The organism is Pseudomonas botevensis (assembly GCF_019145475.1).
GTDB classification, from domain to species: domain Bacteria; phylum Pseudomonadota; class Gammaproteobacteria; order Pseudomonadales; family Pseudomonadaceae; genus Aquipseudomonas; species Aquipseudomonas botevensis.
Window position 1 is genome coordinate 282920 of record NZ_JAHTKI010000002.1, and the last position, 56770, is coordinate 339689.

At 61.9% G+C, this 56770-nt stretch carries 52 protein-coding genes (1 of these 52 only partly in view); 17 read left to right on the top strand and 35 right to left on the bottom strand.

What is annotated here, in order from left to right:
- Positions 1-161: 161 nt before the first annotated feature.
- The 6 genes from KVQ74_RS04950 to KVQ74_RS04975 all read left to right on the top strand — a co-directional run bounded on the left by KVQ74_RS04950 (position 162) and on the right by KVQ74_RS04975 (position 6964).
- Positions 162-1178, top strand: coding sequence for an AraC family transcriptional regulator (locus KVQ74_RS04950; RefSeq protein ID WP_217829871.1), 1017 nt, complete (start codon positions 162-164; stop codon positions 1176-1178).
- Between the two features lie 143 nt (positions 1179-1321).
- Complete coding sequence (locus KVQ74_RS04955; protein ID WP_217829872.1) at positions 1322-2986, top strand: AMP-binding protein; 1665 nt, start codon at positions 1322-1324, stop codon at positions 2984-2986.
- A gap of 16 nt (positions 2987-3002) precedes the next feature.
- The gene (locus tag KVQ74_RS04960) at positions 3003-3764 is read left to right on the top strand and encodes an SDR family NAD(P)-dependent oxidoreductase (protein ID WP_217829873.1); all 762 of its coding nucleotides are present in this window, start codon (positions 3003-3005) and stop codon (positions 3762-3764) included.
- 12 nt (positions 3765-3776) lie between these two features.
- Positions 3777-4970, top strand: coding sequence for an acetyl-CoA C-acyltransferase (locus KVQ74_RS04965; RefSeq protein ID WP_217829874.1), 1194 nt, complete (start codon positions 3777-3779; stop codon positions 4968-4970).
- Between the two features lie 77 nt (positions 4971-5047).
- Positions 5048-6175, top strand: a complete 1128-nt coding sequence (locus tag KVQ74_RS04970; RefSeq protein WP_217829875.1) for an acyl-CoA dehydrogenase — start codon at positions 5048-5050, stop codon at positions 6173-6175.
- Between the two features lie 15 nt (positions 6176-6190).
- Entirely contained in the window at positions 6191-6964 is a 774-nt protein-coding gene (locus KVQ74_RS04975) for an enoyl-CoA hydratase (protein ID WP_217829876.1), read from the top strand.
- A 221-nt stretch (positions 6965-7185) separates the two neighbouring features.
- Here KVQ74_RS04975 and KVQ74_RS04980 read toward each other — a convergent pair whose 3' ends face one another.
- Together KVQ74_RS04980 and KVQ74_RS04985 are read right to left on the bottom strand one after the other, a co-directional pair.
- Positions 7186-8337: an acyl-CoA dehydrogenase family protein gene (locus tag KVQ74_RS04980; protein WP_217829877.1), complete on the bottom strand. Its 1152-nt coding sequence runs from the start codon at positions 8335-8337 to the stop codon at positions 7186-7188.
- A 3-nt stretch (positions 8338-8340) separates the two neighbouring features.
- On the bottom strand, positions 8341-9447 hold the full coding sequence (locus KVQ74_RS04985) for an enoyl-CoA hydratase/isomerase family protein (protein WP_217829878.1): 1107 nt from the start codon (positions 9445-9447) through the stop codon (positions 8341-8343).
- Positions 9448-9899: 452 nt separating this feature from the next.
- Here KVQ74_RS04985 and KVQ74_RS04990 point away from each other — a divergent pair, with 452 nt between their 5' ends.
- The 7 genes from KVQ74_RS04990 to astA all read left to right on the top strand — a co-directional run bounded on the left by KVQ74_RS04990 (position 9900) and on the right by astA (position 15647).
- Positions 9900-10676: a transporter substrate-binding domain-containing protein gene (locus tag KVQ74_RS04990; RefSeq protein WP_217829879.1), complete on the top strand. Its 777-nt coding sequence runs from the start codon at positions 9900-9902 to the stop codon at positions 10674-10676.
- 75 nt (positions 10677-10751) lie between these two features.
- Positions 10752-11477, top strand: a complete 726-nt coding sequence (locus KVQ74_RS04995; protein ID WP_217829880.1) for an ABC transporter permease — start codon at positions 10752-10754, stop codon at positions 11475-11477.
- Positions 11474-12184, top strand: a complete 711-nt coding sequence (locus KVQ74_RS05000) for an ABC transporter permease (protein WP_217829881.1) — start codon at positions 11474-11476, stop codon at positions 12182-12184. The genes KVQ74_RS04995 and KVQ74_RS05000 overlap by 4 nt, the downstream gene beginning before the upstream one ends.
- A gap of 55 nt (positions 12185-12239) precedes the next feature.
- Positions 12240-13001 carry an ABC transporter ATP-binding protein gene (locus KVQ74_RS05005; protein ID WP_217829882.1) on the top strand — a complete coding sequence of 254 codons (762 nt, stop codon included), beginning with the start codon at positions 12240-12242 and terminating at the stop codon, positions 12999-13001.
- 12 nt (positions 13002-13013) lie between these two features.
- Positions 13014-13493, top strand: coding sequence for an Lrp/AsnC family transcriptional regulator (locus tag KVQ74_RS05010; protein ID WP_007974731.1), 480 nt, complete (start codon positions 13014-13016; stop codon positions 13491-13493).
- 184 nt (positions 13494-13677) lie between these two features.
- Positions 13678-14616: a citrulline utilization hydrolase CtlX gene (gene ctlX, locus KVQ74_RS05015; RefSeq protein WP_217829883.1), complete on the top strand. Its 939-nt coding sequence runs from the start codon at positions 13678-13680 to the stop codon at positions 14614-14616.
- Positions 14613-15647, top strand: coding sequence for an arginine N-succinyltransferase (gene astA / locus KVQ74_RS05020; RefSeq protein WP_217829884.1), 1035 nt, complete (start codon positions 14613-14615; stop codon positions 15645-15647). The genes ctlX and astA overlap by 4 nt, the downstream gene beginning before the upstream one ends.
- A gap of 7 nt (positions 15648-15654) precedes the next feature.
- On the opposite strand, the gene KVQ74_RS05025 is transcribed toward astA, so the two are convergent.
- The 9 genes from KVQ74_RS05025 to argH form a co-directional block, all read right to left on the bottom strand.
- Positions 15655-16362: an HPP family protein gene (locus tag KVQ74_RS05025; RefSeq protein ID WP_217829885.1), complete on the bottom strand. Its 708-nt coding sequence runs from the start codon at positions 16360-16362 to the stop codon at positions 15655-15657.
- A gap of 168 nt (positions 16363-16530) precedes the next feature.
- Entirely contained in the window at positions 16531-17709 is a 1179-nt protein-coding gene (locus KVQ74_RS05030; RefSeq protein ID WP_217829886.1) for an MFS transporter, read from the bottom strand.
- Positions 17710-17725: 16 nt separating this feature from the next.
- Positions 17726-19099: an MmgE/PrpD family protein gene (locus KVQ74_RS05035; RefSeq protein ID WP_217829887.1), complete on the bottom strand. Its 1374-nt coding sequence runs from the start codon at positions 19097-19099 to the stop codon at positions 17726-17728.
- Complete coding sequence (locus tag KVQ74_RS05040; protein WP_217829888.1) at positions 19096-19998, bottom strand: polysaccharide deacetylase family protein; 903 nt, start codon at positions 19996-19998, stop codon at positions 19096-19098. Before KVQ74_RS05040 ends, KVQ74_RS05035 begins: the two co-directional genes overlap by 4 nt.
- Complete coding sequence (locus KVQ74_RS05045; protein WP_217829889.1) at positions 19991-20836, bottom strand: polysaccharide deacetylase family protein; 846 nt, start codon at positions 20834-20836, stop codon at positions 19991-19993. The genes KVQ74_RS05040 and KVQ74_RS05045 overlap by 8 nt, the downstream gene beginning before the upstream one ends.
- Before the next feature lie 222 nt (positions 20837-21058).
- Positions 21059-21883: an ABC transporter substrate-binding protein gene (locus KVQ74_RS05050; protein ID WP_217829890.1), complete on the bottom strand. Its 825-nt coding sequence runs from the start codon at positions 21881-21883 to the stop codon at positions 21059-21061.
- A 38-nt stretch (positions 21884-21921) separates the two neighbouring features.
- The gene (locus KVQ74_RS05055) at positions 21922-22686 is read right to left on the bottom strand and encodes an amino acid ABC transporter ATP-binding protein (RefSeq protein WP_217829891.1); all 765 of its coding nucleotides are present in this window, start codon (positions 22684-22686) and stop codon (positions 21922-21924) included.
- 20 nt (positions 22687-22706) lie between these two features.
- Complete coding sequence (locus tag KVQ74_RS05060; protein ID WP_217829892.1) at positions 22707-23585, bottom strand: amino acid ABC transporter permease; 879 nt, start codon at positions 23583-23585, stop codon at positions 22707-22709.
- 86 nt (positions 23586-23671) lie between these two features.
- Positions 23672-25099, bottom strand: a complete 1428-nt coding sequence (argH, locus tag KVQ74_RS05065; RefSeq protein WP_217829893.1) for an argininosuccinate lyase — start codon at positions 25097-25099, stop codon at positions 23672-23674.
- A 298-nt stretch (positions 25100-25397) separates the two neighbouring features.
- Between argH and KVQ74_RS05070 the strand changes: the two genes are divergently transcribed.
- Positions 25398-26363 (top strand): LysR family transcriptional regulator, encoded by a 966-nt coding sequence (locus KVQ74_RS05070; RefSeq protein ID WP_217829894.1) that lies wholly within the window; start codon positions 25398-25400, stop codon positions 26361-26363.
- Here the strand turns inward: KVQ74_RS05070 and KVQ74_RS05075 are convergent.
- The 12 genes from KVQ74_RS05075 to arnB form a co-directional block, all read right to left on the bottom strand.
- A complete protein-coding gene (locus KVQ74_RS05075; RefSeq protein WP_217829895.1) occupies positions 26327-26875 on the bottom strand; it encodes a GNAT family N-acetyltransferase in 549 nt (182 codons plus the stop codon). The two genes, KVQ74_RS05070 and KVQ74_RS05075, sit on opposite strands and share 37 nt — an antisense overlap.
- Before the next feature lie 14 nt (positions 26876-26889).
- Positions 26890-27165, bottom strand: a complete 276-nt coding sequence (locus KVQ74_RS05080) for a type II toxin-antitoxin system RelE/ParE family toxin (protein ID WP_217829896.1) — start codon at positions 27163-27165, stop codon at positions 26890-26892.
- Positions 27165-27437: a CopG family ribbon-helix-helix protein gene (locus KVQ74_RS05085; protein ID WP_217829897.1), complete on the bottom strand. Its 273-nt coding sequence runs from the start codon at positions 27435-27437 to the stop codon at positions 27165-27167. Before KVQ74_RS05085 ends, KVQ74_RS05080 begins: the two co-directional genes overlap by 1 nt.
- Before the next feature lie 150 nt (positions 27438-27587).
- Positions 27588-29177: an ArnT family glycosyltransferase gene (locus KVQ74_RS05090; protein WP_217829992.1), complete on the bottom strand. Its 1590-nt coding sequence runs from the start codon at positions 29175-29177 to the stop codon at positions 27588-27590.
- 8 nt (positions 29178-29185) lie between these two features.
- Complete coding sequence (locus KVQ74_RS05095; RefSeq protein ID WP_217829898.1) at positions 29186-30565, bottom strand: UDP-glucose dehydrogenase family protein; 1380 nt, start codon at positions 30563-30565, stop codon at positions 29186-29188.
- Positions 30562-30966, bottom strand: coding sequence for a 4-amino-4-deoxy-L-arabinose-phosphoundecaprenol flippase subunit ArnF (arnF, locus tag KVQ74_RS05100; protein WP_217829899.1), 405 nt, complete (start codon positions 30964-30966; stop codon positions 30562-30564). The genes KVQ74_RS05095 and arnF overlap by 4 nt, the downstream gene beginning before the upstream one ends.
- The gene (gene arnE, locus KVQ74_RS05105) at positions 30963-31307 is read right to left on the bottom strand and encodes a 4-amino-4-deoxy-L-arabinose-phosphoundecaprenol flippase subunit ArnE (protein ID WP_217829900.1); all 345 of its coding nucleotides are present in this window, start codon (positions 31305-31307) and stop codon (positions 30963-30965) included. Before arnE ends, arnF begins: the two co-directional genes overlap by 4 nt.
- On the bottom strand, positions 31304-32953 hold the full coding sequence (gene arnT / locus KVQ74_RS05110) for a lipid IV(A) 4-amino-4-deoxy-L-arabinosyltransferase (protein WP_217829901.1): 1650 nt from the start codon (positions 32951-32953) through the stop codon (positions 31304-31306). Before arnT (KVQ74_RS05110) ends, arnE begins: the two co-directional genes overlap by 4 nt.
- Entirely contained in the window at positions 32950-33834 is an 885-nt protein-coding gene (gene arnD, locus KVQ74_RS05115) for a 4-deoxy-4-formamido-L-arabinose-phosphoundecaprenol deformylase (protein ID WP_217829902.1), read from the bottom strand. Before arnD ends, arnT (KVQ74_RS05110) begins: the two co-directional genes overlap by 4 nt.
- On the bottom strand, positions 33834-35825 hold the full coding sequence (arnA, locus tag KVQ74_RS05120) for a bifunctional UDP-4-amino-4-deoxy-L-arabinose formyltransferase/UDP-glucuronic acid oxidase ArnA (RefSeq protein ID WP_217829903.1): 1992 nt from the start codon (positions 35823-35825) through the stop codon (positions 33834-33836). Before arnA ends, arnD begins: the two co-directional genes overlap by 1 nt.
- Positions 35822-36844: an undecaprenyl-phosphate 4-deoxy-4-formamido-L-arabinose transferase gene (arnC, locus tag KVQ74_RS05125; protein WP_217829904.1), complete on the bottom strand. Its 1023-nt coding sequence runs from the start codon at positions 36842-36844 to the stop codon at positions 35822-35824. Before arnC ends, arnA begins: the two co-directional genes overlap by 4 nt.
- On the bottom strand, positions 36841-37989 hold the full coding sequence (gene arnB / locus KVQ74_RS05130; RefSeq protein WP_217829905.1) for a UDP-4-amino-4-deoxy-L-arabinose aminotransferase: 1149 nt from the start codon (positions 37987-37989) through the stop codon (positions 36841-36843). The genes arnC and arnB overlap by 4 nt, the downstream gene beginning before the upstream one ends.
- A 430-nt stretch (positions 37990-38419) precedes the next feature.
- On the opposite strand from arnB, the gene KVQ74_RS05135 reads away from it, so the two are divergent.
- On the top strand, positions 38420-39310 hold the full coding sequence (locus tag KVQ74_RS05135) for a site-specific integrase (protein WP_217829993.1): 891 nt from the start codon (positions 38420-38422) through the stop codon (positions 39308-39310).
- On the opposite strand, the gene KVQ74_RS05140 is transcribed toward KVQ74_RS05135, so the two are convergent.
- The 6 genes from KVQ74_RS05140 to pmrG form a co-directional block, all read right to left on the bottom strand.
- A complete protein-coding gene (locus tag KVQ74_RS05140) occupies positions 39311-40360 on the bottom strand; it encodes an ABC transporter ATP-binding protein (RefSeq protein WP_217829906.1) in 1050 nt (349 codons plus the stop codon).
- Complete coding sequence (locus KVQ74_RS05145) at positions 40357-41952, bottom strand: ABC transporter permease (protein ID WP_217829907.1); 1596 nt, start codon at positions 41950-41952, stop codon at positions 40357-40359. Before KVQ74_RS05145 ends, KVQ74_RS05140 begins: the two co-directional genes overlap by 4 nt.
- Before the next feature lie 3 nt (positions 41953-41955).
- Entirely contained in the window at positions 41956-42969 is a 1014-nt protein-coding gene (locus KVQ74_RS05150) for an iron ABC transporter substrate-binding protein (RefSeq protein WP_217829908.1), read from the bottom strand.
- Between the two features lie 224 nt (positions 42970-43193).
- Positions 43194-44714 carry an ArnT family glycosyltransferase gene (locus KVQ74_RS05155; protein ID WP_217829909.1) on the bottom strand — a complete coding sequence of 507 codons (1521 nt, stop codon included), beginning with the start codon at positions 44712-44714 and terminating at the stop codon, positions 43194-43196.
- Positions 44711-46432 carry a lipid IV(A) 4-amino-4-deoxy-L-arabinosyltransferase gene (gene arnT / locus KVQ74_RS05160; protein ID WP_217829910.1) on the bottom strand — a complete coding sequence of 574 codons (1722 nt, stop codon included), beginning with the start codon at positions 46430-46432 and terminating at the stop codon, positions 44711-44713. Before arnT (KVQ74_RS05160) ends, KVQ74_RS05155 begins: the two co-directional genes overlap by 4 nt.
- 284 nt (positions 46433-46716) lie before the next feature.
- Positions 46717-47382 (bottom strand): lipopolysaccharide core heptose(II)-phosphate phosphatase PmrG, encoded by a 666-nt coding sequence (gene pmrG, locus KVQ74_RS05165; protein WP_404822655.1) that lies wholly within the window; start codon positions 47380-47382, stop codon positions 46717-46719.
- Positions 47383-47665: 283 nt separating this feature from the next.
- On the opposite strand from pmrG, the gene KVQ74_RS05170 reads away from it, so the two are divergent.
- Entirely contained in the window at positions 47666-48982 is a 1317-nt protein-coding gene (locus KVQ74_RS05170) for a sensor histidine kinase (protein ID WP_217829995.1), read from the top strand.
- On the opposite strand, the gene KVQ74_RS05175 is transcribed toward KVQ74_RS05170, so the two are convergent.
- From KVQ74_RS05175 to KVQ74_RS05195, 5 genes are all read right to left on the bottom strand, one after another.
- On the bottom strand, positions 48940-49491 hold the full coding sequence (locus KVQ74_RS05175; protein ID WP_217829911.1) for a PqiC family protein: 552 nt from the start codon (positions 49489-49491) through the stop codon (positions 48940-48942). The two genes, KVQ74_RS05170 and KVQ74_RS05175, sit on opposite strands and share 43 nt — an antisense overlap.
- A gap of 16 nt (positions 49492-49507) precedes the next feature.
- Complete coding sequence (locus KVQ74_RS05180; RefSeq protein WP_217829912.1) at positions 49508-51163, bottom strand: PqiB family protein; 1656 nt, start codon at positions 51161-51163, stop codon at positions 49508-49510.
- A gap of 119 nt (positions 51164-51282) precedes the next feature.
- On the bottom strand, positions 51283-52584 hold the full coding sequence (locus tag KVQ74_RS05185; protein ID WP_217829913.1) for an NAD(P)/FAD-dependent oxidoreductase: 1302 nt from the start codon (positions 52582-52584) through the stop codon (positions 51283-51285).
- Positions 52581-53669, bottom strand: a complete 1089-nt coding sequence (locus KVQ74_RS05190; protein WP_217829914.1) for a polyamine ABC transporter substrate-binding protein — start codon at positions 53667-53669, stop codon at positions 52581-52583. The genes KVQ74_RS05185 and KVQ74_RS05190 overlap by 4 nt, the downstream gene beginning before the upstream one ends.
- 142 nt (positions 53670-53811) lie before the next feature.
- Complete coding sequence (locus tag KVQ74_RS05195) at positions 53812-55170, bottom strand: glutamine synthetase family protein (RefSeq protein ID WP_217829915.1); 1359 nt, start codon at positions 55168-55170, stop codon at positions 53812-53814.
- Between the two features lie 162 nt (positions 55171-55332).
- Between KVQ74_RS05195 and KVQ74_RS05200 the strand changes: the two genes are divergently transcribed.
- On the top strand, positions 55333-56238 hold the full coding sequence (locus KVQ74_RS05200) for a helix-turn-helix domain-containing protein (protein WP_217829916.1): 906 nt from the start codon (positions 55333-55335) through the stop codon (positions 56236-56238).
- A 75-nt stretch (positions 56239-56313) separates the two neighbouring features.
- Here the strand turns inward: KVQ74_RS05200 and KVQ74_RS05205 are convergent, their stop codons facing one another.
- A protein-coding gene (locus KVQ74_RS05205; protein WP_217829917.1) for a PqiB family protein crosses the window boundary here: on the bottom strand, positions 56314-56770 show its 3' end. The gene runs 1190 nt beyond the window's last position; only the last 457 of its 1647 coding nucleotides appear in the window; its start codon lies beyond the right edge, outside the window; it ends in the stop codon at positions 56314-56316.

Here is a 56770-nt window from a genome sequence, read left to right on the forward strand (position 1 = left end):
GAACCGTAGCTGAACAACCCTGAATATCAATGATTCTCAGACGGGGCCGAATCTGCGGGAGGGCCGTGATGCCAACCCGCTCCGACAGGGTTTTGTGTTGATTTTGAGCGGCTGCGTTAAGATGCCTGCCATTCGCACAAGCACAGGATTTGCCCCGTTCCATGTCGGAAAAAGACACCATCGCCATTCAACTGGTGCGTGAAGCGCTGTTGCAGAGTTGCGCGCCGGGCGTGGCCACGGATGAAGTCCTGAGCAAGGTCGGCATCGAGCCGGCGCTGTTGCAGACCGACGACGCCCGGGTTCCGGCCAGTCAATACGCGCGGTTGTGGCGCTTGCTGGCCCGGCGTGGCGATGACGAGTTCTTTGGCATGGACCCGCGCAAGCTCAAGTCCGGCAGTCTGGCGTTCCTCTGTCGCAGCGCCATGGCCCAGCCGACGCTGGCGGCCGGTCTGGACACCGGGCTCAATTTCCTGTCGCTGATGCTCGAACGGATGCCCGCACAACTGGTGCATCAGCAAAGCCTGGCGGAAATTGTCCTGCTGGAAGACGATCCGCAGCCGCGCCGGGCCTTCACCTATTTCACCTACTGGATGATCGTCCACGGCGTCGCGTGCTGGCTGGCCGGGCGACGGATTCCGATCCTCGCCATCGAATTGCGCTGCCCGGCACCGGACTTCAGCGCCGATTACCGGGTGATGTTCTCGGAAAACCTGCGTTTCGACCGCCCGCGCACGCGGATGATCTTCGCCGCCGATGTGCTGGACCTGCCGCTCAAGCGCAGCGCCGAGGAATTGAAACGCTTCCTCGCCCACGCCCCCGCGAACATTCTGGTGAAATACCGCGACCCGCAAAGCCTGGCCAGCCGGATCAAGCAGGATCTGCGGCAATTGCCCGCCGATCAGTGGCCGGAAACCGAACCTCTGGCCCAGCAGTTGTGCATGTCGGCCTCGACCCTGCGCCGCCGGCTGGCGGAGGAGGGCCAGACCTACCAGGGCCTCAAGGACAGCGTGCGCAAGGAGCTGGCGATCACCTGGCTGGCGGAGCCGTCGATCAGTTTCACCGAGATCGCCACTCGCCTGGGATTTGCCGATGCGAGTTCGTTCTACAAGGCGTTTCGCAAGTGGTCGGGGTCCAATCCGGGGCATTACCGCAGCCTGATTCTCAACGAGGCGTCCTGACCACCCGTCATATCCCGAGTCTTGGCCAAACCAGTCATCCATCTTGATGGCTTTGACCATTGCCCCGCACCCCGGGCGGCGCGAGTATTCCTCTGTTATTCACGGTTCCCCAACCTAATAAAAAACACAGAGGGATTCTGGCAATGCGCGATTACTTGTCTGCCATCGAACAGTTCAACTATCAGCACACCGTCCACGCGGCGCTCAGCGGCACGCTCGAAGCGCTCAACGCCTGTGTCGAATGCTGCGACCGGCACGCTTTGCCGGGGCGCATCGCGCTGTTCTGGGAAGGGCGCGATGGCTCCAGCGCCACGTACACCTTCAGCGACCTGCAAGACAAAGCCGCGCGTTTCGCCAATTTCCTTCTCGCCCAGGGCGTGCAGAAGGGCGACAAGGTTGCCGGCCTGCTGCCGCGCAATATCGAATTGCTGATCACCGTGTTCGCCACCTGGCGCATCGGCGCGGTGTATCAACCGCTGTTTACCGCCTTCGGCCCCAAGGCCCTCGAGCATCGCCTGAACAGCTCCGGCGCCAAAGTGGTGGTGACCGACGCGGTCAACCGGCCGAAGCTCAGCGAGGTCGCCGATTGCCCGACCGTGGTTACCGTTGGCGGCGCCAAAGGCCAGGGCATTGTCCGTGGCGATTTCAGTTTCTGGGCCGAGTTGCCCAATCATTCCAATGTCTGCGAACCGCTGCTGCTGAGCGGCGAAGACCCGTTCCTGCTGATGTTCACCTCGGGCACCACCGGCCCGTCGAAAGCCCTGTCGGTGCCGCTCAAGGCCATCGTCGCGTTCCAGAGCTACACCCGCGACGCCGTGGATCTGCGCCCGGAAGACGCGTTCTGGAACGTCGCCGATCCGGGCTGGGCCTACGGCATCTACTTCGGCGTCACCGGCCCGCTGTCGATGGGGCACCCGATCACCTTCTACGATGGCCCGTTCACACTCGAAAGCACCTGCCGGGTGATCAACAAATATGGCATCACCAACCTCACTGGCTCGCCGACTGCGTACCGTCTGCTGATCGCGGTCGGCGATGAATTCGCCAGGTCGATCAAGGGCAAGCTGCGGATTGTCAGCAGCGCCGGCGAGCCGCTGAACCCGGAAGTGATCCGCTGGTTCGCCGACAATCTCGGCGTGGCGATTCACGACCACTATGGCCAGACCGAGTTGGGCATGGTGTTGTGCAACCACCATGGCCTTGACCATCCGATCCACCTCGGCGCCGCCGGTTTCGCTTCTCCGGGTCATCGCATCGTCGTGCTCGACGAGCAGAACAACGAACTGGGCGTCGGTCAGCCGGGCATTCTGGCCATTGACCGCACCCAGTCGCCGATGTGCTGGTTCGCCGGTTACGCAGGTGCGCCGACCAAAGCGTTCGTCGGCCACTATTACCTGAGCGGCGACACCGTGGAGTGGAACCCGGACGGCAGCATCAGCTTCGTCGGCCGCAGCGATGACGTGATCACCACTTCCGGCTACCGGGTCGGTCCGTTCGATGTGGAAAGTGCACTGATCGAACACCCGGCGGTGGTCGAAGCCGCCGTGGTCGGCAAGCCCGATCCGGAGCGCACCGAGCTGGTCAAGGCGTTCGTCGTGCTCAACCCGCAATACCGCGCCGAACCGGCGCTGGCCGAAGAGCTGCGCCAGCATGTGCGCAAGCGGCTGGCCGCGCATTCGTACCCCCGTGAAATCGAATTTGTCAGCGAATTGCCCAAGACCCCGAGCGGCAAATTGCAGCGCTTTATCTTGCGCAACCAGGAAATCGCCAAGGCTCAAGAGGCTGCGGCGCACAACGTTTCAGCTTGAATCCAAGGAAACAGTCATGCAGATCGAGAACAAGGTTTTTATCGTCACCGGCGGCGCGTCCGGCCTGGGTGCGGCCACCGCTGAATTGCTGGTGAAAGCCGGCGGCAAAGTGATGCTGGTGGACATGAACGCCGAGGCCGTCGCCGCCCAGGCCCAGCGCCTCGGCGCGCAGAGCGTGGTGGCGGACATCAGCAACGAGGCTGCCGCCGAAGCGGCGGTGCAGGCGACGGTCAAGGCCTTCGGCAGCGTCAATGGCCTGGTCAACTGCGCCGGCATCGTGCGCGGCGAGAAGATCCTCGGCAAGAACGGCCCCCATGCGCTGGCGAGTTTCAGCCAGGTGATCAACGTCAACCTGATCGGCAGCTTCAACATGCTGCGTCTGGCAGCGGCGGCAATTGCCGAAGCCGAAGCCAATGCCGACGGCGAGCGCGGCGTCATCATCAACACCGCTTCGGTGGCGGCGTTCGATGGCCAGATCGGCCAGGCGGCGTATTCGGCCTCCAAAGGCGCGATTGCCAGCCTGACCTTGCCCGCCGCCCGTGAACTGGCGCGTTTCGGCATCCGCGTGATGACCATCGCCCCAGGCATTTTCGAAACGCCGATGATGGCCGGCATGACCCCGGAAGTGCGCGACTCCCTGGCGGCCGGCGTGCCGTTCCCGCCGCGCCTGGGCAAACCAGCCGAGTACGCCGCGCTGGTCGGGCATATCATTGAAAACAGCATGCTCAACGGCGAGGTGATCCGTCTCGACGGTGCCTTGCGTATGGCCGCCAAGTAAGGAGGATTTCCCATGACCATTGCCAACGATCCGATTGTCATCGTCAGCGCCGTCCGCACCCCGATGGGCGGCTTCCAGGGTGAATTGAAAAGCCTGACCGCACCGCAACTCGGTGCCGCTGCGATCAAGGCTGCGGTTGAACGCGCCGGTGTCGCCGCCGACAAGGTCGACGAAGTGCTGTTCGGTTGCGTACTGCCCGCCGGCCTCGGCCAGGCGCCTGCGCGCCAGGCTGCATTGGGTGCCGGGCTGGACAAGTCGACCCGTTGCACCACCGTCAACAAGATGTGCGGTTCCGGGATGGAAACCACCATCCTCGCCCACGACATGCTGCTCGCCGGCAGCGCTGACGTGGTGATCTCCGGCGGCATGGAAAGCATGTCCAACGCGCCGTACCTGCTGGACCGCGCCCGCAGCGGTTACCGCATGGGCCACGGCCGGGTGCTGGATTCGATGTTCCTCGACGGCCTCGAAGATGCCTACGACAAGGGTCGCCTGATGGGCACCTTTGCCGAGGATTGCGCCGAAACCAACGGTTTCAGCCGCGAGGATCAGGATGCCTTTGCCATCGCCTCGACCACCCGCGCCCAGCAGGCGATCAAGGACGGCAGTTTCAAGGACGAGATCGTCCCGCTGACCGTGACGGTCGGCAAGGAACAGGTGCTGATCAGCAATGACGAACAACCGCCGAAAGCCAAACTGGACAAGATCGCTTCGCTGAAACCCGCGTTCCGCGAGGGCGGCACGGTGACCGCCGCCAACTCCAGCTCGATTTCCGACGGCGCGGCGGCGCTGGTGCTGATGCGTCGCTCCCAGGCGCAGCAACAGGGGCTGAAACCGCTGGCGGTGATCCACGGTCACGCGGCGTTTGCCGACACCCCGGGCCTGTTCCCGGTGGCGCCGATCGGTGCGATCAAGAAGCTGCTGAAAAAGACCGACTGGTCGCTGGATTCGGTCGATCTGTTCGAAGTCAACGAAGCCTTCGCCGTGGTCGGCATGGCCGCCATGAAACACCTGGAAATCCCCCACGATAAGCTCAACGTGCATGGCGGCGCCTGTGCGCTGGGCCACCCGATCGGCGCGTCCGGTGCGCGGATTCTGGTGACCTTGCTCGCGACCCTGCGCCAGAAGAACCTCAAACGCGGCGTGGCGGCGATCTGCATCGGTGGCGGCGAAGCAACGGCGATGGCCGTGGAATGCCTCTATTGATGTTGACTTCCTCTGTGGGAGCGGGCTTGTCCGCTCCCACAGGGTTTTGTGCTGTACCCCGGATTTAAGGACTCACCATGATTCCCAACGAAGACCAACAACAGATCCGCGACATGGCCCGGCAGTTCGCCGAGGAACGGTTGAAGCCGTTCGCCGCCGAGTGGGATCGCGAACATCGCTTCCCCAAGGAAGCCATTGGTGAAATGGCCGGGCTGGGCTTCTTCGGCATGCTGGTGCCGGAACAATGGGGCGGCTGCGACACCGGCTACCTGGCCTACGCCATGGCCCTGGAAGAAATCGCCGCTGGCGACGGTGCCTGCTCGACCATCATGAGCGTGCATAACTCGGTGGGTTGCGTGCCGATCCTCAAGTTCGGCAATGACGATCAGCGCGAGCGCTTCCTCAAGCCGCTGGCCAGCGGCGCGATGCTCGGCGCGTTCGCCCTGACCGAACCGCAGGCCGGTTCCGATGCCAGCAGCCTGAAAACCCGCGCGCGGCTGGAAGGCGATCACTACATCCTCAACGGCAGCAAACAGTTCATCACTTCCGGGCAGAACGCCGGGATCGTGATCGTGTTTGCGGTGACCGACCCGAGCGCCGGCAAGCGCGGGATCAGTGCGTTCATCGTGCCGACCGATTCGCCGGGCTACACAGTCGCGCGGGTCGAGGACAAGCTCGGCCAGCATGCGTCCGACACCTGCCAGATTCTGTTCGAAGACGTGAAGGTGCCGGTCGCCAACCGTCTGGGCGAGGAGGGCGAGGGCTACAAGATCGCGCTCGCCAACCTTGAAGGCGGGCGCGTCGGCATTGCGTCGCAATCGGTGGGCATGGCCCGCGCCGCGTTCGAAGCGGCGCGTGATTACGCCCGTGAACGGGACACCTTCGGCAAGCCGATCATCGAGCACCAGGCCGTGGCCTTCCGCCTGGCGGACATGGCCACGCAGATCGCCGTGGCGCGGCAAATGGTGCATTATGCCGCCGCCCTGCGTGACAACGGTCAGCCAGCGTTGGTCGAAGCGTCGATGGCCAAACTGTTCGCCTCGGAAATGGCCGAGAAGGTCTGTTCCATGGCGTTGCAGACCCTGGGCGGTTACGGTTATCTCAACGACTTCCCGCTGGAGCGCATCTACCGCGACGTGCGGGTCTGCCAGATCTACGAAGGCACCAGCGACATTCAGCGCATGGTCATTTCGCGCAATCTTTAACCAAGGATTCTGCTCATGAATTACGAAACGATTTTGTTGGAAACCCACGGTCGCGTTGGCCTGATCACTCTCAACCGTCCGCAGGCGCTGAACGCCCTGAATGCGCAACTGGTCAGCGAAGTGAACCAGGCCCTCGACGGGTTCGAGGCCGACGCGAACATCGGTTGCATCGTCATCACCGGTTCGAAAAAAGCCTTCGCCGCCGGTGCCGACATCAAGGAAATGGCCGAGCTGACCTACCCGCAGATTTACCTCGACGATCTGTTCAGCGACAGCGACCGCGTTGCCAACCGCCGCAAGCCGATCATCGCGGCGGTCAATGGTTTCGCCCTGGGTGGCGGTTGTGAACTGGCATTGATGTGCGACTTCATCCTGGCCGGTGACAACGCGAAATTCGGCCAGCCGGAAATCAACCTCGGCGTGCTGCCGGGCATGGGCGGCACCCAGCGCCTGACCCGCGCCGTGGGCAAAGCCAAGGCCATGGAAATGTGCCTGAGCGGGCGCCTGATCGGTGCCGAAGAAGCCGAGCGTTGCGGCATCGTGGCGCGGATCGTGCCGAGTGATGAATTGCTTGATGAAGCGCTGAAGGTCGCGGCGGTGATCGCCAGCAAGTCGCTGCCGATTGCGATGATGGTCAAGGAAAGCGTCAACCGTGCTTTTGAAGTCAACCTGACTGAAGGCGTGCGTTTTGAACGCCGGGTGTTCCATGCGGCGTTTGCCACGCAGGATCAGAAGGAAGGGATGGCGGCGTTCATTGCCAAGCGGCCTGCCGAGTTCCAAGGCAAATAACGCGGCAAAATCAAGAGCCCCCTCACCTTGAGGGAGAGGGGGCTGACTGAGTTGCTTTCGAGAGTTGCACCGACCTGAACTACCGAGTCGAACTCAGGTTATGAAAAACATGTAGTCCGCGATCCATAATCGACTCGGTCTTTCAGGTCGACGTATTTCGTGCGATCACCTCGGTCGGCTCCCTCTCCTGGGGGAGAGGGCTGGGGGGAAGGCGTTACGGGTTACAATTGATAGTTCTTCAACTCCCGCGCAATCACCATCCGCTGAATCTCGCTCGACCCTTCATAAATCTGGGTAATCCGCGCATCGCGGTAGTACTTCTCGACCGGATAATCCTCCAGATACCCATACCCGCCGTGAATCTGGATTGCCGAAGAACACACCTTCTCGGCCATTTCCGAAGCAAACAGCTTGGCTTGCGAAGCCTCCGACAGACAGGGTTTGCCCGCCGTGCGCAGGCGTGCCGCGTGCAGGATCATCAAGCGTGCGGCGTTGAGTTGCATGTGCATGTCCGCCAGCAGGTTGGCGATGCTCTGGTGTTCGATGATCGGTTTGTCGAACTGCACCCGCTCCCTGGCGTAAGTCAGCGCCGCTTCGAATGCCGCGCGGGCGATGCCCAGGGCCTGGGCGGCGATGCCGATGCGTCCGCCTTCGAGGTTGGACAGGGCAATGGCCAGGCCCTTGCCGCGTTCACCCAGCAGATTGGCTTCGGGGATGCTGCAATTGTTCAGGGTCACGGCGCAGGTGTCGGAGGCGCGGATGCCCATCTTGTGTTCGGTGCGATCGACAATGAAGCCCGGGGTGTCGGTCGGCACCAGAAACGCGGAAATACCGCGCTTGCCAAGGTCGGGATCTGTGACGGCAAACACGATTGCCAGTTTGGCGCGCTTGCCGTTGCTGACGAACTGCTTGGCGCCGTTGATTACCCACTGGCCGTCACGCAATTCGGCGCGGGTGCGCAGGTTGTGCGCTTCGGAGCCGGCCTGGGGTTCGGTCAGGCAGAAGCAGCCGATCACCTGACCGCTGGCCAGATCCGCCAGCCAGGTCTGTTTCTGTTCTTCGCTGCCGTAGTTGAGCACCGGGCCGCAACCCACCGAGTTGTGAATGCTCATGAAGGCACCGGTGGCGCCGTCGCCGGCGGAAATCTCTTCCACCGCCAGGGCGTAGGCCACGTAGTCGAGATAGGTGCCACCCCATTCCTCGGGCACGACCATGCCCAGCAGGCCCAGCTCTCCCATCTTCGCCACCAGACCGTCATCGATCCAGCCGGCCTTTTCCCAGGCCTGGGCGTGGGGGGCGATTTCGCCACGGGCGAAGTCCCGGGCCATGTCGCGGATCATTACTTGTTCTTCAGTCAATTCGAGATCGTGCATGGCTCAGCTCCCGCTCTCAGCGAAACCGTGAAAGAAACTCGCGACATGCTCGGCGTCCAGCGCAGCGAGGGTCGGCGGGTTCCAGTGGGGTGATTTGTCTTTATCGATCAGCAAGGCGCGCACGCCTTCGATCAGGTCGCCGTGTTCGAACCACTGGCGATCCAGATGCAGTTCGAGGGCGAAGCAGTGTTCCAGGCTCAGGTGCCGGCCGCGCCGCAGCATTTCCAGGGTCACGCCCATCGCCAGCGGCGAACGGGTTTGCAGCAGATCGGCGGTGGCAGTCGCCCATTCATGGCTGTCGGCGACGGTCACCGCGCGCAGTTGCTCGACCATGCTCGGCACATCCGGCAAAGCGAAGAAGTGGTCGATGGCCGGACGCAAGGTCGCGAGCGGTGCGTCCGCGAGGGTTTGTACGCCAAGGCCGGCGAGCAGGTTTTGCAGATCCTTGAGCGGCGTGTCGTGCCACACCAGATGATCGAGTTGTTCATCGAGCTGGCCGAGTTTGCTGCTGTCGACAAACCAGTCGGCCAGCCCGCAATACAAGGCATCTGCCGCGCGAATCTGCACGCCGCTGACGCCCAGGTAAATGCCCAGCTCGCCGGGAATCCGGGACAGGAAGTAACTGCCGCCGACATCCGGGAAGTACCCGATCGCCACTTCCGGCATCGCCAGACGGCTTTTCTCGGTGACCACCCGCAGATCAGCGCCTTGCACCAGGCCCATGCCGCCGCCGAGGACAAAACCGTCCATCAGCGCCAGCACCGGTTTGCGGTAGTGGTGAATGGTCAGGTCGAGGGCGTATTCCTCGACGAAGAAATCTTCGTGCAGCGTGTCGCCGCTCTTGAAGCTGTCGTAGAGCGAACGGATGTCGCCACCGGCACAAAAGGCCTTTTCGCCGGCACCGCGCAAGACCACCGCGTGTACCTGGGCATCGCTTGCCCAGGCATCCAGATGCCGTTGCAGTTGGCGAACCATGTCCAGAGTGAGGGCATTGAGACCGGCGGGGCGGTTGAGGGTCAGGTGACCGATGTGATTGCGAACCTCGGCCAGCACGTCGTGTGGCGTGGCATCCATGGACGAAGTCCGCGGGGATGAAGCCTGAGCAGTCATCTCTAACTCCCTGCTTTTATTGTCTTTATTCGAGAAGCTCGCGCGCGAGCGTTGCTGGATCGTACCAGTGCAAATTTGTCGGGTACAACCGGGATATATGCAGGGGCAGCGTGCATTTTTGCAAGGTCATGGATCGACGCGGCCTGTGCAAATCCCGTTCGCAGGCGCTCACGACAGAATCGGCTGTGCGAACCACCTTATCAGCACAATAGGGGGGCGGGCATCCGCCCATACGACACCTGCCCCCAGGCGTGGGTTGGCATTCTGGCTGCCGGGTTTGAAGCCAGCCAGGTCAAGGGTTTCAGGCCCGAGGTCGGTAATTGCCCGACGCATTCTGTGCAAAACAATAAGAACGCTGCTGCGGTGAGAGCCGCATCAATCTCTGTTCCTGCCCATAAAAAGCGGCGCGCTGTGCAGCCGCGATAATTCCAAACAAATCGGGACTCAAGAAGATGAAAACAAGATGGCTGAGCGTGTCCGTACTGGCGCTGCTGTGCTCCACCGGTGCTGTCGCCAAGGAGTGGAAAGAGCTGCGATTCGGCGTCAACCCCAGTTACCCGCCGTTTGAGTCCACCACCGCCGATGGCGGGGTACAGGGATTCGGCGTGGATCTGGGCAATGCGATCTGTGCCGAGCTGAAACTGACCTGCGTGTGGGTCAGCAACGATTTCGACGGCCTGATCCCGGCGCTCAAGGCCGGCAAGTTCGACGCCATCGAATCCTCAATGACCGTCACCGACGCCCGCAAGAAGCAGATCGATTTCACCGATCGCCTGTACGCCGGCCCGACCGCCATCGTCACCCGCAAGGACTCCGGCCTGGCGCCGACCGCCGAATCGTTGCAGGGCAAGACCATCGGCTACATGCAGGGCACCATTCAGGAAACCTACGCCAAGGCCAAACTCGCTCCTGGCGGTGTGAAGCTGCGCGCCTACCAGAATCAGGATCAGGTCTATGCCGATCTGGTTTACGGACGTCTGGATGCTTCGATCCAGGACAAACTGCAAGCACAGATGAGCTTCCTGACTTCGCCACAAGGGGCGCCATTCCAGAACAGTGAAGGCATCAGCGACCCGCTGGTGCCCTCGGACATCGCCATTGGTGTTCGCAAGGGCAACGACGAACTCAAAGACATGCTCAATGCCGCCATCAAGGCTCTTCACGAGAAGGGCATCTACGCACAGATCCAGCGCAAGCATTTCGGCGATCTGGATCTCTACAACAACTGATTCACGCGCCCGGAGCCGCGTTCCGTGACGGAGCGTGGCGCCTGATCCCGGGCGCCTGACAGACAGGTGACTGGCGTGAACTCTTTCCTGACTCTGATTGGGCTCGATCTGTCGAGCCTGCAAGGCTACGGTCCATTGCTGCTGCACGGCACCTGGATCACCCTCAAACTCTCGGCCCTCTCGCTGCTGGTGAGCATGGCGCTGGGCCTGCTCGGCGCGGCGGCCAAGCTATCACCGCTCAGGTTGTTGAACCTGCCGGCGACGTTTTACACCACGCTGATTCGCGGCGTACCGGATCTGGTCCTGATGCTGCTGATCTTCTACAGCCTGCAAGGCTGGCTGAGCAGCCTGACCGAGTGGATGGGCTGGCCCTACATGGAAATCGACCCGTTCGTGGCCGGCATCGTCACCCTCGGTTTTATCTACGGCGCGTATTTCACCGAAACCTTTCGCGGCGCGATTCTCAGTGTGCCGCGCGGCCAGCAGGAGGCCGCTGCCTGTTTTGGCCTGAACCGCTGGCAGCGTTTTCGTTTCGTGGTGTTCCCGCAAATGATGCGCTTCGCGCTGCCCAGCCTGGGCAACAACTGGCTGGTGTTGCTCAAGGCGACGGCGCTGGTGTCGATCATCGGGTTGTCGGACTTGGTCAAGGTGGCCCAGGAGGCGGGCAAAAGCACGTTCAACATGCTCGATTTCCTGCTCCTGGCGGCCGCTTTGTACCTGCTGATCACCAGCGCGTCGAACTACGTGTTGCGCTGGCTTGAGCGTCGTTACAACCAGGGCGTGCGGGGGATGGCGCGATGATCGAGTTGATTTCTGAATACTGGAAAGCCTTTCTGTTCAGCGACGGTTACAACCTGACCGGTCTGGCCATGACCTTGTGGCTGCTGGTGGCGAGCATCGGCATGGGCTTCGTGCTGTCCCTGCCGTTGGCGATCCTGCGCGTCTCGCGCTGGAGTCTGCTGCGCTGGCCGGTGCAATTGTTCACCTATGTGTTTCGCGGTACGCCGCTGTATATCCAGTTGCTGATTTGCTACAGCGGTCTCTACGGCATTGCCGTGGTGCGCTCGCAACCGCTGCTTGAGGCGTTTTTTCGTGATGCGATGAATTGCACCTTGCTCGCGTTCACCCTCAACACCTGCGCTTACACCGTGGAAATTTTCGCAGGTGCGATCCGCAGCATTCCCTATGGCGAAATCGAGGCAGCCCATGCCTATGGCTTGAGTGGCTGGCGGTTGTACCTGCGGCTGATCCTGCCGTCGGCGCTGCGTCGGGCGCTGCCGTACTACAGCAATGAAGTGATTCTGATGCTGCACGCCACCTCGGTGGCCTTCACCGCGACCATTCCTGACATCCTCAAGATCGCCAGGGATGCCAACGCCGCGACCTTCCTGACGTTCCAGGCGTTCGGCATTGCCGGCCTGTTGTACCTCGTCCTGTCGTTTGCTCTGGTCGGTGCCTTTCGGTTGGCGGAGAAGCGCTGGTTGAGCTTCCAAGGCCCTGCGCACTAATTTCAATTTCATCCAGAGCGTTGCCGCCGATGGCGACGCTTGGGGAGACGCATGCATGTACAAATTGACGGTTGAACATCTATTCAAGCGCTTTGGTGACAACGAGGTGCTCAAAGGCGTCTCGTTGAACGCGCAGGCCGGCGACGTGGTAAGTATGATCGGCGCCAGTGGTTCTGGAAAAAGCACCATGCTGCGCTGCATCAATTTTCTGGAGCGGGCGGACGAGGGTGCCATTATGCTCGACGGCGAACGCATCATCACCCGCCCGGGCGCCGGTGGTATGCGGGTGGCGAATCCGGCACAGCTGCAGCGCTTGCGCACGCGCCTGGCGATGGTGTTCCAGCATTTCAATCTGTGGAGCCATCTGACTGTGCTGGAAAACATCGTGCTGGCGCCTTGCCGGGTTCTGGGCGTGAGTCGCAAGGTCGCCGAAGAGAGTGCCCGGGCGTATCTGGACAAGGTCGGTCTGCCGCAACGGGTGGCGGCTCAGTATCCGGCGTTTCTTTCCGGCGGCCAGCAACAGCGGGTGGCCATCGCCAGGGCGCTGGCGGTGGAGCCGGAGATCCTGCTGTTCGACGAGCCGACCTCGGCGCTCGATCCCGAACTGGTGGGCGAAGTGCTCAAGGTCATTCAGGCCTTGGCTGAAGAGGGCCGGACCATGTTGATGGTGACCCACGAAATGGGGTTCGCCCGGCAGGTGTCGAGCCAGGTGTTGTTCTTGCACCAGGGACGTGTGGAGGAGCAGGGTGATGCGACCATCCTCGACCGACCGGCGTCGGAACGGTTGCAGCAATTTCTATCGGGTCGTTTGAAGTGAAGGAAGACTTACATGGCGGATATCCGCGATCTGTCGATCGTGCTTGATCGTATCGATCAGGCCATCATCGAGGTTCTGCGCCACGAAGGGCGAATCACCTATCAAAAGCTCTCCGAGCGCGTGCATCTCACCCCCAGACCGTGTCTGGAACGGGTGCGCAAACTCGAACAGCTCGGGGTGATCCGGGGCTATGGCGCGATTCTCGATGAAAAAAAGCTGACGCCGGGGCTGTCCTTGCTGGTGCTGGTCGCGTTGTCGAACCAGAGCGGTCGCGCCGCGCAAAAAGCCTTCGAGGCCAAGGTCCGCGCCTGTCCGCAGGTGCTGGAATGTCGCTTGATCAGCGGTGCCTTCGATTACAGCCTGCGCATGCGCTGTCGGGACATGGAGCACTATCGGGTGCTGACCGAAGTCTGGTTCGACGACCCGGATCTGCACATCGACAAACTGGTCAGCCATCCAGAACTGGCGATGGTCAAGACCACGATGGAGTAACTCGCCAACCCATGAAAAATCGCAGCCAGGTGCTGCGATTTTTTATGCCCGTCACTTCGCCGATTCGGCTGGCCGGACAGCAAATTTCAGCCGTTTCCCACACGGCGCACGCGCTTCTCAGCCGGGTTTTTCCCGTCCCGGAACAGACAATGAGTGCCTCTCAACCCTTATTGAATCTGTGCCCATGCAAACCACCAATACCGTTTTGATGATTCGCCCGACACGCTTTTCGTTCAATCAGGACACAGCGGCGAATAACAGCTTCCAGCGTCCGGCGTGCGTTAGTGAAGACGTCCAGCTCAAGGCTTTGCAAGAGTTCGACGGTTACGTCGCGGACTTGCGCCGGCATGGCGTCGAAGTGCTGGTTCACAACGACCGTGAAGCGCCGCACACCCCTGATTCGATTTTCCCCAACAACTGGTGGAGCAGCCATCCCGACGGCACGCTGGTGTTGTACCCGATGCAGGGCCACAACCGACGGCTGGAGCGCGACAAAGGCGTGCTCGACTGGCTGCGCGAGCAATACCGGGTCGAAGAGACGCTGGACCTGTCAGGTTTCGAGCACCACGAGGTCTTTCTCGAAGGCACTGGCAGCATGGTGCTGGATCGCGAACAACGGATTTGCTACGCCGGATTTTCCACCCGCACCCATGCCCAGGCTCTGGATCAACTGGTCAATCACTTTGGCTATGAACTGTGTGCCTTCAATGCGGTGGATCGCCAGGGCGTGGCGATTTATCACACCAACGTGATGATGAGTGTGGGCACCCGGCTGGCGATCGCCTGCCTGGACAGCGTACCCCATATCCAGGAGCGCGAGAGCCTGCGTCTGCGTCTGGAAGACAGCGGCAAACAGCTCATCGCCCTTGACTGGGCGCAGCTCGAATCCTTCGCCGGGAACATGCTGGAAGTCCACGGCGCGGCGGGTGAACCGCTGCTGGTGATGTCGCGCACTGCGTGGCAATCGCTCGATGCCGGACAACGGCGCCTGATTGAAACCCACGCCACACCGCTACCGGTAAACATCGACACTATCGAGCGCATCGGCGGCGGCAGCGCCCGCTGCATGTTGGCCGAGGTGTTTTTGCCCAAGCGTCAGCCAATCCAGGAGTCCGCACGATGATCGTTCGTCCCGCCACACTCGCAGACCTCCCGGCCTTGCTGGCCCTGGCCCACAGCGCCGGCACCGGTTTGACCACGTTGCCGGCCGATGCCGCGCGTTTGCGCCAGCGCCTTGAATGGGCGGTGAAAACCTTTGCCGGCGACGCGCAGCGCGCCGATGCCGACTACCTGTTTGTGCTGGAAAACGCTCAGGGCGAGGCCATTGGTATCTGCGCGCTGGCTGGCGCGGTCGGCATGCGTGAACCCTGGTACAACTATCGACTCGGGCTGTTTGTGGCGGCCTCGAAAAATCTCGGTATCAATCAGCAACTGCCGACGCTGTTTCTGGGCAACGACATGACCGGACATTCCGAACTCTGCTCGTTGTTCCTCCACGCCGATCATCGCAGCGGCCTCAATGGCCGCCTGCTGTCCAAGGCGCGCTTTCTGTTTCTGGCGGAGTTCCGTGAGCAGTTCGGCGACAAGGTCATTGCGGAAATGCGCGGCTATTCGGACGAGGACGGCGTATCGCCGTTTTGGGAAGGTCTGGGCCGGCACTTTTTCAAAATGGATTTTGCCGATGCCGATTACCTCACCGGGCTGGGCAACAAGACGTTCATTGCCGAATTGATGCCCAAGTTTCCTTTGCCGACCTGCCTGTTGCCCGAGACGGCGAGAGCGGTTATCGGGCGTGTTCATCCGAACACTGAGCCGGCACTGGGCATGCTCAAGGCTGAAGGGTTCGAGCACCGCGATTACATTGATATCTTCGACGGTGGCCCGTTGATCGAATGCGCCACCGGCGAGATCCGCGCCGTGCGTGACAGTCAGGTGTTGCAACTGAGCATCGGCACGCCGGGGGATTCGGCGGAAACCTGGCTGATCCATAACCGCCAGTTTGCCGACTGCCGGATTACCGCAGCCCCTGCACGCGTGGCCGCCGGCACCTTGATCGTCGAGGCACACACTGCCTGTGCGCTGGGGCTGAGTGTCGGCGCATCGGTGCGCGCGGTCAGCCTGGCGGTTCCCGTGTCACAGCGGGTGGCGGCTTGACCCGTGGTCAGACCCGGCCGCTGAGCACTTCCCCAATGCTGCGTCGCTTGGCGTGCCGCTCACTGGCCTGAATCAACTGCTCCAGATCTTCCGGCGTGACGTCGTAGAACGCTTCCATATCCGCCAGGGCCAGTTTCAGATCCTGGGCGGTGATGGATTGGCTGTCGGTCGGCGGATGATCGGCGGGAATCGATGGCACTGGCTCGACCGGGCCTTTCGGGTAGCGAATGCGGGTCAGGTTGTTGTAGGCCAGTGCGCAGACCACCAGGCTCACCGCACTGAGCATTACCGGGCCCAGCGCTGCCCAGTCCATGCCGATGGTTACCGGATCGGCCAGGACCATGGTCAGCGCCACGGCGCCGGCCGGAGGATGCAGGCAACGCAGCCAGCACATCAAAATCAGCGCCATGCCCGCCGCGAGGCAGGCGCTGCCGAGGGTGCGGCCGAGCACGTGAGCCACCAGCAAGCCCATCACGCTGGCGCACAGGTAGCCGCCGACAATCGACCACGGCTGGGCGAGAGCCCCGGACGAAACGGCGAACAGCAGCACCGCCGACGCGCCGAGCGGCCCCATTACGTGATAGGCGGCCTGGATGCCGAACACCTGACTGCATGCCCAGACGCTGACCAGGGTGCCCAACGCCATGCCAATGGCGGCGCGGCTCCATTCAGTGGGGCGGGTGTTGATGGCGGCGGGGAACCAGCGAGCGAGCATGAAAAACCGATCCTCTTGAAGGCATTCCGGAAAACTCCGGGCAAAAAAAAGGACTTGTCCGGCTACCCGGAAAGCCCTCGAAGCGTTCCAACTATTGGGGGAGGAACGCGCACAGTGTGCCGATGAAACTGGATGCTGACAAATTCATATAAATGCACTTTCAATGCATTATTTTTGATCCATTGCCACGCGACGCCCGCTCATGAAGCAAAGGAACCCGCCCATCGCCGTGAGCGTGCCCAAGGCGTAGAACATGGTCGGCGCCGGGGTGTGCATCAGCAGGAAGCCGCAGATCACCGGACTCAGTGCGCCACCCAGGGCCGCCAGGTTCTGCGCGCCGTAGTAGCTGCCGCGCAGTTCTTCCGGGGCCAGAGTGTCGACGAACAGAAACTCCGAGGGGTAAATGATCATTTCGCCGAGGGTGAAGATGAACATCGCGACGCACCAGCTCAGCAGGCTGTCGGCCAGGCTGAACCCGATCAGGCCGAGGATGAACAGGCTGGTGCCGGCGGCAATCCAGTAGCGCAATTTCTCGCGGCTGAGGAAGCGACCGATCTGGTATTGCAGCAGGATCACCGTGATGGCGTTGCAGGCGAGCAGGGCGGCCATGGTTTGCAGGGCGCGTTTCGAATCTTCGACCACCAGCAGGTATTGCGACAGGTACAGGGTGAAGCGGCCATGTACCACGGTGCTGAGCAGGCAGCCGCAGGTGAACATGATCAGTGTGCGGTCGTTTTTCAACGTGACCAGGGTTTTCAGAAAACTCTGCGGCTGACCGACGGGGGTGACCGGGTTGGTGTCCTTCGGTATCCCGCTCATCAAAAAAATGCTGCCGAAGGCAATGGCTGCGGCAATCAGAAACGGCGCGATCGGGTAGACCCCGGCAATCACCACGCCGAGCATGGGGCCGGTGGCGTAGCCGATGTTGGTCAAGGTGTAGCGCAGGGAAAACGCCTTGGCCCGTTGGCTCATGGGCAGGTTTTCGCTGAGGATCGCCTTCGAACCGATCAGGAACAACGCCGATGCGGTTTCAGTGATGACCAGGGTCGCGGTGGTCAGGTAGAGGTTTTGCGCAAACGTCAGCAGTACGAAACCGACGGCGCTGGAGAGCATCGCCAGGATCAGCAGACGGCGCTTCTCCAGGCGGTCGATGATGTAGCCGCCGTACAACGCCAGCAGCGTGGCGATGAACACCGCGATGCCCAGCAACAGGCCGACGTCCTGCTGGTTGAGGCCGAGTTTGTTGCTCAGGAACAGGGTGAGCAAGGGACTGGTGATCGCACGGCTGACGACGATGGTCAGCGAGACGATCATCAGACGGCGGATGACGAGCGAGTAAGTGGCCACGGTGGTGCGAATGTCCTTATTTCAATGCATGTTCACTAAAAGTCTGTAGCGGTGTTTCAAGCACCGCGACCGATTCCAGCTGTTCCAGTCGCCACAGATTTTCCAGCAGCGTCTCGGCGCGCTCTCGCGAAATCGCCCGCAGCGCCAGGCTGAAAAACTTTTCCTCCAGCGCCGCATCGCTCAGCGGATTGCCGGGAGCGCCCAGGGGCACCTCGACACACAGGCGCGCCTCGCGCCCATCCACGGTTCGCACGCGGACCCACGGCTCGCCATCCTCGGACAGTTGCCCGTCCACTTCAAGGTGAATGCGCGCCAGCCATTCGGCGATACGCGGGTCTTGCCGCTGCCCTTGGTCGTAGGCCTCCAGCCGGCAATGCCCATGTACAAGGCGGGCGGCGAGGGCGTAGGGCAGGCTCATTTGCGCTGCCGCCAGACTGCCGATGTCACGGCCGCCACACATGTCCTGGAGAAATCCGCACAGGCTCACCTGAACGTCTTCAACCTGATCGGCCTCGACCTGCAACTGCTCCAGCAGCAAGCCGAGTGCATCGATTGCCGAATGCGTGCCGCGACAGGCGGCATAGGGCTTGATCGAGCATCGCGCAAGTTTCCACACATGCCCCAGATCGGCGTCCAGCGCTTCAGGGTGCGCGCTGTCGGGGGCCAGGGTCTTGAGAAACCCTCCCCACACATCTTCGAACAGCATCGACGGCCCGCTGACGCCTTCGCGGGCGAAACTGGCGGCGAGCAAGCCACCCTCGGCGGCCCGACCGCTGTGCAGTTTTTTGCTCAGCGAGCCGTCATGGATAAAGGCCCAGACACCACCGCTGAAACTGCCGGCGATGCCCAGTGCCGAGACAGTTTGCGGCACGCTCAGCCCGAGTATCCGCGCGCAGCCCGCAGCGGCGCCGAACACACCGCAGGTGGCGGTGGAGTGCCAGCCGGCGCCGTTGTGCGCCGAGTAGCTGCCGCAGGCTTCCAGCACCCGCCGACCGATTTCGTAGCCGATCACCACGGCGGTGATGAACTCGCGACCGCTGACCGGCCTGTCGACCATCGACAGCGCGGCCATCACCGCCGGCAACACCACCGCGCCGGAATGATCGCAGCCGCCGGTGTCGTCGAGCTCCAGCGCATGCGCGGCGATGCCGTTGAGCATGGCGGCATGGCCGGGATTGGCGCGCAGTCCCGTGCCCCAGATCAGCGCGGATCCCGAGCCGACAGCCAACACCTGACGCGCCTGCACCGCCACCGAACTCTCGGCCCCGGCCAGCGCCGCGCCGAACGTATCGAGAATGTGCCGCTTGGCTTGATTCACCAGCGCCGGAGGCAAATCCTCAAAACCTGTCTCGACGCAAAACCGCGCCAACCGCTGCATGCGTTCTGTCATACCAGATAGTCTCGGTAATGGCGTTCATACACCGACGCCGGATGATCCGCCGTCACCGGTTGTGCGGTTTGCGTCCACCACTGCGCCACTTCGGCGCCGGTGGCGATCCACACGTCGTCATGCTGTTGAATGCCTTGCAGCAACTCGCGCAGCACACCGATGCGTCCGGGTGTGGCGATGATTTCCGGGTGCAGGCGCAGCACGTAACACAGACCGAAGCGGTGGAACCCGGCGAAGTCCATCTGCAAGTTGCCCAGGGTGTGGCTGTAGGAAGCGATCCGCGATTGCGCCGGGGGCACCGCCGGACTGAGGTTGAAGGCGAAGTAGGGCTCGTCTTCCAGTTCGTAGTGCAGCGGCACCTCGATCACTTTGGCAGCGGTCGGATGGATGAAGGGCAGGTCATCGCCGCGCCACGAGGACGACCACTGAATGCCGTGGTCCTGCAAGGCTTCGATAAACCCCGGCGCGCCATTGCCGGCGGGAATGCGAAAGCCGCCGGGGCGCTTGCCGGTAAGCGCTTGCAATGCGGTGCAACCCTTTTCGACCTCGGCACTCTGCGCCGCCAGATCGAGCAGGTCGTAATCCTGGTGGCGGTAACCGGCGCAGGCAATCTCATGGCCGCCGGCCTGGATCGCGGCGATGTGCTGCGGGTTTTCTTCGGCGACGATGCCGGGGACGAACCAACTGCTGGTCACCCCGAGCTCCTTGAACAGAGCGAGCAAACGCTCGACCCCGCGCTGCGTGCCGTAGCGCCACACCGACAGGGTCTTGTCGCGCCCGGCAACTTCCGGGGCCTGGGTGAGGATGCCGTGGATGTCGTTGTAATCGACGGTCAGCACCACCGCGCAGCGCTTGCCATCCGGCCAGACCTGATTTGGCGAGTGTTTGGAGTCAACCATGGTGATGCTCCTTCAGCCACCAGCGGGCGACGTCGCGGCAGGTGGCGAACCACACGCCATCGCGCTGGCGCATGTGTTCGAAGAGTTGTTCCAGCAACAGGATGCGCCCCGGCTTGCCGGTGATTTTCGGGTGGAACAGGGTGGTCAGGCACAGGCCTTCGTCCATCGCGCCGTCGTATTCGCGCTTCCAGTTGTCGAGGGTCAGCGCGTAGCTGGCGGTGCGGTCGAGACCGGAAGGGAAGTTTGGCGCGCGGGTGTAGGCGAGGGAGGCATAGTCGTCCATCTCCCAGCGCCCGGGGATTTCCACCAGCGGTGTGCTGTGGCCGGGGACGCTGACCAGGTACGGGCGGTCGTCGCCGCGCATGCTGCTGGAATAGATGACGCCGGCGTCGGCGAGCATTGCCGGGGTTTCCGCGCGCCAGTCACCGGACGGCGTGCGAAAGCCCTCGGCGCGGATGTGCAGGTGTTGCCAGAACACCGCTCTGGATTTGTGCATCACGGCCTGCTGCTGTTCCAGCGTCAGGGCGTAGAAGGATTCGTGTTTGTAGCCGTGATAGGCCACTTCATGGCCGCGCTCGACGATGGCCTGGCATTGTTTCGGCCAGTTTTCGACGACCCAGGCCGGGACGAAGAATGTGGTCGGAATGCTGAAGGCGTCGAGCAGGTCGAGCAGGCGGGGCAAGGCGCGATAGGGGCCATAGCCGCCGAAACCGAAATACTCCGGTTTGCGCCAGATCGAGCCGTTGAGCATGGCGTCGCCGGTCGGGCCGTCGAGGTCGAAGGCCAGGGCGAGGCAGGCTTTGTGCCGGTCGGGCCAGCTGGGTTGGGGGGAGGACATGGGTGCGGCGCTCCGGTGGTGGGTCGGTGGGATCTTCTGCGCGGCGGGATCGAACCCTCACCCCAACCCTCTCCCGGAGGGAAAGGGAGCAGATCCTGGTGTTCTTCCGACCTGCGTCTGCCTGAAAAACCGAGCCGAACACAGACCTTGAACAGCATGAAGATCAGCTCCCTTTCCCCCCGCTTCCTGGGGGGAGAGGGTTGGGGGAAGCGATCTCGAGCCTTACTTCCCGGCGTTGATCGTCACTTCCTTGATCGCCCCCAGTTCCAGATCCCACTTCTTCAGGATCGCGCCGTAGCTGCCGTCATCGACCATGCTCTGCAACGCCACTTTCAGCGCCTCACTCAGCTCAGGCTTTTTATTGCTCACGCCCAGACCGCTGAACTGCACGGAAATCGGTTGGCCGACGGTCTTGTACATGTCCTTTTCCTGAGTCTTCAGGTAGGACAGGGTTTCGCTGCCCTGCATCGCCGCGTCGATCCGGCCCTGACGCAGTTGCGCGCGGGCGTCTGCCGAGCCTTCGGTGCCGATCACGCTGATCGCCGGTTTGCCCGCCGCTTCACAGTGGGCCTTGCTCCACTCGGCGATTTCCGCCGGGAAAGTGGTGCGGCGGCTGGTGCCGACTTTCTTGCCACAGAGGTCGGTGATTTCGTTGGTCGCCGCGTTTTTCTGCAAGGTGTAGAACTGCGGGCCGCTGGTGAAGTAGTCGACGAAGGTCACGCTCTTCTGGCGTTCGGCGGTGTCGGTCATGCCTGACAGCACGGCGTCCACACGGTCGGTCACCAGCGCGTTGATCATTTGCTCGAAGCCGGTTTCCTGCCACTTGATCTTCACCCCCAGACGCTCGGCCAGGGCGTTGCCCAGGTCGTAGTCCAGGCCGGTGAGGGTGTTGGTGGCCGGGTCCTTGAAGTCCATCGGCGGGTAGTTGGGCATGATCGCGACGACGATCTCGCCCTTGTCCTTGATGCTGGCCGGCAATTCGGCGGCCACGGTGAAGCCGCAAGACAGGAGGGAAGCGAGTGCTGCTGGAATAACGAAGTTCTTCATGGTCGTTCTCTTATGAGTGTTGTGGCGCCAGCCGGCGCTTAGGTTCGAACGGCAGAAATGAAGCTTTGGGTGCGTGGGTTTTGTGGGCTTATTAGTATCTCTTCGGGGCTTCCAGCCTCCACGATCTGGCCGCCGTCCATGAACACCATGCGGTTGGAAACCTCCCGGGCGAAGCCCAGTTCATGGGTGACGACGATCATGGTCATGCCGGTCTGCGCCAGATCGCGCATCACCGACAGCACCTCACCGACCAGTTCCGGGTCGAGTGCCGAAGTGGGTTCATCGAACAGCATCAGCTTGGGTCGCATCGCCAGCGCACGGGCGATCGCCACACGTTGCTGCTGACCGCCCGACAACTCGATCGGGTAGCTGTTGCACTTGTCGGCCAGGCCGACCCGGGCCAGCAGTTCCATGGCTTCTTCGTGCGCCTCCTTGGGCGAGCGCTTGAGCACCTGGCACGGGCCTTCGATGATGTTTTGCAGCACGGTCATGTGCGGAAACAGGTTGAAGCGCTGGAACACCATGCCGGTGGCCAGGCGCTGACGGGCGATCTGCGATTCCGTCAGCTCGTGCAGTTTGTTGCCGACGACGCGATAGCCCACCAGTTCGCCATCGACCCACAAACCGCCCTTGTCGATCTTCTCCAGTTGATTGACGCAGCGCAGCAGGGTGCTCTTGCCCGAGCCCGACGGGCCGATGATGCACAGCACTTCGCCTTGCTCGACTTCGATGTTGACGTCCTTGAGCGCGTGGTACTGGTCGTAATATTTGTTCAGGGCCACAGCCTTGACGATGCTTCTCATGTGCGATTCTCCTGCGCGGCTTATGAGCGCTTGCCGGCGCCGCGAGCGAAACGACGCTCCAGACGGCTTTGACCAAAGGACAGGACGGTGACGGTGGCCAGATACCAGATGCCGGCGACGATCAGCAGCTCCATCACCCGGGCGTTGGCGTAGTAGATGTTCTGGGCGTTGTAGAGCAGTTCCGAGTACTGGATCACGCTCGCCAGCGAGGTCATTTTCACCATGCCGATGAATTCGTTGCCGACCGGCGGAATGATGATCCGCATGGCCTGGGGCAGGATGATCCGGCGCAGCGCTTGCAGGCGTGGCATGCCGATCGACTTGGCGGCTTCGTACTGGCCGGTGTCCACCGACAAGAGGCCGGCGCGCACCACCTCGGCGGTATAGGCGCCCTGGTTGATGCTCAAGCCGAGCAGTGCAGCCACGAAGGGCGTCATCAGGCTGACGGTGTCGAGTTCGAACAGACCGGGAATGCCGATGGTGGGGAAAATCAGTGCCAGGTTGAACCACAGCAGCAGCTGCAGAATCAGCGGCGTACCACGGAACAGCCAGGTGTAGGTCAGCGCCACGTAGCGCAGGATCGGGTTGGCCGACATGCGCATGATCGCCGTGATCACCCCGAACACGATGCCCAGCGCCATGGCCAGCACGGCCATGATGATGGTGTTGAACAGGCCCCACATGATCGCTTGCGAGGTGAGGAACTGGCCGATGTACGACCATTCGATCTTGCCTTCGGCGAAGGCCCGTACCAGACCGAGGATCGCGATGACGATCACCGTGGCGAAGAAAATCCGCCCGTAATAACGCCGGGGGACGTGCTGGTACTGGGTGATGTCGAACTGGTTTTCGGCCAGTTTGCGCTCCGCCTGGAGTCGTTCTGCCTGAGTCTGGCTCATGGTGTTTCTCCGTACACTGTTCTTACAAATCAACCACTGCCTGGGGGAGCGGGCAGGCCCGGTTCCCACAGGTGTTGTGGTGTGCCTTACAGGCGGAAGCCCTGATAGTTCTCGGTCCACTGTTGCTGCGCCGCGAGGGCGGTTTTCAGTCGGCCGATCTGCTCGCGCACCTGTTGCGGCGCAGTGCCGCCCCAGCCATTGCGGGCAGCGATGGCGGCTTCCAGGGTCAGGCTGTCGCGCACATCGTCGGTCAGGCGCGGGTCGATCTCGGCCAGCAGCGCCGGCGAGGCCTCCCACAATTCGATCCCGTGTCTTTCGCAGGCCTGGACCAGCGCGCCAGTGATTTCGTGGGCCTCCTTGAACGGCACGCCGCGCACCGCCAGCCAGTCGGCCACTTCGGTGGCAAGGGTGAAACCCAGCGGGGCCTGACGCCGCAGTTCGTCGACGTTGACGGTCATGGTCGCGACCATCCCGGCCATGGCCGGCAGCACCAGCAGCAGGGTGTCGACGCTGTCGAGCACGCCGTGCTTGTCCTCACTGAGGTCGCGGTTGTACGACAGCGGCAGCGACTTGAGGGTGGAGAGCAGGCCGGTCAGGTTGCCGATCAGGCGTCCGGCCTTGCCCCGCGCGAGTTCGGCGATGTCCGGGTTTTTCTTCTGCGGCATGATCGAGCTGCCGGTGGCGTAGGCGTCATCCAGATCGACCCAGCGGAACTGGCGCGACGACCACAGGCAGAACTCTTCGGCCAGACGCGAGATGTTGATCCCGAGCATGCTGGCGATGAACAGGAATTCGGCGACGTGATCGCGGCTGGCCACGGCGTCGATGGAGTTTTCGCAGACCCCGGCGTAGCCCATTTCCTTTGCCGACGCTTGGGGCTGACGGGCAATCGCGGAACCTGCCATGGCGGCGGCACCCAGCGGCGACAGCGACGTGCGGGCGTCCCAGTCCACCAGACGTTGCACGTCACGCAGCATCGATTGCGCGTGGGCCAGCAAGTGGTGGGCGAACACGATCGGTTGCGCCTGCTGCAAGTGAGTGAAGCCGGGGCAGATGCTTTCGACGTGCCGTTCGGCCTGGCCGACCAGCGCTTGTTGCAGGGCCAGCACTTCCACCGCCAGGGTGCGGACGTGGTCACGCAGGAACAGTCGCAGGTCGTTGGCCGTCTGGTCATTGCGCGAACGGCCAGCACGCAGCTTGCCGCCCAGCGCGCCGAGGCGTTCGGTCAGCAGGCGTTCGATGAAGGTGTGGACGTCTTCGTCGTCCAGCGTCGGGGCGATGCGCCCGGCACTGAAGTCGGCACCGATGCCATCCAGGGCTTCGAGCATCGTGCGGGTTTCCTGCTCGTTCAGAAGACCGGCGCGCTGCAGCTCTCCGGCGTGGGCCTTGGAGCCGGCCAGATCGTACGGCGTCAGGCGGAAATAACGCTCCGGGCAACGGGACAGGGCCGCCAGGGCTGCGGAAGGGCCGCTTTTGAAACGGGCGCCCCAGAGACGGTCGGTGGTTTGAGACATTTGTTGTTTTCCTCGTCGGTAACGCGAACTGAAATCGGATGCATGACCCCGGAATTTGCGTTGGAAAAACCAGTGGGCGAATTCAGGTCAAAGCAGTTTTCAAGAGGGCAGTTGCAATGTGGCGAGAGCTGATCGAAGTGTCAGCTTTTGATGTTTCGAGATCAGTGTTATGGCACTGATGTGCTGGATTTTTTGGCGGTTGCCAAGCCTTGTTTTCTGTGTTCATTATTATTGGTCGGCGATGTTTTTGTTGTTGGACACAGATTGTTGAACATTGCGCCAGAGGTAAATCAGCATTATGGAAACCCCACTTTCCAATTCCGGAAACCCGCCGATCAAGACGGCTCATCGAGCACCGCTGGCCCTGAGCGGACTGGACTTCAAACTGCTCAAGGTGTTCAAGGCCGTGGTCGAGGCTGGCGGCTTCAGCGCCGCGCAAAACGAGCTGAACGTGGGCCTTGCGGCCATCAGCAAGCAGATTTCCGACCTGGAAATCCGCATCGGCATGCGCCTGTGCACCCGGGGCCGGGAAGGGTTTCACCTGACCGAGGAAGGGCGCCTGGTGTACCAGGCGTCGATTGATCTGTTTGCGTCGGTCGACAACTTTCGTGATCGGCTTAGTTCGGCGCAGAACGAACTTATCGGCGATCTCGGGGTGGGCGTGATTGACAATACGATCAGCGATCCTAATTCGCCGTTAGTTGCTGCGCTTAAACGGATGAATGAAGAATCTCCGAAAGTAAGATTTCAACTTCAGGCCGCACAGCTGGATGAGATTGAAAGAGGCGTGGTAGAGGGACGGTTAGTTGCCGGGATAGTTCCGGTTTATCAACGTCGCGAAGAGTTCGATTATTACCCGCTGTATGAAGAACGCTCGCACGTCTACTGTGCGGTCGGCCATCCGTTGTTCGACATGCCCGAGACACAAATGGACGGCGACGTGCTGCAGCAATACGAGTGCATCAACCACCGCTACGCGATCCATCGCGACAAGCTGAACTACACGCGCTATGACAGTTTTTCCGCGTCGGCGACCCAGGTCGAAGCGGTGGCGTTGCTGATCAAGACCGGGCGTTTCGTGGGCTTTTTGCCGCAGCATTACGCGGCCACGCTGGTGGTGGCGGGCCAGTTTCGCGCGGTGCTGCCGGAGCGGATCAACATCGTCACGCCGTTCAACCTGATCCTGCGTCACAACACCGTGCGTAGTCCGCTGGTGAAAGCCTTCGCTCAGGCGATGGGTGTCGATTTAAAGGCATCAGCCTGAAGCGTCAGGCGCATGGCGCAGCGGCGTTCGGCGGGCAATCCATGGACGCTTTCGTTATTCAACACGCCGGTTAAATACGCACCGGTTTGTTCAACGCTCAATAGCATGAAACCCAGACGTTGATAGAACGGTGCATTCCACGGCAGATCGCGGAAGGTGGTCAACGTCACGGCCTGAAGTTGTTGCCAGTGTGCATGTTCAATCGCCATCAACAGCAACTTGCGACCGATGCCCCGCCCCTGGAAGTGTTGGCTGACGGACAATTCCTCGACATGCAGTTGGTTGTCGACTTGCACCGCCCTTAGAAACCCTGAAAGTTGCCCCTGCGAATCCTCCGCCACCCATACCCGGGCCTGCTGGATCGCCTGCAAATGCTGCTGTGCATCAGGCACTTCGGCATCGGCCAGCCAGGCCAGTTGCGGGTCAAGACGAAACAGCCCGGCGGCAGAACGTTCGATGGCGGGGAGGGCAGGGGCATCGGCGGGAAGTGCGGGCCGGATGGAAAAAGTCATATCTTGATTTGGCCTTATCGATCCTCGCGGGTATGCCACACGCGCAGCAGATAAATAATGGAGGCTTGGATTTCGTAACGCAGTTCGTAGTGGCCGACAATAATTCGGCGCACGTCACGAGGCTCAAATTCTTCCAGGCGCTCACCAATTCGAGGATTACCCAGCAAGAGGTTGGGAGCAGCCACAAGCTGTTGAACCGTATGCGCGGCGGCTGGTTGATTGACTGCAGCCAGAAATTCGTAGAGCCGGGAAACGTCGGAAAGCGCCTTGCTTGTCCACTTCAATTCCATCAGCGCGGTACCGGTAATGGAGCGTCGGTGCTCAGGCTGTCAGCCCATGCCTGGACAGCCTGGTGGTCAATCACGCTACCTGCGTCAACATCGGCCAACGCCTCGCGGGTCAGGCGACTGCGTTCTTCTTCCTGGTCTATCCATGCGGACAGAGCCTGCTTGACGATCCAGTTCTTGGAGCGTTCCAGACGCTCGGCCATTAAATCGACCTTCTCTGCCAGTTGCACAGGGACATGAGCCGTGACGGATCGAGTCTTGGCAGTCGTAGCCATGATCATTACTCCAATGCTGGGAAATACTGCTTGCATGCAGTTGGCGTCAACCGGGCGCAGCGTTCGCGAGCGTCATAGAGGCTGAATAACCAGAAATTAATCATAGTTAATAAGATTGAATCGTCAAGTCACGCGCCACCTTGGGTCTTTCTAAAAAGACCCAAGGCGCAGTAAGACGTAATCGTTCTTGTCAAAGCGTCCGCTCAACACCGGCTGCAATGAACCCAAAGGCGTGTCCTTCAGGGCCTTGAAGTCATTGAGATCCATCATCAGCCACGCCGGGCCGTGCAGCGCTTCGAGCTCCTGAATGGATTCGCTGAACTGCGGTTGCAGGTCCTGGCCGATATTGACCATGAACTTGATCGCCTTGGCGTCTTTGCCCATGCCATGCAGCACCAGCGGCGCGGGGTTGCGCTGAACTTCGGCGAACGCCGCCTGGCTGAACGCCTGTGTGTCGTACAGGCGCCGTTCCACCGGTTCGAACACCAGCACATACATCGACCAGACCGCCAGCACCGCGCTCAGCGCCAGGACTTCGGCACGCCAGCGCGGCATGAACAGCCGCGACAACGCCAGCACTTGCAAGGCGTTGAGCACCACCAGCACCAGGGTCAGATCAGCCAGCGCCTCGGGAAAACGTTGCCGTGCCACCAACAGCCCGACCGCCAACAATCCCGGAGTCACCAGCCATAGACTCTGAATCCCCACGCGCAACCAGCCGAACAACCGGCCGTGCAGCACCTGAAACGGATACGCCGCGATGATAGCCGCCATGGGCAGCATCGGCAGCAGATAGCGGGCCTTTTTTGCCTGCGGGATCGACAGGCCGACCATCACGATCAACCCGGCCGCCGCGCAATATTGCACCAGACGCAGGGCTGGGCCGCGCTGGCGGGGTTTGCTCAGCCACGCCGTCGCCAGGGCCAGCAGGGCCAACGGATATGCCAGCGCGTAGTTGCCCAGGGAACTGGTGAAGTAATACAGCGAACCGCTGACGCCTTCGCTGCCGTCCATGCGTCCCATGAACTGCATGCGAATCACGTCCGCGCGAAAGGCCGGACCGCCGCTGAGGTCCGCCAGCCACAACAGCAGGCCGACGCACGCCGCCAGCAGCACCGCTGCCAACGCGCCAAAGGTCCAGAACCGCGACCACTGGCGATCCAGCAGGTAATAGCTGCACAGCATGCCGGTCGGCACGACGAGACCGATGGGGCCGCGAATGCCGAAGCCCAGCAGCAACAGAACGAAGACCAGCGGCCAGCGCCGGCCGGCGCCGAAGTGATCGTGGGCGTAACCGAGGTAGAACACCGCAAACGCCACGGCGGCCAGCATCAGGTCCTGAGACACCGCTCGCACTTCGGTGATGAAGGTGATCGAGAGCGTCAGCATCGCGATGCTGAGCCATGCCCAGCGTTGCGAATGGGGTGCCAGCAAGCGATACATCAACGTCACGATCAGCGCCCCGGCGAGCGCACTGGGTAGCCACGCCGCCAGGCTGTTGACTGCGCCGAACGGCAACGACAACAGCCAGACAAACAGCGTCGACAGCGCCGAATAATCGGCATACGGCTGACCGTAGGTGGTGGGGAAAACCGTCGGCCCGTGCCGCAGCATCTCCTGGGCGAACAGCACGAAGCGCGAATCGAAACCGATCGGCGCCTGTGCGTAGACCCCGGCGATGAACAGCAGCAACGCCAACAGCCCTGCGATCAGCGACTGCCGGCGAATCGCCGGTGACAGGCCGCCGTTCAAGCGACGTCAGACGTGTGAGGCCACTGATTGAGTGGAATCGGCAGCGTGCGCGACTCCCCGCGACCCATCGGGAAATACTTGAAGCCGTTGCGCGCCAGACGCTCGGCGTCGTACAGGTTGCGGCCGTCGAAGATCACCGGGGCATTGAGGCGTTGCTGGATCAGGTTGAAGTCCGGTGCCTTGAACTGCTGCCATTCGGTGCAGATGATCAGCGCATCGGCGCCCGGCAATACCGATTCCGGGGTGCCCATCAGCATCAGCTTGGGTTCGTCGGGGTACAGATGCTGGGTTTCCTGCATCGCTTCCGGGTCGAACGCACGCACGCTGGCGCCGGCGGCGAACAGCGCTTCGAGCAGTACGCGGCTTGGCGCATCGCGCATGTCGTCGGTGTTCGGCTTGAACGCCAGGCCCCACAGGGCAAAGGTTTTGCCGCGCAGATCGCCCTTGTAGAACGCGTTGATCCGCTCGAACAGCTTGTGTTTCTGCCGCTGGTTGATCGCTTCGACCGCTTGCAGCAAGTCGCTGGAGCAATGGGCTTCCTCGGCGCTGTGGATCAGCGCGCGCATGTCTTTGGGGAAGCATGAGCCGCCGTAGCCGCAGCCGGGGTAGATGAAGTGGTAGCCGATGCGCGAGTCAGCGCCGATGCCCTGGCGTACCGATTCGATGTCGGCGCCCAGGTGTTCGGCCAGCTCGGCGATCTGGTTGATGAAGCTGATCTTGGTCGCGAGCATGCAGTTGGCGGCGTACTTGGTCAGCTCGGCGCTGCGCAGGTCCATGAACATGATGCGATCGTGGTTGCGGTTGAAGGGCGAGTACAGGTCGCGCATCACATCGCGGACTTCCTCGCGTTCGCAGCCGATAACGATGCGGTCCGGACGGCGGCAATCGGAAACCGCCGAACCTTCCTTGAGAAATTCCGGGTTGGAGACGATATCGAACTGCAGCAGGCGGCCGGCCTTGACCAGAGCCTTTTCGATATGGGTGCGCAAGGTGTCACCGGTGCCCACGGGCACGGTGGATTTCTCCACCAGAATCAGCGGCGCTTCACGATGCCGGGCCACGGCGTCGCCGACCGACAGCACGTAGCGCAGGTCGGCGGAACCGTCCTCGCGGGACGGCGTGCCGACGGCGATGAACGCCACCTGACCATGCTGTACGGCGAGTTTTTCATCGGCGGTGAATTGCAGGCGCTTGCCGTCCAGGCCCTCGCGGACCAGGCTGGCGAGCCCCGGTTCGAAGATGCTGACGTGGCCCTGGCGGAGCAGCTCGATTTTCTTTTCATCGACGTCCATGCACACCACGTCATGGCCGACTTCGGCCAGCACGGCTGCCTGGACAAGACCGACATAACCGCTACCAAATACTGTGATTTTCATGGCGAACTCCTGAGTTCAGGCGCACTTACGGGACGCGAATTGATCGTGATGACACCGAGCATGACCAACGCCACGCCCAGCGATCTGGAAAGACTGAAGGTTTCGTGAAACAGCGGCAGGCTGGCCGCCAACAGGTACACCAGCGCATAGCTGATGCTCAGCAGCGAATAGGCCCGGCCCAGCGGCAGGTCGCGCAACGCCGCCAGCCAGCACAGCATCGACAGCGCATAGGCGACGATCGCCGTGAACACCACGGCCAGCGCGGCCACGTCGATATGGCTGAGGCTCAGCCATTGCTCCGGTGGCGGCAGGCGCGTCATGCTCCAGCGCATGCCCAGTTGCGCAGCGCTGACCAGCCCGACGCTGGCGAGGGCAAAAAAGATTCCGCGACGAGTGCTCATGCGTGCTGCCCCAACAACGCCACGCCGCCGAGTACCAGCGCCACACCGAACCAGTGCCGACGGTCGATGTGCTCGCGGAACACGAAGCGGGCGATCAGGGTGATGATCACGAAGTTGAGGCTGAGCATCGGATAGGCGATGCCGACGTCCAGGCGTTGCAACACCAGCAGCCACACCAGCAGGCCGGCGCCCAGTGCACACAAGGCCACCCACAGCCAGGGCGTGCGCAGTTTGTCCGCCCAGGACGAGTCGGCACCGCGCCAACTCTCCACGGCATATTTCTGCGCGACCTGGCCCAGGCACGTCAGCAGGCAAGCGATCAGCAGCAATAACAGGCTCATGACGGATCCTTGGGCAGGATCATCATCACCAGATTGCCCTGTTCGTAACGGATGCCATCCTTGGGCAGCTTGTCGAGCTCGTCCAGTTCGTCCTGCCCCTTGACCCGCATGATCACGCCGACCGAGCCGCTGCGGCGCGCTTCGCGCATCCACTGCTGCACTTGATCGGTATCGACCCGCTGTTGAATGCCGTCAGGATAGGCAAGGCCATATTTCAGTTCGCCTATCGTGTTGTACAACGCGACTTGCGGGCGTTTCAGACGCCAGGCCAGGGCTGACGCCGCGCCCAGGTCGTTGCTCAGTAGGTGCGAGGTCGCAGCCAGTTCGGCCACATGCGGGCGGATGAACTGATCGGGGGTCTTGTTGGACACCACCGATTGGGGCAGGGCGGCCGGCAGCAGCGCCACCAGCAGCAGACTGCCTACGGCCGGCGCCGCCCAGCATTGCAACGGGCGGAACGCTTGCAGCAGGTTGCTGATGATCCAGCCCACCAGCGCAATGAACACCAACACCAGGCTGTGCAGTTCGTGGTCGTAGAGCGGACGCTTGATCTGCACATAGACCAGCGCAATCAGCACCACCACGCCCAGCACCAGGTTCAGCAGGCCATTGATGCCCAGCGCCCGTTCTTGTTCCAGGCGCAGGCGATCGGCCAAGGCATGACCCAGCAGCAAAGCTACAGGCAACAGGCACGGCAGGATGTAGGTCGGCAGCTTGCCGTTGCTCAGGCTGAAAAACACCAGCGGCATCAGCACCCACAGGCCAAGGAACGCGATGCTCGCTTCACGCCGGGTCTGCCACGCCTGTTTCAACGCCACCGGCAACATGCCGACCCACGGCATGCTGAACGCCACCAGCAGCGGCAGGTAGAACCACCAAGGCGCATCGTGCTGGGCATCGTCACCGGCGAAACGGCGGATGTGCTCATGCCAGAAGAAGAACCGCCAGTAGTCCGGTTCCTGGGCGTGTACCGTCAAGACCCACGGCAGGCTGATGAGAATCGCCACGACCACCGCCACCGGGCCGAACAACAGCAGCTCGCGCCAGCGTTTCTGCCAGATCATCCACGGTAGTGCGATCAGCACCGGCAGCAGCCAGGCGAGAAAACCCTTGGTCATGAACCCCATGCCGCATGCCAGCCCCAGCACCGCCCAGGCGGCGAGGCGCTGACGATGGCTGCGGCTGTCGAGGGCAAACCACAATGCAACCAGGCTCAAATTGACCCAGAAGGTGAACTGCGGATCGAGGTTGGCATACCCACCCTGGCCAGCCACCACCGTGAAGCTCATGTAGAGCAGGGCGCAGACGAAGCTCTTGCGCGGGTCGTTCCAAAGGCGCCGGGCGATCAGGAAGCACAACAGCACGCTCAGCCCGGTGGCCAGCACCGAGGCAAAGCGCACGCCGAACAGGTTCTGCCCGAACAACGCCTGGCCGATCGCGATCATCCAGTAGCCGGCGACCGGTTTTTCGAAGTAACGCAGGCCCATGAAATGCGGCGACGCCCAGTGGCCGCTCAGCAGCATTTCCTGGCTGATCTGCGCATAACGGGTTTCATCGGGAATCCACAAGCCATGGCTGCCCAGCGGCAGCAGATAGGCCACCAGGAAAATCCCCAGCAGCAACGGCAATGCCCAGCGTTTGCTCATGCGCCTTGCACTCCCAGCCAACCTTCACGGCCTTCGAGGGCGCCACGTTGCACACGGCCGACCGGCAGTGTGTTGAGGAACTCGGGCAGCAGATTGCCCAAGGGTTGGAAATCAATCTCGCGTTGTCGCGCGTCGATCAATAACCGTCGAAAATCTTCAGCCATCAGAATCCCTTCTACTTCAGCGTGAATCGTGTAGACGTTCAGTTGCTGCGGGCGGAACCGATCAAGGATGAAGGCGTTGAAATCCTTCGCCGCGACATCGGGGCCGACCACTTCATCAAAGGTAGGCAGATCCACCGGGATCTGCGGTGTACCCGCCGAGCCATCGGCCAGTTGCGGACGAAACAGGCGCTGCCCACGGCAATCGCTGTTGTAGCGAAAGCCGAATGTCTGCTTGGCTTCGATCACGCGTTCGTCCGCGCGCCAGCCGGCAGCGGCCGAGCACTGGATCTTCTCGCCGAGAATGTCGCTCAGGGTGTCGACACCCCGGCGAATCTGCTCGATCAACTGCGCATCGCTCCAGCGCCCGGCATTGGCCTGCCAGCCATGGTGATCCCAGGCGTGCAGGCCGACTTCATGACCGGCGTCCCGGGCCTGACGCATCAGGTGCCCGAGATCGCGACCGATCGGTTTGCCCGGCCAGGCGGTGCCGGCCAGCAGAATGTCCCAGCCATACAGGCCGGCAGCGTTGGAACGCAGCATTTTCCAGAGGAACTGCGGACGGATCAGGCGCCACAGATGCCGGCCCATGTTGTCCGGGCCGACACTGAAGAAAAACGTTGCCTTGATCTGCGCCTCATCGAGCATTTCCAGCAGTCGCGGCACGCCTTCACGGGTGCCGCGATAGGTGTCGACGTCAATGCGTAGACCGGCCTGCATCAGCGCTTGTCCGCGATTTCAAGCATGGCCTCACGCAGGAAGAAGTCGAGCGTGTTGCCGATGGTTTCGCGCATTTCCACGGTCGGCTCCCAGTTCAGCAGGCGCTTGGCGTTGGCGATGCTTGGCTTGCGGTGTTCCACGTCTTGATAACCGGCACCGTAGAACGCCTTGCTTTCCACGTCGCGGAAACCGGCGAACGGAGGGAAGTTGTGGCGCAGCGGGTGAGCTTCGAACTGACGCAGCAGCTCTTCGCCCAACTGGCGGATGCTGGCTTCGTTGTCCGGGTTGCCGATGTTGATGATCTGGCCGTTGCAGACGTCGTTGTCGTTATCGATGATCCGCGCCAGTGCCTCGACGCCGTCAGCGATGTCGGTGAAGCAACGCTTCTGCTCGCCGCCGTCGAACAGACGGATCGGGGTGCCTTCCACCAGGTTGAGGATCAACTGGGTGATGGCGCGGGAGCTGCCGATACGCGCCGAATCCAGACGGTCCAGACGCGGCCCCATCCAGTTGAAAGGGCGGAACAGGGTGAAGTTCAGGCCTTTGGCGCCGTACGCCCAGATCACGCGGTCAAGCAGTTGCTTGGACACCGAGTAGATCCAGCGCTGCTTGTTGATCGGGCCGACGATCAGGTTGGAGCTGTCTTCGTCGAAGTTCTTGTCCTGGCACATGCCATAGACTTCCGAGGTCGACGGGAAGATCACGCGCTTGTTGTATTTGACGCAGTAGCGCACCAGCTTCAGGTTTTCCTCGAAGTCCAGTTCGAATACGCGCAGCGGGTTGCGGGTGTACTCGATCGGGGTGGCGATGGCCACCAGTGGCAGCACCACGTCGCACTTCTTGATGTGGTACTCGATCCACTCGGAGTGAATGCTGATGTCGCCTTCGACGAAGTGGAAACGCGGATGGTCGCGCAGACGGTCGATGGCGTCGGAACCGATGTCCAGGCCATAGACTTCGTAGCGATCGTCACGCAGCAGGCGCTCGGACAAGTGGTTGCCGATGAAGCCGTTGACGCCGAGGATCAGTACGCGGGTGCGACGCGGCGCACGGCCGGATTCGGCGCCGCGCAGCAGCGAGCCGTCGACCAGACCCAATTCGTTGGCCAGTTGCGGGCCGCTGAGATACAGGCCGTTGTCGTTGCGCTGACCGGCGGTGATCACCAGCGAATCTTCGCCACAGGCAATGCGCAGCGGATCGACGCTGATCACACGGCCCGGTGCCTGGCCTTCGTTGCCCTTGACGACTTCAGCGCTCCAGACAATCAGCTTGTGCTCGCCCACGGCGCAGAACGCGCCCGGATAAGGCCGGGTCACGGCACGCACGAGGTTGAACAGTTGCTCGGCCGGTTGTTTCCAGACCAGTTTGCCGTCCGCCGGGGTACGACGACCGAAAACCGTGGCCTTGGACTCGTCCTGCGGGGTTTCGGTGATCTTGCCTTGCAGCATGTTCGGCAGGGTGTCGCGCAGCAGGTCGCTGGCGGCGGTACGCAATTTGGCGTGCAGGCTCAGACCGGTGTCGCTGCGCTCGATGGCCACGCGTTGCTGGGCAACGATAGCGCCGGCATCGGCGCGCTTGACCATGCGGTGCAGGGTGACGCCGGTTTCGGTTTCACCGTTGACCAGCACCCAGTTGGCCGGAGCGCGGCCACGGTAACGTGGCAGCAGGGAGCCGTGCAGGTTGAACGCGCCTTTTTTACCGAGCGCCAGCAGTGGCTCGCTCAGCAGGTTGCGGTAGTAGAAGGAGAACAGGTAGTCCGGATTGAGCTTGCTGATGCGCTCGATCCACAGCGGGTGATTGACGTCTTCCGGCGCGTGAACCGGGATGCCTTTCTGCGCGCACAGTTGGGCGACCGAGGCGTAGAACGCGTTTTCTTGCGGATCATCGGCGTGGGTGAACACCGCTGCGATGTCATAACCGCTGTCGAGCAGGGCTTGAATGCCGGCGCAGCCAATATCGTGGTAGGCGAAGACAACAGTTTTTGCACTCATGAGAGAACCTGATCGGACGAAGTGGAAGAAGACAGACCGTCAACAGTGACGGCAGGTGCTGGTGCGGCAGGGTGGCTACGCAGCACTTTTTCAATGAAGAATCGTGGGCGGGCGCGCACGTCGCTGTACATGCGGCCCAGGTATTCGCCAAGCAGGCCCATGCCGATGAACTGGCCACCGGTGAACACGAACAGCACGGCGAACAGCACGAACATGCCGTCACCGGCCCAACCTGCGCCGAACGCCAGGCGCAACACGATCAACGCAACCGCGAACAGCACGCCGAGGCCGGCCATGGCGAAGCCGACGATGCTCAGCAGGCGCAGCGGTGTGGTGGTCATGCAGGTGATCAGGTCGAACATCAGATTGATCAGGCGCATCGGGCTGTATTTCGAGTCGCCATGCTCGCGCTCGGCGTGAGCCACGACGATTTCGCTGGTGTGGCGGGCAAAGCTGTTGGCCAGAATCGGGATGAACGTGCTGCGTTCACGGCAGGCGAGCATCGCGTCGATGATCGTGCGGCGATAGGCGCGCAGCATGCAGCCGTAGTCGCTCATGGCGACGCCGGTGGAGCGTTGCACGGCGAGATTGATCAGCTTCGACGGCCAGCGACGCAGGGCCGAGTCCTGACGGTTGCCACGCACGGTGCCGACCACGTCGAAACCTTTTTCGGCCTCGGCCACCAGCCGTGGAATTTCTTCCGGCGGGTTCTGCAGGTCGGCGTCGAGGGTGATGACCACGTCGCCCTTGCATTGCTCGAAACCGGCCATGATCGCGGCGTGCTGGCCGTAGTTGCGGTTGAGAATGACCGCCACGAACGGGCTGTTCTCGGCCGAGGCGGCGTCTTCGAGCATCTGCGCGGAGTTATCGCGGCTGCCGTCGTCCACCAGCACGATTTCGTATTCATGATTCAGTTGCGCGCAGGCCGCTGCGGTACGACGCAGCAACTCCGGCAGGCTGTCTTCTTCGTTGTAGACCGGGATAACGATCGACACGCATTTAATCGGATAAGGTCTCAAGGGCGTTTTTCCATAAGCTGTTCAATGGCACCGACTACGCGGTCCAGATCCTGGTTGGTCATATCGGGAAACAAAGGGATCGAGCACAGCCGTGCAGAGTTCCATTCGGTGTTGGGCAAGTACAAATCCGGGTCACGCTGGCGATACCAGGTGTGCAGGTGAGTGGCGATGAAATGGATGCCGGTGCCGATGCCTTGCTCCTGCAAGCCCTTCATGAAGGCTTCGCGATCCAGGCCGCAGCGTTCGCTGTCGATGCGCAGGATGAACAGGTGCCAGGCGTGCTGTTGCGGATAGTCCGGCACTGTCAGCGGTTGCACCGGCAGGCCTTCCAGGCGCTGATGGTAGAGACCGGCCAGTTCAGTACGACGCGCGTTGATCGCGTCCAGCCGCTCCAGTTGCACCAGGGCGATGGCGGCGTTGATATCGGCCAGGTTGTATTTGAAGCCGGGTTCCATGACCTGGGCCTGTGGCTTGCGGCCGTGGGTCAGGCGGTCGTAGGCGTCGACGCCCAGACCGTGGAACTTGAGCATGCGCACGCGATTGGCCAGCGCCTCGTCATCGGTGACGAACATCGCGCCTTCGGCGCAGGTCATGTTCTTGATCGCGTGGAACGAAAAGATCGCTGTGCCTTGGGAACCGACATGGCGACCCTTGTAACGGGTGCCGGCGGCATGGGCGGCGTCTTCGATGACGGCAATACCGTGCTTGTCGGCCAGGGCGTAGAGCGGGTCGAGATCGAACGCGGCACCGGCGTAATGCACCGGGATGATCGCTTTGGTGCGCGGGGTGATCGCCGCTTCAATGCGCGCGGCGTCGGTCATCAGCGTGTCGCGGTCAACGTCGACGAACACTGGTTTGGCGCCGAGCAGGGAAATCATGTTGGCGGTCGACACCCAGGTCTGCGACGGCGTGATGACTTCATCGCCAGGGCCGATCCCCAAAGCCAACAGCGTAATGTGCATACCGCCGGTGGCGGACGACAATGCCACGGCATGTCGGCAACCGACGTACTGTGCGAATTGTTCTTCAAGTGCCTGGTTTTTCGGCCCGGTGGTGATCCAGCCCGAGCGTAATACCTGCTCTACGGCCGCAATTTCTTCATCGCCAATACTTGGGCGGGAAAAGGGGAGAAACGCCTGACTCATGAACACCTCAATACCCGGAAACAGAAAATGAACCCAGTCGCAGGCTGGATCCAATCACAGCATAGACGCGAAAAAAACATCTGCATCAATAAGTTGGCTAAACGACACACCGTCGGGTTCGGTTGACTTTTCAGGCGATGCCCGGCAGGTTGAGCGTCGCCGGCAAGGAGCTGTATGACGTGAAGGTTATGCTCGTTTTTGTGAAAGGAACATGAAAAACCGGTCGGCGATTCATTTATCTGAAGCCCATACAGCCACTGTTCAGACTTCTACCGTTTATCGCGCTACTTGTCGGAAAAGTCCTGCGCTAGTGTCCTTTTACTTTAAGAAAATTGCAGTTGTTAGTTGCCGTTTTGAACTGTTTTTACTCAAGGCCTTACGTTTGATTGACTTACCCGTTGCACCGTCCGAACCCCTCAAACCCAACCCGATGAGCCTTTATCTGGCGCGCCTGGCCCCCTCCAGCCAGTTGACCATGCGCTACATATTGCAAGACGCGGCCGATCGCCTCGGTTTCGAGGAAGTGAACATCGAGGACATTCCCTGGCACGGCTTGCAGCCGGAAGATGTGGTGGCCCTGGTCGCGGCATTGCGCGCGGACAACTACGCGCCCAACACGTCTTCGCTGTATGTAAACGCCGTGCGCGGGGTCATGAATGAAGCGTGGAGAATGAGCCTGATCAGTCAGGAACATCTGTTGAAGATGCGCTCGGTCAAAGGCATCGCCGGCACGCGCCTGTCCCAAGGGCGCAACCTGAAACGCACATTGATTCACGAACTGATGGAAGTCTGCGCCGCCGATCCGCGGCCACAGGGCCTGCGCGACGCGGCGGTGATTGCGTTGTTATACGGCACCGGCATGCGCAAGTCGGAATCGGTGGATCTGGACCTGGCTCAGGTCGATTTCACCGAGCGCAGCCTGTGTGTCACCGCCAAGGGCAATAAACAACTGATCAAGTATGCGCCGGCCTGGGCGTTCGCCAAGCTCGATGCGTGGCTGGAGTTCCGCCGTTCACAGCTCAAGGAAGGCGAGAGCGACGACGCCTTTCTGTTCAATCGCATCCGCCGGGGCAGCCACATCACCCGCGAGCGCATCACCAAGCACGCGATCTATTACATCGCCCGTCAGCGCGGTACTCAGGTCGGGGTGAAGATCATGCCCCACGATTTTCGCCGTTCGTTCATCACACGGGTCATCGAAGAACACGACCTGTCGATCGCGCAGAAACTGGCGCACCACAGCAATATCCAGACGACCGCCAACTACGATGTACGCGACGACAACGAGCGGCGGCGGGCGGTGGATCGCTTCGACCTGTAGTCATTGCGCCTCGAAGACGTGGGCCGGGCCAACAATCGACAGTTGAACCGTGCTGCCGGCCGGCGGCGCGTGCATCCCGGAACTGCGCACCAGCAGCGAGCGTCCGGCCGCCGGTTCGCTCAGCTCCACGGTCAGGGTGCAGGTGTTACCGGCGAAGTCGCAATCGGTGACCACCGCAGGGCACCCCTGCGTATCGGCCGGGGTGCTGGACACTTGCAGTTGCTCGGGGCGCAGCATGATCTGCGCCGCGCCGCTGAACCCGTTGCTGTTGACCTGCACGCGACCCAGCTCGCAATGCGCCCATCCGGCGTCGATCTGCGCCGGCATGACCACCGCCTCGCCGAGAAACCGGGCGGTCTGCTCGTCTTGCGGGTAGCGATAGAGATCCATCGGATGCCCTGACTGCACCAACCGACCTTCGCGCATCACCGCCAACTGGTCGGCGAACGACAGCGCTTCGCCCTGATCGTGGGTCACCAGGATAGTGGTCACGCCCGCACCCTCCAGCAGCCGCGCGACCATTTTGCGCATGGCGCCGCGCAGGCCGGTGTCGAGGGCGGAAAAGGGTTCATCGAGCAACATCAGGCGCGGTTGCTGGGCCAGCGCCCGGGCCAGCGACACCCGTTGCTGCTGACCACCGGACAGCTCATGGGGCCAGCGCGTGGCCATGTTGGCGTTGAGGGCCACGCTGTCCATCAATTCCAGAATCCGCGCGGACCGGGCGGCGCCGGTATCACTGAGGCCGAAGCCGATATTGTCGGCCACGCTCAGGTGCGGAAACAGCGCGCCGTCCTGCGGCACATAGCCGATCTGGCGTTGGTAGGCCGGTACGGCGTGGGCGCTGTCGACCAGCGTCTGGCCGTTGAGCGTCAGGCTGCCGGCGTCCGGAAATTCGAAGCCGGCGATCATGCGCAAAAGCGTGGTCTTGCCGGAGCCGGACGGGCCGACGATAACCGTGCGGCTGCCGGTGGGCACCGACAGGCAGATGTTGTCCAGCGCGGTTTGCGTGCCGAAGGATTTGCTGAGGGCGTTGATTTCGAGGGCGTTCATCGGCCGGCACTGCGCCTTGATTGGTGATAGAGAATGGCCGTCAGCGGCAACGACAGCAATACCATCAGCAACGCGTAGGGCGCTGCGGCGGCGTAGTCGATTTCGCTGGTCATGGCCCAGAAACCGGTGGCCAGGGTGCGCGTGCCGTTCGGCGCGAGCAACAGGGTCGCGGTCAGTTCATTGGTGATCGCCAGAAACACCAGCGCAGCACCGGCCGCCGCACCGGGTGCGGCCAGGCGCAGGGTAATCAGCCACAACGCGCGGACCGGCGAGCGGCCGAGGCTCTGCGCGATGTTCTCCAGTTCTACCGGGGCCTGGGCGAACCCGGCGCGCAGGCTGACCAGCGCGCGGGGCAGGAACATCAGCAGGTAGGCGAGCAGCACGGTGATCGTGGTCTGGTAGATCGGCCGGGCGAAATGGATGGTCACGGTCACCAGAGCCAGTGCCACGACAATCCCGGGCAATGCACTGGTGATGTAGTTGCAGCCTTCGAGCAGGCGCTGCAACTTGCCCGGCGCACGGATCGACAGCCAGGCAATCGGAATCGCCGCGAGGCTGGTCAGCAGCGCGCCGGCCACGCCGAATGACAGGGTCTGAAGCAACGCCGGCAACAGCTCGCCACCTTGCCAGACCTCCATGCCACCCGCGATCAGCCATTGGCTCAGGGTCAACAGCGGTACGCCCAGGGCCAACAGGCAGGTCAGCAGCTGCAAGCCGAGGCCCAGCGCCGAGGTAGCGGGTTGCAGCTTCACGGTTCGTTGTTCGCGGGCGCTGCCGGAGCCGACGCGGGCATAACGCGCTTTGCCACGGGCGGCGGATTCAGCGGTCAGCATCGCCAGACAGCACAGCGCCAGGACACTGGCGAGCATGTTGGCGGCCGGGCCGTTGAAGGTCGATTTGAACTGGTCGAAAATCGCCGTGGTAAAGGTGTCGAAGCGAATCATCGCGTACAGGCCGTATTCCGCCAGCAAATGCAGGCCAACCAGCAACGCACCGCCACAGATCGCCAGGCGCAATTGCGGCAACACCACCCGGAAAAACACCGCCCACGGCTTGAGGCCAAGGGATTCGGCGACGTCTTCAATGGCTGGATCGAGACGCCGCAGCGTCGCGGAAATCGGCAGGTAGAGAAACGGGAAATAAGCGATCACCGACACCAGCACGCCGGCCGGCAAACCATGGATAGAAGGAACCAGACTGACCCACGCATAGCTGTGCACGAACGCCGGGACCGCCAGTGGCGCGACCGCCAGTACTGACCAGAGGCGCCGCCCCGGCAGGTTACTGCGCTCGGTCAGCCAGGCCAGCGTGGTGCCGAGGACGATGCAGATCGGCAGTGTAATCAGCACCAGCAACACGGTGTTGATCAGCAATTCGGCAACCCGGGGGCGAAAGATCATGGCCTCGATGGTGGCCCAGCCGGTGTACCACGACACGCCGATCACAAAGCCGATCGGCAGCAGCGACAACAGCGAAACCAGCACCGCCAGCACGACCACCCACGAGCTCCCGCGACCGTCGAGGACGCGGATTCTGCGTGACAGTTTGGCGGGGCGCGTCGTTGCGAGCCCCGCCGGTAGTGGTTCAGGCAACAATTACAGCAGTCCTGCCTGGGTCATCAGTTCGACGGCTTTCTTGCTGTCGAGCTTCGAGGCATCGACTTTCGGCGCGTCGAGGTCTTTGAGCGGCACCAGTTTCGGGTTGGAAGCGGCGTCTTTGCCGACGGCGTACTCGAAGGATTTGCCGGTGCGCAGAACTTCCTGGCCCTGTTTGCCGGTCACGTATTTGAGGAACGCCTGCGCCTCGTCCTGGTGTTTGCTCGACTTCAGCACGCCACCACCGGAGATGCTCACGAAGGCACCCGGGTCCTGGTGCTTGAAGTAGTGCAGGCTGGTGTTCTTGCTGTTTTCACCGGTTTTGGCCTGATCGACGAAGGCGTAATAGTGGTAGATCACGCCGCTGTCGACCTGCCCGGCATTGACGGCCTTGAGTACGGAGCTGTTGCCACGGTAAGCAGTGAAGTTGTCTTTCATGCCCTTGAGCCATGCCAGGGTGGCGGCTTCGCCTTTCTGTTGCAGCACGGCGGCGACGATGGCCTGGAAGTCGGCACCGGCCGGGGAAGCGGCCCAGCGACCTTTCCAGGCCGGACCGGCCAGATCCATCAGGGATTTGGGCAGGTCTTTTTCTGTCAGTTTGCTCGGGTTGTAGACGAACACCGTCGAACGCGCGGCGATCCCGACCCATTGGCCGTGGGCCGGGCGATAAGCCGAATCCACTTGCTCGAGGGTGGCTGGCGCGACCGGGGCGAACAGCTTGGCGTTATCCACCAGCACCATGGCCGGGGAGTTTTCGGTCAGGAACACATCCGCCGGCGAGGCCGCGCCTTCCTGGACGAGCTGGTTGCCCATCTCGGTGTCATCGCCATTGCGCACCGTCACGGGGATGCCGGTTTCCTCGGTGAACCCGGCGACCCATTCCTTGGTCAGGCTTTCGTGCTGCGCGTTGTAGACCACAATACCAACGCTGTCGGCGGCAAACGCCTGACCGGCAACGAGCAATGCCGAGGCCAGCAAGGCTTGCTTCATAAACGACGGAAGGGGTGAATTCATGACCGGAACGCTCCTGCTTTTTTAGACGTTGTGTGAAGGCACTCGCGGCTACGTCAATGCGAATGATTTGCATATTTCGAGCCGCAGGCAATGTAGAGAGGCAAATGAGAAAAAAACGTTAAAAAAACGTTAATACATGTCATTGCCATTCAGGTTAGCAGTGACTCGCCACTCGCACGCTTGCCGTGCGTCACACAAACGTCGTTATTCAGGAAAAACCTCAGTCAACTCGCAGGTCGCGGCAAATACGCCACGCTTTGATCCTCCCGGCCGTGAAAGGCCCGTTCGCCACGGGTCGGTGTGGTGGTGATGACCTGATGGTCAGCGCTCAGGTAGTTGAGCGGCAGTGTGTCGCCGCTGCGGTACTGGGCGACGATGATCGTGCGTTGCGGATCCCAATGCTGGCCGCTGGTGCGATCCAGCCAGGCCATCATCGCAGCCGTGTCGCCGGTGCGCGGGAAATCCTCTGTTTCCGGCACGTAGTAGAAGGGCGCGCCGCCGGTTTGCAGGTACATCGGCACTTTGTTGTCCACTTCCACCATGACCATGCGCCACTGCTCGAGCGGGGCTTGCCGGCTGGCCTGTTCGCGTACGGTTTCACCGAAACGGATGACGCCGCCGTCGCTGTTGGTCCATGGGTACAACACACCGAGCACACCCACCAACACCACGCTGGCGACCGCGAAGCCGATCCGCAGTCCGCGTCCCTGGAGATTGCGCGCTGCCATGCGCCGGGTGATCCACCACGCGCCGAGCAACTGCGCGAACGGCACGAGCGGCAGCACGTAGTAACTGCGCCGGCTGCCGCTGGCGGTGAAGAACAGCAACAACAGGCCCAGGCCCTGGACCAGCAGGCGGGTGTCGGGCTCGATCTGCCGCCAGTTTCGTGCCGCCACCCACAGCGCGATGATCCAGCAAGGCGCCCACGGCAAGGTGTAGACCGGCAGATACACCAGATAGGTGTAGATCGGGCCGATGTTGTCGAACGGCTGGAAGAACCGCACCACGTTTTCCCGCAGCACCAGGCCCAGGCCGCTTTCACCGTAGTTCGGCGCGCCGTACAGGTGCGAGAGCAGGAACGGCGTCATGTAGAACGCCCCGGCGATCAGCAGCGCCGCCAGCAATCGCAGGTTCAGGTGGCGTTTCCAGCGTCCCTCCCGCAACAGGTGTGGCAACAGCACCAGCCCCGGCAGGATGAAGCCGATCAGGCCCTTGAACAGCGAAGTCAGGGCCAGCAGTCCGAAGAACCCGACATAGCGCCAGAACCGCGTATCGTCCAGCCCGCGCCAATACCACCAGACCGCTGCCAGCACACCGCACACGGTCAGGATGTCAGCGGTGGCGACCCGCGCCCAGAACACGAAATAGAAAGTGGTCGCGAGCATCCACCCGGCAATCAGCCCGGTGCCTTTGCGAAACAACTGCTCGCCGATCAAGTACACCAGCCACACGCTCAGCCACGCCGCAATGACCGAAGACAAGCGCAGCGACCACGGGCCAAGGCCCCCGGTCAGCCAGGCCGTGGCGGTAATCAGCCAATAGGACAGCAGCGGCTTGTCGTAATACGGGCCACCCTTGAGATAAGGGTCGAAGTAGTCACCGCTTTGCAGCATCTGCAAGGCGATGTTGGCCCAACGGGTTTCCGCGCCCCACAGTTCGCGACTGCCCAGGCCGCACATCAGCATCACGGCCGTGGCGGCCAGCAGGAGCAGCAATGCCCGCCGGTCTTGCGTGGTCGGGATCATGGCTGGCTCTGGGCAAAGATGAAGATTTCCAGATTGCCCTTGCGATAATGCTTGCCGTCCACCGGCAGCAACTCGATTTCCTGGGCTTCCTGCACGCTGTTGACCCGCATCACCACACCCACCGAGCCTTTCTTGCGTGCTTCGGTCATCCATTGGCCGACATCGTCAAGACCGACCTTGCGCGAAGCCATGGCCGGGTCATCGAGGCCGTACTTGAGCTCGCCGATGGTGTTGAACAGATCCACCTGCGGCCGGCCCAGTCGCCACGACAACGCCGAGGCGGCACCGAGGTCGTTGCTCAGCAGCGAACGGGTTTCGCTCAACGCTTGCTGATGCTCGGCGATGAACTGGTCGGGCATCTTGCTGTTGACGATTCGCGCGGGCATTGCCGCTGGGAGCAGGGCGATCAACAAACCGATGCCCAGCGCCGGCATCGCCCACAGTTTCAGCGGTCGCAGGATTTGCAGGGCGTTGGCGATGATCCAGCCGACCAGCACGATGTAGGCCAGCGACAGGCTGAACATCTCGGTGTTTTCGTAGATTTCCCGGCTGGCCTGTACGTAGAGCAGGCCGACCAGTGCGGCGCTTGCCAGCAGGGTATTGATCGCGCCGTTGAGGCGCAGGATGCGCGTGTCGGCGCGCTCCAGCCAGTTGACCAGGGTGTGGGCCATCAACAGGGCGATCGGCAGCAGGCACGGCATGATGTAGGTCGGCAACTTGCCGCTGCTGACGCTGAAGAACACCAGCGGCAGCAGAAACCACAGCGCCAGGAACGCGGTTTTCGGTTCGCGTTTTTCGCGCCAGGTGCGGATCAGGGTTGAAGGCAACAACACCGCCCAGGGCAGGGTGGAAGCTAACAGCAGCGGCAGGTAGAACCACCACGGCCGCGCATGCTGGGCGTCGTCACCCGCGGCAAAGCGGCGGATGTGTTCATGCCAGAAGAAGAATCGCCAGAAGTCCGGTTCCCGGTAATGCACCGCCAGCACCCACGGCAGGCTGACCGCCGCGGCCACCAGCACCGCCACCGGGCCATAGCGCAACAGTTCGCCAAACCGGCGCTGCCAGATCATGTAGGGCAGGGCGATCAGTACCGGCAGAAGCAGGGCAAGAAAGCCTTTGGTCATCAGCCCCATGCCACACGCCGCGCCCAGCAAGGCCCAACCGGACAACCGGGCGCGTGGGGTATGGCTGTCGATGGCAAACCACACCGCTACCAGACTCAGGTTGACCCAAAGGGTGAACTGCGGATCGAGGTTGGCGTAACCGGCCTGGCCGGCGATCAGACCAAAACTCATGTAGAGCAGGGCAGCGGCGGTACTGATTCGCGGGTTGTTCCACAGACGGCGCGCAATCAGATACGTCAGCCAGATGCTCGCGCCGGTGCTCAGGGCCGAGGCGATGCGCACGCCAAACAGGTTTTCCCCGAAGATCGCCTGGCCGATGGCGATCATCCAGTACCCGGCAATCGGTTTTTCAAAGTAGCGAATGCCCATGAAATGCGGGGCGACCCAATTGCCGCTCAGGAGCATTTCCTGGCTGATCTGGCCGTAACGGGTTTCATCGGGAATCCACAAGCCGTGGGTCATCAGCGGCAGCAGGTAAAACAGCACAAACGCCAGCACCAGGCCGGGGACCGCCAGGCGTTCGACCATTGAGCGTTGATCGACGAGATGCAACGGACGGGCAGCGTGGCGCAGCGGATTGTTTTCGGACGTCATGACTGGACCTTGGTACAGAGCAGATTACGTATTTCAGTGAGGCGCCCGCGCAATCCGATGCGAGGGTGTCACTGGGTTGGAAAATGCAGGCGCGTGACGTCGACGGACGTTTCCCGCATTTAAGGAACTAGCGTGCTTCCAGCTCGAAGTTCTTTCTGAAAGCCAAGCTCGAAAACAGAAAAAGTCCAGGCATTGAAAGCGCGTGGTTTGTTACAGAGTGTTTGCGGCCAACTAAGCAGAGGGCGTACGGCAGCGCAGGTTTATATTTCATTCGTACTGTTTGTTTATTGATTTTTTATTTGCGACCAAGCGACTGGGTTGATGATGCCGAGCACTTTCAATTGGCCGTGTGCATCAACACGTAATAACAATGCGCTGCCATATTCAGCGGTGACCGCATGGGGGTAGCCGGTCTGTTTTTCGAAATCGCTGATACAGCCACTGTGGGTGACCAGCACCAAATTGTGTCCGGCGCTCTTGTGCGCCACGACGTCATCGCGCAGGGTCGGGCCACAGGTTGCCAGCCAGTCCTGAGTGACCGCATCGCTGCCGAACATGTAATGCGCGGTTTGCACGGTACGGGTCAGCGGGCTGCTCAGCACCTCGGCCTGCTGCATGCCTAACTGTGTGAAGCCTCGGCCGACGGCGGCTGCCGCCTCGCTGCCCACTTGGGTGATGCCGTCGGCCGGCCCCAGGCACGGGTTGCTCGAACGGTCGCAGCGTTCGGTATGACGCACCAACGCAACAATTTCTCCAGCCTGCCAGGCGCTCAGCCATTGCGAAGTGGCCGCACGGCCGGCATGGCCGAGATCGGTCGGTGAACGTGGCCACCAGACAAATCCGCTCACCAGGCCCATCAGTAAAACGGTGCCAACCACGGCAATTAACACGCGCAGACGAGATACACGCCATCGTCTGGATGGCGTCTTTAGTTGTAATTGTGCAAGCACGATATTGCCCCTGTGGATCCAGAAAACTTGATTCGGCGCAATTCAAGACTGATGGGTAGAGCAACTTTACCGCGCTCAACTTGAATGGATGCTGAATGCTAGGTTCAGGGGCGTGTGAACCCGGTGAAGAACATGTGAAAAATTTGCGAGTGACCCGGCGCCGCAACTAAAACGGCTATTTGATAAATAAACTCAAATGCTCGTTTTGTTTGCCTGGGGCTTAACAAATGCCGATGGTCGAGGCGAAGCTGCAATTTTCAATCAGGCGGAGTCAGTGAGACGGATGGACCTCAAGCAGAACCTCACGAGACGGATCGTGATCGTATTCGCCCTGATGAGCACGCTGGTCGCCGGTATATTCGCCCTGGGCATTCTGGCTTCCGTGCATGTGGTGGAACACAAACTGACCCTGACCACCCTCAGTGCCGAATTGCGTGGTTTGCTGGCCACGGACGACATCAGCCGCTGGAGCCACGTTCCGGAAAAGAACGAGCTGTTCTTTTACGAGGGCGGGCAAGGAGATATGGCCCTGACCAGGCAACTGGCGGCGCTGGCACCGGGCTTCCAGGAAATACGCCTCGACGACGATGACTTTTATGCCATGGTCGAGGCGGTCGGCGGACGCAAGTACGTGTTGCTGCTGGATCAGGAAAGCTTGTTACAGCGTGAGCATTTGCTGTTCATCGTGGTGATCGTCGGTTTTGTCCTCAGCGTGGTGCTGGCCATCGTGCTGGGTCGCTTGCTGGCGCGCCGGGTCATGGCGCCGGTGATCCGTCTGGCGCGGCAGGTGCGCCATCGCGATCAACTGATCGAGATGGCGCCGCCATTGCGTCCCGAATATGCCGCCGATGAAGTCGGCGAGCTGGCACTGGCTTTCGACCAGACGCTGGGCCGGCTGAGACAAACCCTGAGTCGGGAAAAACTCTTCACCAGTGATGTCAGCCACGAGTTGCGCACGCCGTTGATGGTTCTTGCCACGTCCTGCGAGCTGCTGCTGGCCAATCCGTCGCTGGATGCCCGGTCCACCGCGCAAGTCAATCGCATCGCCCGGGCCAGCCATGAAATGCAGCAACTGGTCGAAACCTTTTTGATGCTGGCGCGCAAACCGCAGGATGACGTGGGTGCCGGTTCCACTTGCACACTCCGGCAAGTGGCCGATGCCCAGGTAGAAATCTGGGCGCGGTTGATCCGCGAGAAAGGCCTTGAATTCATCTACGACGCGCAACCGGCCGGTGCGACGCGCTACAACCTGACGTTTCTGCAATCGGTGATGGGCAACCTGTTACGCAACGCCTGGCACTACACCGATCATGGATTTGTCCGCCTGACCCTGCTCGAAGACAGCTTTATCGTCGAAGACAGCGGCATCGGCATTCCGCTAGAGAAACAAAACGCGATGTTCCAGCCGTTTGTGCGCGGTGACGAGCAGCGCGGGGAAGGGCTCGGCCTGGGGCTGTCGCTGGTGCAGCGCATCTGCAACCGGCAGCAATGGCAGGTACAACTCAGTACCCGCGAGCCCAATGGTTGCTGTTTCACCGTGACCTTGACGCCGACGACTCAGGAAGCCGAGGGGCAACCCCGTGGGCTGCCCGCCGCCTGACTGATCAACGCAGCCAGGCGTTTGACGTTGTTTTGCTGGGCAGCCACCAACTCGTCGATGCTCGGCCCGGACGGGGTTTGCAGGGTCGAGCGACAGGTGAGCGGAGTGGCGTCGCTGGCACCCACCGTGCGCAGGCGCCATTTGACGTCGATCAGGCCGTATTGTCCGGGGATCGAATCGAAGCGCTGCACATCGATGCGCACCGATACTTTGCTGCCGCCGCCGGTATTGCTCAGTTGATCCTCCAGCGCGCTGCGCAACTCGTCCGCCAGGCTCGCGCCCCACCATTGGGTTTCCAGAATCGCCAGGCCGTTGGTGCCCTGGCGAATGACGATTTGCGGGCGGTCGACCTGGGGCGGTACGGTGATCCCTTCAATCGGGATTTCAGCTCCGGCGCGGGTGCCGCCGGGTTGCACCGGAGTCAGGGTGTGAAAGCTGATCGGGTCGCTGCGGCAGGCCCCGAGCAGCAGGCAAGTGGCGAGCAGCGTGATTTTCAGCGTTGAGGCCATGGAACAGCTCCTGTGCTCAATTGCGTGGCGGCGCTTTCAGATCCAGCGGTGCGGCGTTGTCGGGACGGCCACGGATCAGCGATTCCGGATGCCGACCCAGATAGTCCGAGAGTTCACGCAGGGAGCGCGACATGCGCCCCAGTTCGTCGAGGGTCTGCGTCAGTTGTTCGCGTTGCGGCGAATCTTCGGCGAGGGTCGAGGTGGCCGATTGCAGGGTCTTGCTGACGTCGGCGAGGGTGGTCGACACCCCCGGCAGGGTCTTGGCGTTGAACTGGGTCAGGCCCTTGCGCAATTCGACCAGATTGCTGTCGAGGTTGCCGGCAATCCGTTCCACCGGCAGCTTGTTGATCTTGTCGACCATGGCCTGCAGTTTTTCCTGCAATTGTTCGAGGCTGCCCGGAATGGTCGGAATGCTCGGTGGCCGCGCCGTCGGGTCGAACACGACCCTCTCGGCTTTCGGGTAGAAATCCAGCGAGATGTACAACTGACCGGTCAGCAGGTTGCCATTGCGCGCCTGGGCACGCAGGCCGTTGTCGATGAAGGTGCCGATCAGGCGCACGGCAGCGGCTTCGTCGTCGGGATTGTGGTTGAGCACCTTGAGCATCTTCACATGGGCCTGGCCGAGGCGCTGGGGGTAGATCAGGATGCCGACGTTCACCGGGAAGCTGCGTTTCTTCTCGTCGTAATCGAGGTTGATGCCGACCACTCTGCCGAATTCGATGCCCAGAAATTCCACCGGAGCGCCGACCTTGAGCCCGCGCAGCGCCTGATCGAAACGCAGGACCAGGTATTGCGCCTTGCCGGCGGGCGGGGCGAGGGCGGTTTGCTGGTCGTCGAACAGGTCAAACCGGGATTCTTCCGCCGCCGCGACGTCGTTGGGACTGTACTCGGGCGCGCGGAAGGCGATGCCGCCGACCAGCAGCGTCGACAACGATTCGGTCTTCACCGCAAAACCGTTGGCGCCGACATTGACGTCCACGCCGCTGGCGTTCCAGAACCGGGTGTTCTGGGTGACGTAGGCATCGTTTGGCGCATGGATGAACACTTCGATATTCACCCCTTTGCCATCGGCATCCAGCGCGTAGGCGACTACCTGGCCGACCGGAATCTTGCGGTAATAGACCGGGGAGCCGATGTCCAGCGAGCCGAGGTCGTCGGTGTGCAGGTTGAAGCGCTTGCCCGGTTCGCCGTAGGTGATCGGCGGTGGATTCTCCAGGCCCTTGAAGTGTCTGGAGCGGCTGTTGGACTGGCCGATATCGGCGCCGATGTAGTCGCCGGAGAGCAGGGTATCGATGCCCGACACGCCACCGGCGCCGATGCGTGGGCGCACCACCCAGAATTGCGAGTCTTCGCGGGTGAAGGTTTCGGCCTGTTTGGCCAGTTTGATGGTGGCGATGACGCTCTTCTGGTCGCCGCTCAACTCGACGTCGGTTACCTCGCCGATTACCACGTTACGGTATTTGACTTCAGTCTTGTTGGCGGTGAGGCCGCTGCCGGTCTTGAAGGTGACCGTGATGCTCGGGCCTTCCTGCATCAGGTTGTGCACCACCAGCGAAATCCCCACCAGCACCGCGACGATCGGCACGATCCACACCAGCGACACGCTGAAGCGTCGGGTCTTGATCGGGGCCTGGCCCGGTGCGGGGGATTTGTCGGTGGCTGACGGCTGCATCCATGACCTCCTGGGTGGTTCGGCCATGCGCGTCAGGAACGCAAAAGCACTTCATCAATATAGAAGTGCTTTGCGACTTTGCATCGGAACCTGCCCGATTGATCGGTGACGCGAACGGATCAGCCGAGCATTTCCCGCAGCCGATACCAGAACATGCCCAATGCCAGCAGTGGCGAACGCAACGCCGGGCCGCCGGGGAAGGTCATGTGCGGCACGCCGCTGAACACGTCCATACCCTGGCTGTGCCCGGCGTGAATCGCCTCGCCGAGCAGCTTGGCGCACCAGTGCGTGACGTTCAGGCCATGGCCGGAATAGCCCTGGGCGTAGAACACATTCGGATGCTGCTTGAGCCGTCCGACCTGCGGGAAGCGGTTGGCGGTGATGCCGATCTTGCCGCCCCATTGATAGTCGATGCGCACCTGCGCCAGTTGCGGGAACACCTTGAGCATCTTCGGCCGCATGTACGCGGCGATGTCCGCCGGGTCGCGGCCCGAGTAGTGGCAGGCACCGCCGAACAGCAGGCGTCGATCCGTCGAGAGCCGGTAATAGTCGAGGCCGACTTTCTGGTCGCACAACGCCAGGTTTTGCGGGATCAGCTCAGCGGCAACCTCTGCCGACACCGGCTCGGTGGCAATGATGTAGCTGCCGGCGGGCAAGACCTTGCCGCTCAGGCGTTGCTCGAGTTCGTCCAGATGGGCGTTGCAACCCAGCACCAGACTGCCGGCACGTACCGTGCCGTTGGCGCAGCGCACCTGCGCGGTCGGGCCATGCATGATTTCCAGCGCCGGGCTGTACTCGAAGATCCGCACGCCGAGAGACGCGGCCAGACGCGCTTCACCCTGCACCAGATCCAGCGGATGCAGATGCCCCGAGCCCATGTCGATCAGGCCACCGGCGTAGATGTCGGTGTTAACTACGTGCTGACGAATCTGATCGGGGCCGACCAATCGGGTTTGATGGACGTAGCCCAGTTCGGCGAGGTCGGCCTGTTCGTCGATGAACGCGGCAAACTGCGCCGGGGTATTCGCCAGTTCGCAAAAGCCCCAGCGCAAGTCGCATTCGATGCCGTGCTCGCCGATGCGCTGGCGCACCAGTTCCACCGAATCGATTCCGGCCCGCTGCAGGTAGCGCACGCCTTCGGTGCCGACGTAGCGCGAGAAACCCTCGACGGCGTGACCGATGCCGCGAATCAACTGGCCGCCGTTGCGACCGCTCGCGCCCCAGCCGATCCGTCGGCTTTCGAGCAACACCACCGACAAACCGCGTTGAGCCAGTTCGATGGCGGTGTTGACACCGGTAAAGCCGCCGCCGATCACGCAGACGTCGGCGCTCAGATCGCCTTCCAGCTCAGGATAAGCGGTGGTGGCCCGAGCCGAGGCGGCGTAATAGGAGCGGGCATGTTCCTGGGTGTACTGGTTCATTTGTTCGACTTCACTTTGCTCCAGGAACGGGTCATCAGACGCATGATCGACTGGGGCGGGGTAGAGGAGATGTAGAGCTTGTCGAGGACTTCCTGGGACGGGTAAACCTCAGGATTGCTGACCAGCTCCGGGTCCATGAACTGTTTGGCCGCCGGGTTCGGATTGGCGTAACCGACCGAGGCACTGACCTTGGCGATCACTTGCGGGTCGAGCAGGTAATTGATGAAGGTGTGGGCTTCCCGGCTGTTGCCGGCATCGGCGGGAATCGCCAGCAGGTCGAACCACAGGTTGGCGCCTTCCTTGGGAATCGCATAGGCGATGTTCACGCCGTTCTTGGCTTCCTTGGCACGATTGGCGGCCTGGAATACGTCGCCGGAGTAACCGAAGGCCACGCAGATATCGCCGTTGGCCAGGTCCGAGACGTATTTCGAGGAATGGAAATAGGTGATGTACGGACGGATGCTCAGCAGTTTGGCTTCGGCCTTCTTGTAGTCCTCGGCATTTTCGCTGCGCGGGTCCATGCCCATGTAGTTGAGGACCGCCGGGAACACTTCGTCGGCCGAGTCCATCATCGACACGCCACACTGGGTCAGCTTCTTCAGGGTTTCCGGCTCGAACAGCACGGCCCAGGAATCGATGTGATCGATGCCCAGCACTTGCTTGACCTTGTCGACGTTGTAGCCGATGCCGTTGGTGCCCCACAGGTACGGCACGGAATGCGCGTTACCCGGATCGTTTTTCTCCAGCAGGGCCAGCAGTTTCGGGTCGAGGTTCTTCCAGTTCGGCAGTTGCGAGCGGTCCAGTTTGAGGAACGCGCCGGCCTTCACCTGACGGGCCAGGAAGTGGTTGGACGGCACCACCACGTCGTAGCCGGTACGACCGGCGAGCAACTTGCCTTCCAGGGTTTCGTTGGAGTCGAAGACGTCGTAGATCACCTTGATTCCGGATTGCGCCTGGAAGTCGGCGAGGGTGGTTTCGCCGATGTAGTCGGTCCAGTTGTAGACGCTGACCTGGGGCTGGGCGTGTGCCCCGACGCTGCACAACAGGGCCAGCGCGGCGGGAACCATGGTTTTCAACAGACGCATATCGACACCTCTTGGAATTATTGGTTTTCAGGTTGTGGGAGCGGACGTGCTCGCGAAGGCGGCGTGTCAACCAGCCAGGATGCTGGATGTGCCGGCCTCTTCGCGGGCGAGCCCGCTCCCACGGGAGAGCGGGCTGTGGGGTTTAGACGCTCAGCAGCAGGAACTCGCGCTCCCAGGAACTGATCACGCGTTTGAAGTTTTCATGCTCGGCGCGTTTGACCGCCACGTAGCCGCGCACGAATTTGCTGCCCAGGTAGTGCGCGACGGTGTCGCACTCTTCCATTTGCGTCAGCGCTTCTTCGATGGTGATCGGCAGGCGCAGGTTGCGCCGTTCATAGGCGCGGCCCTCGACAGCGGCACTCGGCTCGATGCCTTCGACCATGCCGATATAGCCGCAGAGCAGGCTCGCGGCAATCGCCAGATAAGGGTTGGCATCGGCGCCCGGCAGGCGGTTTTCCACGCGCATGGCTTCCGGTCCGGAAGTCGGCACCCGCAGACCGACGGTGCGGTTTTCTTCGCCCCATTCGACGTTCACCGGCGCCGAGGTGTCCGGCAGGAAACGGCGGAACGAGTTCACGTTCGGTGCGAACATCGGCAGCACTTTCGGGATGTACTTCTGCAAACCGCCGATGTGCTGGCGGAACAGATCGCTCATCGAGCCGTCGGCATTGGCGAAGATCGGTTTGCCGGTGGCGATCTCGACCACGCTCTGGTGCAGGTGCATGGCGCTGCCGGGTTCGTCGCCGATCGGCTTGGCCATGAACGTCGCGGTAACGTTGTGCTTGAGTGCCGCTTCGCGCAGGGTGCGTTTGAACACGGTGATCTGGTCGGCCAGGTCCAGCGCGTCGCCGTGGCGGAAGTTGATTTCCATCTGCGCCGGGCCGTCTTCGTGGATCAGCGTGTCCAGGTCCAGGCCTTGCAGTTCGCACCAGTCGTAAACGTCTTCGAACAGCGGATCGAATTCGTTGGCCGCGTCGATGGAGAACGACTGACGACCGCTTTCCGCGCGACCGGAACGGCCCAGCGGCGCCTTGAGCGGCAAGTCCGGGTCTTCGCAGCGCTGGGTCAGGTAGAACTCCATTTCCGGCGCGACGATCGGCTTCCAGCCCTTGTCGGTGTAGAGCTGCAGGACTTTCTTCAGCACGTTGCGCGGCGACAGTTCGATCGGGTTGCCGAACTTGTCGAAGGTGTCGTGGATGACGATGGCCGTCGGCTCGATGGCCCAGGGCACCACGTACACCGCGTCGCTCACTGGCTTGCAGACCATGTCGATGTCGGCAGGGTCGAGCAGGTCGTAGTAGATGTCGTCGTCGACAAAATCCCCGGTTACCGTTTGCAGCAGCACACTTTCCGGCAGGCGCATGCCTCGCTCATGCAGGAACTTGTTGGTCGGTGCGATCTTGCCGCGGGCAATGCCGGTCAGGTCGCTGACCACGCATTCGACTTCGGTAATCTTGTGATCTTTCAGCCATGTGAACAGCTGATCGAAAGGGGCATTCATAAAGACCTCGTTCTTGGTTTTATAGACGCCGGAGAGTGCGGTTTCATCTTCCGCAGGCTTCCCCTGTGGCGCGTTGACGACTATCTTGGGCGAGCCTTGCAGTTCCATCTATCCACTTTAAGCAGCACCAAAGCGCACCAAAAGAGTGCGCAAGGTCACCCCATGACGACGTGCAATCCGCTACAGGTTCAAGCTTTCAACACCGCCGATGTGGCCGAGCAGATCCGCGCCACACCGGGCTGGGTCCAGCATTACCAACAGATGTCGCCGGGGCATTTCGCCGGGCAGATCCGCTATCTGGACCTCAGCGGGGTGGAGGTTTACGAGGAACAGATGAACACCCGGGTCGAGCAGAATTTCAGCGCGCCGGAAGGGGCGCTGGCGTTCTGTTTCGATCGCAGTGACAACGCGCTGTATCTGCTCAACGAAGAGAGCCGCAACATCTGGATCACCCCGGAGAACTACCAGGAAATCGCCGTGGTGTTCGGCCCGGAGTTCGTCCGTCAGCAGGGGGTGGATGTCGCGCGACTGGAGGGCTTGTTCATGGCACCGCTCAATGGCGGGCAGAACGTGCTCTTCACCCGTTGGCTGAGTTCAACCCTGACGCGCCTGGCGCAGACCTTCGACCCACCGAGCCGTGAAGCGCTGACCCAGCAGCTGCTCGAAGACTGTCTGTTCATTCTCGATAACGCCTGCGTGTGCCTGGATCGCGGCAGTCTGCAACGGCGCAGTGAAGAACGGGCGATCATGAAACGGGTCGGCGAATGGACGGCGGACGCGCCGGAAGAAACCCTCAATCTGCTGGAACTGGCGCGAGTGGCAGGGGTGCCTTTGCGCCAATTGCAGCACGCCTTCAAGGCTTACACCGGGATGACGCCGAGTCACTGGCTGCGCCTGCGCCGCCTCAACAGCGCCCATCGCGAATTGCTCAGGCGCAAGCCCACCGAAACCACCGTGGCCGAGGTGGCGATGCACTGGTCGTTCTGGCACCTGGGACGGTTTTCCAGCAGCTACCGCGCGTTGTTCAACGAACTGCCGAGCGAAACCCTGAAACGCTCCTGTCGCTGACCGCTCCAGTGAAGCGGTTGGCAGTGCCGGCTTCTTCGTGGGCAAGCCCACTCCCACCCTGAAGGGATGTGCCCGTCAGTTGCGCGGCGGGCCTTTCATGTCGATGGGGGCGACGCCTTCGGGGCGGCCGCGAATCAGTGATTCCGGGTGTCGGCCCAGGTAGTCCGAGAGTTCACGCAGCGAGCGTGACATCCGGCCGAGTTCGTCGAGGGTCTGGGTCAGTTGTTCCCGTTGCGGCGAGTCTTCGGCCAGGGTCGAACTGGCCGATTGCAGGGTTTTGCTCACGTCGAGCAAGGTGCTTTGCACGCCTGGCAGCGTCTTGCTGTTGAACTGGGTCAGGCCCTTGCGCAGTTCGACGAGGTTGCCATCCAGATTGCTGGCAATCCGCTCCACCGGCAGTTTGTTGATCTTCTCGACCATCGCCTGCAACTGCTCCTGCAGCAGTTCGAGGCTGCCCGGAATCGTTGGCAGTACAATCGGTCGGGCGCTGGCGTCGAAAGCCACTTTGGGCACTTTCGGGAAGAAGTCCAGG

Excerpts from the sequence above, each read along its gene's own strand:
- KVQ74_RS04950 (WP_217829871.1), top strand. The coding sequence starts at position 162 with ATGTCGGAAAAAGACACCATCGCCATTCAACTGGTGCGTGAAGCGCTG.
- KVQ74_RS04955 (WP_217829872.1), top strand. The coding sequence starts at position 1,322 with ATGCGCGATTACTTGTCTGCCATCGAACAGTTCAACTATCAGCACACC.
- KVQ74_RS04960 (WP_217829873.1), top strand. The coding sequence starts at position 3,003 with ATGCAGATCGAGAACAAGGTTTTTATCGTCACCGGCGGCGCGTCCGGC.
- KVQ74_RS04965 (WP_217829874.1), top strand. The coding sequence starts at position 3,777 with ATGACCATTGCCAACGATCCGATTGTCATCGTCAGCGCCGTCCGCACC.
- KVQ74_RS04970 (WP_217829875.1), top strand. The coding sequence starts at position 5,048 with ATGATTCCCAACGAAGACCAACAACAGATCCGCGACATGGCCCGGCAG.
- KVQ74_RS04975 (WP_217829876.1), top strand. The coding sequence starts at position 6,191 with ATGAATTACGAAACGATTTTGTTGGAAACCCACGGTCGCGTTGGCCTG.
- KVQ74_RS04980 (WP_217829877.1), bottom strand. The coding sequence starts at position 8,337 with ATGCACGATCTCGAATTGACTGAAGAACAAGTAATGATCCGCGACATG.
- KVQ74_RS04985 (WP_217829878.1), bottom strand. The coding sequence starts at position 9,447 with ATGACTGCTCAGGCTTCATCCCCGCGGACTTCGTCCATGGATGCCACG.
- KVQ74_RS04990 (WP_217829879.1), top strand. The coding sequence starts at position 9,900 with ATGAAAACAAGATGGCTGAGCGTGTCCGTACTGGCGCTGCTGTGCTCC.
- KVQ74_RS05000 (WP_217829881.1), top strand. The coding sequence starts at position 11,474 with ATGATCGAGTTGATTTCTGAATACTGGAAAGCCTTTCTGTTCAGCGAC.
- KVQ74_RS05005 (WP_217829882.1), top strand. The coding sequence starts at position 12,240 with ATGTACAAATTGACGGTTGAACATCTATTCAAGCGCTTTGGTGACAAC.
- KVQ74_RS05010 (WP_007974731.1), top strand. The coding sequence starts at position 13,014 with ATGGCGGATATCCGCGATCTGTCGATCGTGCTTGATCGTATCGATCAG.
- ctlX (WP_217829883.1), top strand. The coding sequence starts at position 13,678 with ATGCAAACCACCAATACCGTTTTGATGATTCGCCCGACACGCTTTTCG.
- astA (WP_217829884.1), top strand. The coding sequence starts at position 14,613 with ATGATCGTTCGTCCCGCCACACTCGCAGACCTCCCGGCCTTGCTGGCC.
- KVQ74_RS05025 (WP_217829885.1), bottom strand. The coding sequence starts at position 16,362 with ATGCTCGCTCGCTGGTTCCCCGCCGCCATCAACACCCGCCCCACTGAA.
- KVQ74_RS05035 (WP_217829887.1), bottom strand. The coding sequence starts at position 19,099 with ATGACAGAACGCATGCAGCGGTTGGCGCGGTTTTGCGTCGAGACAGGT.
- KVQ74_RS05040 (WP_217829888.1), bottom strand. The coding sequence starts at position 19,998 with ATGGTTGACTCCAAACACTCGCCAAATCAGGTCTGGCCGGATGGCAAG.
- KVQ74_RS05045 (WP_217829889.1), bottom strand. The coding sequence starts at position 20,836 with ATGTCCTCCCCCCAACCCAGCTGGCCCGACCGGCACAAAGCCTGCCTC.
- KVQ74_RS05050 (WP_217829890.1), bottom strand. The coding sequence starts at position 21,883 with ATGAAGAACTTCGTTATTCCAGCAGCACTCGCTTCCCTCCTGTCTTGC.
- KVQ74_RS05055 (WP_217829891.1), bottom strand. The coding sequence starts at position 22,686 with ATGAGAAGCATCGTCAAGGCTGTGGCCCTGAACAAATATTACGACCAG.
- KVQ74_RS05060 (WP_217829892.1), bottom strand. The coding sequence starts at position 23,585 with ATGAGCCAGACTCAGGCAGAACGACTCCAGGCGGAGCGCAAACTGGCC.
- argH (WP_217829893.1), bottom strand. The coding sequence starts at position 25,099 with ATGTCTCAAACCACCGACCGTCTCTGGGGCGCCCGTTTCAAAAGCGGC.
- KVQ74_RS05070 (WP_217829894.1), top strand. The coding sequence starts at position 25,398 with ATGGAAACCCCACTTTCCAATTCCGGAAACCCGCCGATCAAGACGGCT.
- KVQ74_RS05075 (WP_217829895.1), bottom strand. The coding sequence starts at position 26,875 with ATGACTTTTTCCATCCGGCCCGCACTTCCCGCCGATGCCCCTGCCCTC.
- KVQ74_RS05080 (WP_217829896.1), bottom strand. The coding sequence starts at position 27,165 with ATGGAATTGAAGTGGACAAGCAAGGCGCTTTCCGACGTTTCCCGGCTC.
- KVQ74_RS05085 (WP_217829897.1), bottom strand. The coding sequence starts at position 27,437 with ATGGCTACGACTGCCAAGACTCGATCCGTCACGGCTCATGTCCCTGTG.
- KVQ74_RS05095 (WP_217829898.1), bottom strand. The coding sequence starts at position 30,565 with ATGAAAATCACAGTATTTGGTAGCGGTTATGTCGGTCTTGTCCAGGCA.
- arnF (WP_217829899.1), bottom strand. The coding sequence starts at position 30,966 with ATGAGCACTCGTCGCGGAATCTTTTTTGCCCTCGCCAGCGTCGGGCTG.
- arnE (WP_217829900.1), bottom strand. The coding sequence starts at position 31,307 with ATGAGCCTGTTATTGCTGCTGATCGCTTGCCTGCTGACGTGCCTGGGC.
- arnT (WP_217829901.1), bottom strand. The coding sequence starts at position 32,953 with ATGAGCAAACGCTGGGCATTGCCGTTGCTGCTGGGGATTTTCCTGGTG.
- arnD (WP_217829902.1), bottom strand. The coding sequence starts at position 33,834 with ATGCAGGCCGGTCTACGCATTGACGTCGACACCTATCGCGGCACCCGT.
- arnA (WP_217829903.1), bottom strand. The coding sequence starts at position 35,825 with ATGAGTGCAAAAACTGTTGTCTTCGCCTACCACGATATTGGCTGCGCC.
- arnB (WP_217829905.1), bottom strand. The coding sequence starts at position 37,989 with ATGAGTCAGGCGTTTCTCCCCTTTTCCCGCCCAAGTATTGGCGATGAA.
- KVQ74_RS05135 (WP_217829993.1), top strand. The coding sequence starts at position 38,420 with ATGAGCCTTTATCTGGCGCGCCTGGCCCCCTCCAGCCAGTTGACCATG.
- KVQ74_RS05140 (WP_217829906.1), bottom strand. The coding sequence starts at position 40,360 with ATGAACGCCCTCGAAATCAACGCCCTCAGCAAATCCTTCGGCACGCAA.
- KVQ74_RS05150 (WP_217829908.1), bottom strand. The coding sequence starts at position 42,969 with ATGAATTCACCCCTTCCGTCGTTTATGAAGCAAGCCTTGCTGGCCTCG.
- KVQ74_RS05155 (WP_217829909.1), bottom strand. The coding sequence starts at position 44,714 with ATGATCCCGACCACGCAAGACCGGCGGGCATTGCTGCTCCTGCTGGCC.
- arnT (WP_217829910.1), bottom strand. The coding sequence starts at position 46,432 with ATGACGTCCGAAAACAATCCGCTGCGCCACGCTGCCCGTCCGTTGCAT.
- KVQ74_RS05170 (WP_217829995.1), top strand. The coding sequence starts at position 47,666 with ATGGACCTCAAGCAGAACCTCACGAGACGGATCGTGATCGTATTCGCC.
- KVQ74_RS05175 (WP_217829911.1), bottom strand. The coding sequence starts at position 49,491 with ATGGCCTCAACGCTGAAAATCACGCTGCTCGCCACTTGCCTGCTGCTC.
- KVQ74_RS05180 (WP_217829912.1), bottom strand. The coding sequence starts at position 51,163 with ATGCAGCCGTCAGCCACCGACAAATCCCCCGCACCGGGCCAGGCCCCG.
- KVQ74_RS05185 (WP_217829913.1), bottom strand. The coding sequence starts at position 52,584 with ATGAACCAGTACACCCAGGAACATGCCCGCTCCTATTACGCCGCCTCG.
- KVQ74_RS05190 (WP_217829914.1), bottom strand. The coding sequence starts at position 53,669 with ATGCGTCTGTTGAAAACCATGGTTCCCGCCGCGCTGGCCCTGTTGTGC.
- KVQ74_RS05195 (WP_217829915.1), bottom strand. The coding sequence starts at position 55,170 with ATGAATGCCCCTTTCGATCAGCTGTTCACATGGCTGAAAGATCACAAG.
- KVQ74_RS05200 (WP_217829916.1), top strand. The coding sequence starts at position 55,333 with ATGACGACGTGCAATCCGCTACAGGTTCAAGCTTTCAACACCGCCGAT.